This is a genomic window from Bradyrhizobium sp. UFLA05-112 (assembly GCF_053572325.1).
The window spans coordinates 1-47,799 of sequence record NZ_JBANBK010000066.1 but is presented as its reverse complement, the minus strand read 5'-3'; the positions used below and the strand labels follow the sequence as shown (position 1 = coordinate 47,799).

Sequence of the window (47,799 nt, the reverse complement as noted above, 5' to 3'; positions counted from 1 at the left end):
CAGGTTGAATGGATTCAGCAACCTCAGTCTGGCCTCAGACCCGGTCGCTATCCACTCCCCATGGAATCTTCGCTGCAATCGCAATGACGAAGAATGAGGGCTGTCCACGAGTCTAATTTTCACCGAACCCGCGAAAGATGCGCCCTACAACCCCGTCGACGCCTCGATCTTGAATTGCGCGAGCGCGGTCTGCGGCTCGATCTGCAACAGTTGCATCAATTGCATCAGCGGCACCTTGGCACGCGGCGTGAGCTTGATGGTGAGCGTCTGACCGGGTGTTTCGACGAAGCTTGCGATGGCATCCACCGCCGTGCCCGCATCCGGATTGGCCGCGGCGACTTCCGCGCGATGCACCCTGACGCTGTCGGCGAGCGCTTGGCGCGCGGCGTCGCGGCTGAGATTTTTCCCCCGTGCATACTGCGTCACCGCGGAATCGACGCCGCCGCTGTCGCGCAGTGCGAACTCAATGGTGCCAGTCTCGACCTGGGCTACCTGGCCCATGAGCTGCGCCAAGTCGGCAGAGAACAGCCCGCGCGGTACGTTGCCGAGTGCGACGCGCAATTGTGCTCTTGCGATACCTCCGATGTCGAGGGTCGCCGGCGCCAGCGCGAAGCTGTTGGACTGCTCGGTCCAGGCTGCGCCGAGATCGAGGTCGATCGGGAGCTTGTCGATCCCGCCGGCGATCAATGGAAGCTGCTTCGGATCGGATGGATCGGTCGGCGTGACCAGTTTGGCGATGATGTGGGCCTTGGTCGGGATTGAGCCCACCATTTGCCCCCAGTTCACGCTCAGCGTGTCGATTGTGACCAGCTTCTTGGTGGTCTTATAGGGCGCGGCAACCCCCTTGACCTCGGCGCCTTCCAGCACCCGGAACAGACCGAGCATCTGATCCGGCGAGGGCGCCTTCCCGGGGCTCGCGACGCTCGCTGCCCAGCGCATCAGGCTCGCCACGCTGAAGGATTTCAGCGCGAAGCGCTCCACCTTGAACTGCCCCTGTGGCGCGGGTGCGTCGAGGCCCTCGAGCGAGAGCTCGCCTTGGGCGTATTTGATCGCATTCAGACGGGCGGTCCCTTGCGGCGTGCCCATCGACAGATTGCTGATCTCGATCTTGCCGACGCGCAGGCCCTCATACATCGCGGCCACCTTCTCCATCATCTCGCGCCCCTGCGCAGGCGTCGGTGGAGACGATGGGTCGTTTGGCAGCAAGGCCAGAAACTCGGCCGGCCGGAATTTTGACGGCTGAAATCCGAGGTCCTCGATGGCGATCCCATCGACTTGCGCGCGCACTCCTTGTGTCGATGTCAGCACATAGGGGCCGACCGAAATCCTCCGGTAGGCCTGATGATAGCTGTCGTCATTGGCCTTCTCTGGATCGAGGGCAGCGAGCACGGCACTCACGTCGACATCGTCGATGACCATGTCGGAAAACTCGCCGACGAGCTTGTCGGGCTTGGCCGCCTGTGGCGTGCCGAAGCTGAAAACGGCGCGATCGATCTTCGCCGTATCGACCTTCCCGCGGTTGACGTTGCGGATCGCGAGTCCCGAATAGGTGATCTCGCCGCTGCCGGCCGCGTTTGAGCCGGTATTCATGGTGACGCTCACGGTCGGCACCGAGACCGAGGCCGCCGTGATGCTCGCATACTGCTCGAGCGCGAAGCGGTAGGCGTCGACCAGCGAGGGTGAGGCCGGCGCGCCCTGGGCGCGGGTCGGGCCGGAGTAGCCGGTCACCGTGATCTGCGGGATCTTGTACGTTGCCTTTACCTTCGCCGGGCCGGCGGCTCCGTCGATGGCAAGCTCGGCGCCTGCGATGTCGATCGTCTCGGCCGAAAAATGCGCCTCGTCGGTCTGGCGGATGCCGGCCGCCTTGATGCTGGCGACCTTGAGCCCGGCGAGCGGTGGCTGTCCCGGCTCGATGGCGATGTCCTCGACCGTCAGGGTCCGCGTCATCAGGTCGAACGCCACCTTGCCATGGCTCGCCTTGCCGCCGCGGCTGCGGATCTGGTCGAAGCTCGCCTCGACCTCGGCGGTGGCGCGGTGCTGAACGTAGAGATTGAAGCCGAGCCATCCGCCTCCCACCAGAACGGCAAGCGCGATCAGGCCGGTCAGGATTCGTCTCATGCGGTCAGCTCCAGTTGCTGGCTCAGGGCAGAACAACCTGCCATATTCGCAATAGCTTGCACGGTCCAGGGAAAGCTATGGTTTTCAAATGTTTGACGGCGCGGTCTGTTGATGGGGCTGCAATCGGATGTTGCCACCAAGCCGCCGGCCGTGCTTGATCCCGTTTCCATGATCCGGAATACCGCCTTTTAGGGCGGGCCGGTCAGGGAAGAGACCTTTGGGCTGCAAAACGCGAGGCGAGGCACGGCATGTCGTCTTATTCTGAAGATCTCCACCAGGCGGCGCTGGCCTATCACCGTCTGCCGCGGCCCGGAAAGCTCGAGATCCAGGCGAGCAAGCCTCTCGCCAACCAGCGCGACCTTGCGCTCGCCTATTCGCCGGGCGTCGCCGCCGCCTGCACCGAGATCGCCAACAATCCGGCCGAAGCCGCCACGCTGACGTCCCGCGCCAACCTGGTCGCTGTGGTCTCCAACGGCACCGCGGTCCTGGGCCTCGGCAATATCGGCCCGCTGGCCTCCAAGCCCGTGATGGAAGGCAAGGCGGTCCTGTTCAAGAAATTCGCCGGCATCGACGTCTTCGACATCGAGATCGCCGCCGACACCATCGAACGCGTGGTCGAGACGGTGGCGGCGCTGGAGCCGACCTTCGGTGGCATCAATCTCGAGGACATCAAGGGACCCGAATGTTTCGAGATCGAAGCGCGGTTGAAGGAGCGCATGAAGATTCCGGTCTTCCATGACGACCAGCATGGCACCGCGATCATCGTTGCCGCCGCGATCAGCAACGGCCTGCGGCTGAACGGCAAGAAGCTCTCGGACGTCAAGATCGTCGCGTCGGGGGCAGGGGCGGCGGCGCTCGCGACGTTGAACCTCCTGGTCTCGATGGGCGCACAGCGCAAGAACATCTGGGTCTGCGACATCGACGGCCTCGTCTATGACGGGCGCAACACTCTGATGGACCGCTGGAAGGCGGTCTATGCCCAGAAGACCGATAAGCGCACGCTGGCCGACGTGATCGGCGGGGCCGATATCTTCATCGGGCTCTCGGCACCGGGCGTGCTGACGCCCGATATGGCCAAGGCGATGGCCGACCATCCGCTGATCATGGCGCTTGCGAACCCGACGCCGGAGATCATGCCGGAGGAGGCGCGCAAGGCGCGTCCCGACGCCATGATCTGCACCGGGCGGTCCGACTACCCGAACCAGGTCAACAACGTCCTCTGCTTCCCCTTTATCTTCCGCGGCGCGCTCGACGTCGGCGCCACCGCGATCAATGAGGAGATGAAGCATGCAGCGGTCGATGCCATCGCGCAGCTCGCGCGCGAGGCACCATCGGACGCGGTCTCACAAGGCAGCTTCGACACCGGCGAGGCGGGCGGCTTCGGCCCGGGCTCGCTGATCCCGAGCCCATTTGATCCTCGGCTTATCCTGCGCATCGCGCCGGCGGTCGCCAAGGCCGCGATGGAATCCGGGGTTGCGACGCGTTCCATCACCAATTTCGACGAATATGCCGCCCAGCTCACGCGCTTCGCCTTCCGCTCCGGCATCGTCATGAAGCCGATGTTCGCCAAGGCCAAGACCCAGCCGGTGCGCGTGATCTACGCCGAGGGCGAGGACGAGCGCGTGCTGCGCGCCACGCAGGTGGTGCTGGAGGAGAAGCTCGCGCGTCCTATCCTGGTCGGCCGTCCGTCTGTGGTCGAGGCCCGCATCAAGCGCTTCGGTCTCTCGATCAAGGCGGGCAAGGATTTCGACCTGGTCAACCCCGAGGACGATCCCCGCTACCGCTCGTATGTGCAGTCCTATGTCGAGGTCGCTGGCCGCCGCGGCGTCACGCCGGAGGGAGCGCGCACCGTGGTGCGCACCAACAACACCGTGATCGCGGCGCTTGCCGTGGGACGCGGCGAGGCAGATGCGATGCTCTGCGGCGTCGAGGGCCGCTACATGAGCCATCTGCGCCACGTCCGCGAGATCATCGGCTTCTCGAGCGGGATCAGCGACTATGCGGCGCTGGCGCTGCTGATCACCACCAAGGGCGCGTTCTTCATCGCGGATACCCAGGTGCGGCCCAATCCGAGCGCGGAGGAGCTGGCCGAGATCGCTGCGCTCGCGGCCATCCACGTGCAGCGCTTCACGCTGAAGCCGAAGGTCGCCTTCGTGTCACACTCGGATTTCGGCAGCTATGACACGGACTCATCGCGCAAGATGCGCCGGGCGATCCAGCTCCTGAAGGAGAAGCATCCGGAGATCGAGGCCGATGGCGAGATGCAGGCCGATACCGCGCTGTCGGGGGCGGCACGCAAGCTGGTCCTGCCGCACTCGAACCTGGAAGGCGAGGCCAACATCCTGATCATGCCGACGCTGGATGCGGCCAACATCGCCTACCAGACCATCAAGGTGCTCGCGGACGCGCTTCCCGTCGGGCCGATCCTGATCGGCCCGGCGCGGCCGGCACACATCCTCACGCCGGGTGTCACCGCGCGCGGCATCCTCAACATGACCGCGGTTGCCGTGGTGGAGGCCCAGGAGCGGGCGGCACGGCAGCAGCCGAGTTTGTTTACGTAAGGGGGCACCTCGCCCCGCTTGGCGGAGGAAACCGAATTCGAGCGCAGCTCGAATTCGGGCGAGGGGGAAGTTTCCGCGGGACCGTTTGTTACTCGCCTCTGGGAGGGGCTTCGGGGACTCCAACCAAAAATATCGAAAACAACCCCATGCAAAGTAGCGCGGTGGTCCCCGGCAAGGATGACAACTTCCGGATTTCTCCTTTGAAAACCGCCCGTAGAATCTTCATAATCGCGTCGTCGTCGCGTCAGCGTCCCGCCCTTAAAGCAATGCCAAGAGGCCGACCATGCCAGCGTTCGTGACTTTCGGGCGAATCCTGTTCGCCGTGCTGTTCATCTATACGGGCGCCACGAAGCTGTTCGCGATACAGGCGACGGCCGATTTCATCGCCAGCAAGGTCACCGTGCCCGAGATGATCGCGCCCTATGCGCAGCAGGTCGAGCAGGCCACCAGCATGACGACGCCGCAATTGCTCGCGATCGCCGTCGGCGGGCTCGAGATCATCGCGGGGCTGATGATCGCGCTGAACTTCGGCGCGCGCTTCTTTGCGATGCTGCTGATCATCTACGTCGCGATCTCGACGTTCCTGTTCTACGACTTCTGGAACCAGACCCCGCCCGAGAACGGCAAGATGCTGGTTGACGCGCTGAAAAACCTCTCGATCATCGGCGCGCTGTTCATGATCATGGGCTATGGCCGCGCCACGCGCCCGGTCGAGGCGGCCTACGGCGACGTGTAAGGTATCCAGCAAGTTCGCGCCCCAGCCAGCCTGCGCCTCCGAGAGCGCGGTGGTCGCGGTCCGTCCGTTGTCATCAGGGCTGCGCGCGCCGGGCAGGTGGCGCGTGATGGCATAGAGCATGATGGGATTAAGCTTGATTGTTGCCTCAACGAAGGTGCACTCCATCCCCCGCCTGCGGGGGAGGGCTGGGGAGAGGGTGTCTCCTCAGGTGAACAATCCCCAAGTGGAGAGAGCCCTCACCCGGCGCTTCGCGCCGACCTCTCCCGCAGGCGGGAGAGGTTGAGCAAGCCCGTGGCCAATCGATTCAACCAAAACCCATCGCGCTTTAGGCGGCTACGAATTCTTCGCTTCGGCAAATGCCTTCAACTTCAAAAAGAAGTCCCTCAGGATCGGATTCCGGTCCACGTAGGTCACGTACCTGATCGCATGTCGGCTGCGATCGATGCTCCACGTCATCTGCTCCGTTACGACAGGCGCCGGGATGATAACGCTCGGCGCCCAATCCGGGTTCAGGAGCCAGCCGACCGGCGCCATGTCCCAGATTTCCTTCGACCAGCCGAGGTGATCGGGCGCGTAGTCCTTGAAGCGCATCGCCAGGAACGCGCCGATGCTGCCGCAAGGTTCGACATAGCGCTCGATTTCCGGCACCGTGCTGTGAAGATGCGAGGTGACGCCCTTGCACGGCACCAGCACCAGGGGCACGCCGCTGTCGAACAGCACCTGGGCACCCCCGACATCCTGCTTGAGATTGAATTCGATCGTGTGTGGCCATTCCAGCGCATGGCCGCCGAGCCACACCACCACGACGCGATCCCTGATATCGGGCGCTTTGAGAAGTGCTGAGGCGACGTTGCTGATGGCACCAATGGCAACGATGTAGAGCGGCTTGTCAGGCGATCCGGCCCGCGCTCGCGCGATCATGTCTTCGACCGCGGGCGCCTCGCGGGCCTCCTTCCGAGGGCCGACATAGTCGGTGACGCCGCGATGAACCAGGCCGTCGGGTGAGATGTTCAAACGCTCCAACAGACGCAGGATTTCCTGGTAGCTCAGCTCCATGCCGTGGCCCGGGCTGGTCGCGCGCTTGTTGAAGAACGGGGCGGCGTAGATCGCCTCGACGTCGAAGCGCTCCTTCGAGAGCAGCATCTGGACGAGCGCGAACTGATCGTCGATTTCGTTGTAGGTATCGGTATCGAGCACGACGCGCACCTTGCCGACTGGCGGCGCCAAAAGCTTCAGACGGGCGGCTTCCGTGATGGGCATCGTCACCTCCTTGTTGGCGCATAGGATGGGTTGTTAGCTAGTTTTACTGCGTTACAAGACCCTCATGGTGAGGAGCGCGGAGCGCGTCTCCGGACGATGCTGCGCATCGCCGGGCGAACCATGAAGGCCGGGATCTCACCCGCGGCCATCCTTCGAGACGCGCGTTCCGCGCTCCTCAGGATGAGGGAAGGGGGGCTTGTGACGCAGTAGAGCTAACCCACCCTAAGCTTGCGGCACAATGCGTCCGCTATCTCGTCCATCTGTTCAAACGTGTGATCGGGCGCCAGCGCCCGCAACGCCGCCGGCGCCGCATAACCCCAGCATACCGCTCCGCACGCAGTCCCCACCGCGCGCGCCGCCTCGATATCGCGGACCTCGTCGCCGATCGCGATCACCTGGTTTGGCTGCACGCCGGCGCGACGGATGACCCGGCGGAATTTGGCGGGCTTGCCGAACAGCGAGGCGGCGCAGTCGAAATGCGCGAACAGGCTCGCTGTCGCACCTAGCTTCTCGCGCGCATTGACTTCGCTGTCCGATGTCACCATCGCGAGCTGTACGCCGCTTGCGGCAAGCGTGTGCAGCATGGCCTCGACGCCGGCGAACAGGGAAATCTCCGCAGTTGCCTCCGCCTTCAGCCGCCGCGCATGCCGCGCGATCGCCGGCAGCTTCCACAAGGGCACCTCGAGCCGCCGCAGGATCTCGCGCGTCGAAGCATGCCGCAGGCTCTCGACCTCCTCATCGGCCACGCGGCGAAAGCCGAAGCGATCGGCGACGTCGTTGATGGTGCGCAGAAACCACGGAAAGCTGTCGGCCAGCGTGCCGTCGAGATCGAAGATGGCGAGGGAGTAGGGCATGAAATCCAGACGTAGGGCGGCTTAGCGGAGCGTAACCCGCCGCTTTCGCCGAAGACAAGTTGGCGGATTACGCTCCGCTAATCCGCCCTACGAAGAGAGAGCTGACGCTGTTCGATCCGTCCAGCTAGGATTTCCACACCGTGTCCTCGGCCCAGCCGAGCTCGGCGAACTCGGCAGCCCGCAGCGGCGCTTCTCCCTCCGCAAAGAATTCGTCGAGCTGAGGCGGCGCAACGTTCGTTTCGGACAGCATGGCGTGCGCCTGCCCGCGATGATGGATCTGATGTTGAAACAGATGCATCAGCAGCCGGTCGCGGCGTTCAGTTTGGACGCGCGTGTCGCGGTTGATCCGGGCAGAGCCATTGAGAAGCTCAGGCGTCAGCGCGTCGCAGACGGCGATCAAGCGCTGGTCGGTTGCGGCTTGCGCGGGTTTCAGCGCGGCAATTGAAGGATACGGAATCTCGTTCTTCCAGGCAGCCGGTCCGAGCCATCCTCCCTCGAGCGCGTCTACATAGAAGAGGTCAATGACATGGATATGGTTCAGCGTTCGTTGAATGCTCGGGAAGAAGCCGGTCCGTTCGGCTTCGAAGTCAGCTTGGGACAACGCGGCGCAGGCGGTGAGCAGCCGATGGTTCGCCCAGGCATTATTGTGGGCGAAAGCGCGGTAGGTTTGGACGAGCCCGGCGGACATGTCGGTTCTCCCATGCAGTCAGCGCCACGAGTGCTCGGCCTGGCGATTGAGTAGTCCGCGTGAGCGAAGCGATATGCGGGGCCGTAAAACGGACTCTATAGTCCCGGATGTCGCTTCACTCGTCCGGTCTACGCCGATCTGACGCGAACGCATGCAGTCCAATCGCCTACTCCGCTGCCTCGCTCGTGCTCCTGCGCTTCGGCTTGCCCGCCTTCTTCAGCACCGGCTCAAGGAATTTCCCTGTGTAGCTCCGCGGCGCCTTCACGATGTCTTCCGGCGGACCCCAGGCGACGATCTCGCCGCCGCCGTCGCCGCCTTCGGGGCCGAGATCGATGACCCAGTCGGCCGTCTTGATGACCTCGAGATTGTGCTCGATGACGACGACCGTATTGCCCTGCGCGACCAGCTCGTGCAGCACCTCCAGCAGCTTCTTGACGTCGTGGAAGTGCAGGCCCGTCGTGGGCTCGTCCAGGATGTAGAGCGTGCGACCGGTGGCGCGTTTTGACAGCTCTTTCGCCAACTTGACGCGCTGGGCTTCGCCGCCGGAGAGCGTGGTGGCCTGCTGGCCGACATGGATGTAGTCGAGGCCGACGCGGTGCAGCGTATTGAAGGTTTCGCGGACGCGCGGTACCGCCTTGAAGAACTCGGCGGCTTCCTCGACGGTCATGTCGAGCACGTCGGCGATGCTCTTGCCCTTGAACAGGACCTCCAGCGTCTCGCGGTTGTAGCGCTTGCCCTTGCAGACGTCGCAGGTGACGTAGACGTCGGGCAGGAAGTGCATCTCGATCTTGATGACGCCGTCGCCCTGGCAGGCCTCGCAGCGGCCGCCCTTGACGTTGAACGAGAATCGGCCGGGCTCGTAGCCGCGTGCCTTCGCTTCGGGAAGGCCGGCGAACCATTCGCGGATCGGCGTGAAGGCGCCGGTGTAGGTCGCGGGGTTGGAGCGCGGGGTGCGGCCGATCGGCGACTGGTCGATGTCGATGATCTTGTCGATGTGCTCGAGGCCCTCGATGCGGTCGTGTGGAGCTGCGCCTTCGCTGGCGCCGTTCAGCTTGCGGGCGATGGCGCGGTAGAGCGTGTCGATGAGGAGCGTCGACTTGCCGCCGCCGGAGACGCCGGTGACGCAGGTGAACAGGCCGAGCGGAATCTCCGCCGTGACGTTCTTGAGGTTATTGCCGCGCGCATTCACCACCTTGATGGTGCGGCGATGGTTCGGCGGGCGCCGCTCCGGCACCTCGACCTCGAGCTCGCCGGTGAGATACTTGCCGGTGAGCGATTTCGGGTTGCGCATGATCTCGGCGGGCGTGCCTTCGGCGACGATGTGGCCGCCATGCATGCCCGCACCGGGGCCGATGTCGAGGACGTAGTCGGCGAGGCGAATGGCGTCCTCATCATGCTCGACCACGACCACGGTATTGCCGAGGTCGCGCAAGCGCTTGAGCGTATCGAGCAGGCGCGCATTATCGCGCTGGTGCAGGCCGATCGACGGCTCGTCCAGCACGTAGAGCACGCCTGTCAGCCCCGAGCCGATCTGCGAGGCCAGGCGGATGCGCTGGCTCTCGCCACCGGACAGCGTGCCGGAGGAGCGGGAGAGGGTGAGATAGTTGAGGCCGACGTCGAGCAGGAAGGTGAGGCGCTCGCGGATTTCCTTGAGGATGCGTCCCGCGATTTCGTTCTGCTGCTTGTTCAGCGCTTCGGGCACGCCCTCGAACCATTCGCCGGCGCGCTTCACCGAGAGCTCGGAGATCTCACCGATATGCCTGCCGCCGACCTTGACGCAGAGCGCCTCCGGCTTGAGCCGAAAGCCCTTGCAGGCCTCGCAGGGGACGTCGTGGAAATACTTCGCCAGCTCCTCGCGCGCCCACTCGCTCTCGGTCTCGCGATAGCGGCGGTTGATGTTGGTGATGACGCCCTCGAACGGCTTCTTGGTGTCGTAGGAGCGGACGCCGTCTTCATAGGAGAATTTGATCTCGTCTTCGCCCGAGCCATGGAGGATCGCGTTCTGCGTCTTCTTCGGCAGATCCTTCCACTTGGTTGTCAGCGTGAACTTGTAGTGCTTGCCGAGCGCCGTCAGCGTCTGCGTGTAGTAGGGGGACGACGATTTGGCCCAGGGCGCGATCGCGCCCTTGCCGATCGCGAGCTCCTTGTCGGGGATGACGAGGTCTTCGTCGACATGCTGCTCGACGCCAAGGCCGCCGCAGGCGGGGCAGGCGCCGTAGGGGTTGTTGAAGGAGAACAGCCGCGGCTCGATCTCGGGGATGGTGAAGCCGGAAACCGGGCAGGCGAACTTTTCCGAGAACAGGATGCGCTCTGGCCCGCTCTTGTCGTGGATCTTGGCGGTCTTCTTTTTCTCCTCGGTGGGAGCGGCCGCCGGTGCGTCCGCGAACTCGACGACGGCGAGGCCCTCGGCCAGCTTCAGCGCAGTCTCAAAGCTCTCGGCGAGGCGCTGGCCGATATCGGCGCGCACCACGATGCGGTCGACGACGACGTCGATGTCGTGCGGGAATTTCTTGTCGAGCGTCGGCGCTTCAGCCAGCTCGTAGAAACTGCCGTCGATCTTGACGCGCTGGAAGCCCTTCTTGAGCCATTCCGCAAGCTCCTTCCTGTACTCGCCCTTGCGGCCGCGCACGACCGGGGCGAGCAGATAGAGGCGGGTACCTTCGGTCAGCGCCAGCACGCGGTCGACCATCTGCGAGACGGTCTGGCTCTCGATCGGCAGGCCGGTTGCGGGCGAATAGGGTACACCGACGCGCGCCCAGAGCAGGCGCATATAGTCGTAGATCTCAGTCACCGTGCCGACGGTTGAGCGCGGGTTCTTCGAGGTCGTCTTCTGCTCGATCGAAATGGCGGGCGACAGGCCGTCGATCTGGTCGACGTCCGGCTTCTGCATCATCTCCAGAAACTGGCGGGCATAGGCCGACAGCGACTCGACATAGCGGCGCTGGCCCTCGGCGTAGATGGTGTCGAAGGCGAGCGAGGATTTTCCGGAGCCAGACAGCCCGGTGAACACCACGAGCTTGTCGCGGGGAATCTCGACGTCGATGTTCTTGAGGTTGTGCTCGCGCGCGCCACGGATCGTAATTGCGCGCAGGTGTGATCCCGCGTTCTGTTGTTGGCGCTTCGCCTTGATCACTTCGTCCATCCCAGTGGTCCCCAAGGAGATTCCCACGCTGCGCGGCCGCGCCGGCGTTCAGGCGCGCCTCGCCCGGAACCGGGGATGGACGCCGTTGGGTAGGCTGCGAACGTAGGAAGAACGAGAGCGGATTTCCAGTGCGAGTTGCGAATCGTCAACGGATTGTTGTGGCGCTGGCGGCACTTGGCAGTAGCGAGGGCGCAAGGCCCGTCCGGAACAAAAAAAGGCCGGCGCAAGGCCGGTCTTTCCGTCGAGAATTCGCGTCAGGCGAAGCTCAGTACTTCGCAACCACCGGGCCACCGAAGTGGTAGTTCACGCCGACCTGGAACGTGTGCAGGTTGAGCGTGCCCGAGGGAACGGTGCCGGTGAAATAGTTCTCGCTGCCGAGGCTGCGATAGAGGTACTCGCCCTTCACCGACCACTGCGGGGCGAAGAAGGCTTCGACGCCCGCGCCGACCGTCCAGCCCGAGTGGAACTTGCTGTCGGAGACGGTCACGCCGAGGGCCGAGACGCTGATCTTGTTGTCGATCCAGGCGTAGCCGCCGGTCGCGTAGAGCAGGACCTGATCGAAGGCGACGCCGACGCGGCCGCGCACGGTGCCGAGCGCATCGGTCTTCGAGCTCACCGTGACGCCGAGTGCGGTCGCCGAGGCATTCACGTCAGCCCAGCCGCCATCGGCTTCGAGACCGAACACGATGTTGCTGGTCTGCCAGTTGTAGCCGACCGTGCCACCGGCGAAACCACCCTTCAACTTCGGGTCAGTGGAGGTGTTTTCCCAGGCGTAGCCGCCGAAGCCACCGAGGTAGAAGCCGGTCCAGTTATAGACCGCCGCTGCGGCCACCGGAGCCTTGGTGTAGGGGCGGGCCGCCAGATCGGCAGCCATGGCCGGAGCGAACGCGCTGAGTGCGAACAAACTGGCCGAAGCCAACAAAACCTTCTTCATTTTCAACTTAATCCCAGTCCCAGTTTCTGTTTTTGCCTTCCGTGCGCGGAAGGACAGCGGACGCTCTGGTCCAACTGAGGTCGTGCTTACACCAGTGAAGCCCATAGTTGTGTACCCGAGAAGCCACACCACGCCAAAACGTGTAAGTGTAGCTGACCTATTCTCGCCGAATGCATGCGCGCAGCAAAAAGGCCGGCGTTAGCCGGCCTTTTCGAGAAGAATAGTTTTGGCGGAGATCAGTACTTCGCGATGAGCGGGCCGCCCCAACGATAGTTCAGGCGGACGAGGCCCATATCGACGTCCTGGCCGATTCGGTCGCTGCCGAACGACAAACCGCCGGGCGTTGTGAAGCCAATGGTGCGGTGGCCGAGGAAGAGGTGGTCGTACTCGACGCCCACCGACCAGTTCGGCGCAAAGCCAAATTCCAGGCCGGCGCCGACTGTACCACCCCAACGCGTTTCGCGAGCCGAAGCCAGCAGCGCGCCGCTTGGGACGTCGAAGACGTCATACTTGTCGCCGACAACCGCACCGCCGCCCTTCACATAGAACAGCACGTTGTTCCAGGCATAGCCGATTTGGCCAGTGATCAGGCCGAAGGAGTCGATGCGCGAACGGTTGCGGTCGGTCAGGAAGACGGCGCTGGTGTTGTCGCCCCGGAAGTCGGCCCAGTTGCCCTGGCCTTCGAAGCCGAACACCCACTGGCTGGTCTGCCAGCGATAGCCGATCTGACCACCGACCGTGCCGCCGGTTGCGTTGTGGCAGCCTTCACCCACGAGACTGCCGGGGACGCCAGTCACGAAGCCGGTGCTGTCCACGAAGTCCCAGCATTTGTGGGCCGAGCCGCCGCCGCCGTTGATGCCGATGTAGAAGCCGCTCCAGTCGTAGATTGCGGCGACCGCCGGGGGCGGAGCCTTCACGTATGGACGCGCCGCGAGATCCGCTGCGCTCGCCGGAGCCGACAGGCTCAGCGCAACGGCACCAACGACCCCCACCAAGATCTTCTTCATTTCTGTCCCTCCGGCTGTACCCGCTTCTTTAGTCCCCGAAGCGGTCAATCAGGCGCGACGCCCAATGAATTGATGTCGCACCAAGCGTAGTCTGATTTGGAGGTAGAGTCCGTCTCCAAAAAGCAACAGTCGCGAGTGAACTGGGAGGTTCCTAAGTTAATGAATGTTAAGCGGTATTTCGCGCGCGCTGGAACCCGAAAAAGTTCCATGCGGTTCCGGTGATTTTTCGAGTATGCAACCCCATGTTGCGCGCGCATCCGGTCGCCGCCCATAGGAACAAAGCTGGAACGCTGCCTGCCCAGGTGCTATATGTGGGGATAACCTGCGGGACCGCGGGCTCGGCGACGTCCGCCAGCGTATAGGGTCCTTCAGCAAGCGGCAGCGAGCGGTTTTGGCACGGCTCCGGCTTTTTCGAGCAATTTCGCAGTTTGGAGTGGAGAGCGGCGATGGCGGGAAGCATCAACAAGGTCATTCTGGTCGGCAACCTCGGCAAGGATCCGGAAATCCGCCGCACCCAGGACGGGCGGCCGATCGCCAATCTGAGCGTCGCGACGTCGGAGACCTGGCGGGACAAGGCGACCGGTGAGCGCAAGGAAAAGACCGAGTGGCACCGTGTCGTGATCTTCAACGAGGGGCTCGCGAAGGTCGCCGAGCAGTACCTGAAGAAGGGCGCCAAGGTTTATGTCGAAGGCGCGCTCCAGACCCGCAAATGGACCGACCAGAGCGGTGCCGAAAAATACTCGACCGAGGTGGTGCTGCAGGGCTTCAACTCCAACCTCACGATGCTCGACGGTCGCGGTGGCGGAGGAGGCGGCAGCTTTGGCGAGGAGCCGGGCGGCGACTTCGGCTCCTCTGGCCCGGTGAGCAGCGCGCCGCGCCGCGCTGTCGCGGCGGGCGGTGGCCGCAACAGCGATATGGATGACGACATTCCGTTCTGAGCTGACTTGCCGTCCTAAGAGCCTGGTTCGGCGCCTTCGCACAAAGGGTCAGCGTCTCTTACCAATCTTTTGATCAAGCTGGTATTTACCGGCCGCGCTGATGTTGCGCCTGAGGATTTGATGTCGGGCGATGTGAATGGTATTAACTTCATGTTAATGCTATTTACATTGCTCGCGCCGGCTTCTCAGGCGCCATCGCCAGGACGCCTCAGCCATGACCCTCGCGCCTCTGCTTGACGCTGCTCCAGCCATTCCGCTCCATGCCTTTGCGGCGATGGCCGCTTTTGCGCTTGGCGTCGTCCAGTTCGCGGCGCCCAAGGGGACGCTGCCGCACCGGACCGTCGGCTGGATCTGGGTGGCGCTGATGGCCATCGTGGCCGCGTCATCGTTCTGGATCCACCAGATCCGGCTGGTCGGGCCGTTCAGTCCGATTCATCTGCTCTCGATCTTCACGCTTGTGATGCTGCCGCTCGCGGTGTGGCGGGCGCATACCCATCGCGTCGCCGATCACCGGCGCATAATGATCTTCATGTTCGCCGGCGCACTGGTGATCGCAGGGCTGTTCACGCTGCTGCCGGGACGCATCATGCATCAGGTGATATTGGGCTCATAAGGCAGGGTTCCAGAGGGGCCTTTCCGCTCCCTCCTGCCGAGTCTTCGCAGAAGCCGTAAGTCGTTGGAAAAATAAGCGGAAAAAGCGCCTCCCGGGACTGCGCGAGGGTGGTTATCAGACCCCCGATGCGCTATATGATTCCCGGACAAGAACTCACCGGATTTCCCCTTGGCTGACGACGATAACGACAAGCCCGGCGACAAGCCGGAGCATCCTTCGGATATTCGCCCGATCTCGATCCTCGACGAGATGAAGAAGTCCTACCTCGATTACGCCATGAGCGTGATCGTGGCGCGCGCGCTGCCCGATGCGCGTGATGGCTTGAAGCCGGTGCACCGGCGCATCCTCTTCTCGATGAACGAGGAGGGCTATACGCCCGACAAGAAGCACAAGAAGTCCGCCGGCATCGTCGGCGACGTCATGGGCCAATACCACCCGCACGGCGACCAGGCGATCTATGACGCGCTGGTGCGCATGGCGCAGCCCTTCTCGATGCGCGAACTGCTCGTGGACGGGCAGGGCAATTTCGGCTCGGTCGACGGCGATCCGCCGGCGGCGATGCGCTACACCGAGTCGCGCCTGACCAAGATCGCGCTCAAACTGCTCGAGGACATCGAGAGCGAGACGGTCGACTTCCAGGACAATTATGACGGCTCGACCAAGGAGCCGGTGGTCCTGCCGGCGCGGTTCCCGAACCTGCTGGTCAACGGCGCCGGCGGCATCGCCGTCGGCATGGCCACCAACATCCCGCCGCACAATCTGGGCGAGGTGATCGACGCTTGCCTGGCCTTGATCGACAATCCTTCGCTCACCATCGACGAACTGAACCACATTATCCCAGGTCCGGATTTCCCGACCGGCGGCATCATCCTGGGGCGCCAGGGCATCCGCAGCGCCTACCACCTCGGCCGCGGCTCGATCGTGATGCGCGGCAAGGTCGAGTTCGAGACCATTCGCAAGGAACGCGAGGCGATCGTCATCACCGAGATCCCGTATCAGGTGAACAAGGCGACGATGGTCGAGCGTATCGCCGAGCTCTACAAGGAAAAGAAGATCGAGGGCATTTCCGACCTGCGCGACGAGTCCGACCGCGACGGCTACCGCGTCGTCGTCGAGCTCAAGCGCGACGCCATGCCCGACGTGGTGCTGAACCAGCTCTACAAGTTCACGCCTTTGCAGACGAGCTTCGGGGTCAACAGCGTTGCGCTCGACTCGGGCCGTCCGCAGACGATGAACCTGAAGGATATGCTGACGATCTTCGTCGGCTTCCGCGAGCAGGTCGTCACCCGCCGCACCAAGTACAAGCTGCGCAAGGCGCGCGAACGCGCCCATGAGCAGGTTGGTCTTGCGATCGCCGTCGCCAATATCGACGAGATCATTCGCGTGATCCGGACTTCGCCCACGCCGGCCGCCGCGCGCGATACCCTGATGACGCGCGACTGGCCGGCGCGTGATGTCGAGGACATCATCACGCTGATCGATGATCCCCGCCACCGCATCAACGCGGACGGCACCATCCGTCTGTCGCTGGAGCAGGCCAGGGCAATTCTGGAGCTGCGTCTGGCGCGCCTCACCGCGCTCGGCCGCGACGAGATCGGCGAGGAGCTCTCAAAACTCGCCGGCGAGATCGGCAACTATCTCGACATCCTGCGTTCGCGCGCCCGTATCCTCGACATCGTCAAGACCGAGCTCGCCGAGGTGAAGGCGGAATTCGCCACGCCGCGCCGGACCGTGATCATGGAGCAGGAAGGCGAGGTCGAGGACGAAGACCTGATCCAGCGCGAGGACATGGTCGTCACCGTCTCGCATGCCGGCTACGTCAAGCGCGTGCCACTGTCGGCCTATCGGGCGCAGCGCCGCGGCGGCAAGGGCCGCGCCGGCATGCAGACCCGCGATGAGGACTTCGTCTCGCGCCTGTTCGTGGCCTCCACGCACACGCCGGTGCTGTTCTTTTCGTCACGCGGGCAGGTCTACAAGGAGAAGGTCTGGCGCCTGCCGATGGCCGCCCCCAACGCGCGCGGCAAGGCGCTGATCAACATCCTGCCGCTCGAGCAGGGCGAGCGCATCACCACCATCATGCCGCTGCCGGAGGATGAATCCACCTGGGGCCAGCTCGACGTGATGTTCGCTACCACCGGCGGCAATGTCCGGCGCAACAAGCTGTCCGACTTCGTCGATGTGCGCCGTTCCGGCATCATCGCGATGAAGCTCGACGACAATGAATCGATCGTCGACGTGCAGATCTGCACCGAGCGCGACGACGTGCTGCTGACCGCCGCCGGCGGCCAGTGCATCCGCTTCCCCGTCACGGACGTGCGCGTGTTCACCGGGCGCACATCGATGGGCGTGCGCGGCATCGCGCTGGCGGAGGCCGACAAGGTGATCTCGCTGGCGATCCTGCGCCATGTCGACACGACCTCGGACGAACGCTCGGCGTACTTGAAGATGCGCCGCGCGGTCGCCGGCGAAGGTGTGGCTGATGAGGCCGCAGCGGACGCCGAGGCCGAGGAGACGTCCGGCAGCTTCCAGCTCCCGCAGGAGCGCTATGTCGAGATGTCGGCGGCCGAGCAGGTGGTGCTGACCGTCTCCGTCAACGGCTATGGCAAGCGGACGTCGTCCTACGAGTACCGCACCACGGGACGCGGCGGCAAAGGCATCGTCGCGATGAGCGTCAACAACCGCAACGGCAATCTGGTGGCGTCCTTCCCGGTGGAAGAGGCCGACCAGATCATGCTGGTGACCGACAAGGGCCAGCTGATCCGCTGCCCGGTCGAAGGCATCCGCATCGCCGGCCGCTCGACGCAGGGCGTGATCGTGTTCGACACCGCCGACGACGAGCACGTCGTCTCGGTCGAGCACATCACGGAAGAGACCGAGAATGGCAACGGCGAGAATGGCGAGTAGTGTTTGGCGAATAGCGAATGGACAGATTTCCATTCGCTATTGGCTATTCGCCATCCGCTAGATCTCCAGCTCCGTACCGAACTCCACCACCTGTCCGGTCGGCACGCCGAAAAACGCGGCGGAACGTTCGGCGTTGCGTTGCAGGAAGGCAAACAGCGACTCTCGCCATACCCACATGCCCGGAATGTCCTCGCTCGGGATGATGGTCTCGCGGCCGACATAGTAGGTGATGTCGGAGAGGTCGATGCCCGGCAGCTTGCCCTGCCGGCAGGCGAGCTTCAGTCCCTCATAGATGGTCGGGTTCTGCATGAAGCCGTAATGCATGACCACGCGCGTGATCGCCGGGATGATCTCGATAACCTCGGTGCGCTCCTCGTCGGGCACGTGCGGGATTTCCTCGATCAGGACGGTCACGAGCAGCACGCGTTCGTGCAGCACGCGGTTGTGCTTGACGAATTGCGTCAGCGCCAGCGGCACGCCTTTCGGCGCCGAGGCGAGATAGACGGCGGTGCCGGGAAGCCTGGCGCGGCACTTGTTGACGGCGGTCTCGATCAGATCCTCCTCGGGCTGGCGGAGCTTCGCGCGGGCGCGCTCGACGAGCTTGACGCCGCTGCGCCAGGTCAGCATCAGGAAGGCGACGAGGCCGGCGAGCAGCAGCGGAAACCAGCCGCCCTCGAACAGCTTGATCGAATTGGCCGCGAAGAAGATCACGTCGATCGCAAAGAAGAAGCCGTTGACCGCAACGACCAGCCACGGCGAATAACCCCACTGGATCGCGACAAGCGCGGCGAGCAGCGTGGTGATCGCCATCAGGAGCGACACCGCGATGCCGTAGGCGCCGGCAAGCGCGTCCGACGTGCCGAAGGAGAGCACCGCGCCGAGCGTTGCGGCGGCCAGCAGCCAGTTCACCAGCGGTACATAGATCTGGCCGATCGCATCGCTCTGGGTGTGACGGATCTGCATCCGCGGCAGGAAGCCGAGCTGGATCGACTGCTGGGTCAGCGAGAACACGCCTGAGATGATGGCCTGCGAGGCGATCACGGTCGCAACAGCCGAGAAGGCGACCAGCAGGTAGTGCAGCGAATCCGGGCAGAGCTGGAAGAACGGATTCTCGATCATCGTGGGGTCGGTGATCAGGAGCGCGGCCTGTCCGAAATAATTGAGCACCAGGGCCGGCAGGCAGATGGCGAACCAGGCCAGCCGGATCGGCAAGCGCCCGAAATGCCCCATGTCGGCATACATCGCTTCGCCCCCGGTCACCGCCAGGAAGGCCGCGCCGAGGATCGCGAAGGAAATGTGGAAGTCCTGGTGGATCAGGAATTCAAAGGCATAGAGCGGACTCAGCGCGGCGAGCACCGCTGGCGCCTTGACGATGCCGTGGATGCCGAGTGCGGCGAGCACGCCGAACCAGGCCAGCATGACGGGGCCAAAGATCCGGCCGATGAAGCCGGTGCCCTGCTTCTGCATCATGAAGAGGCCGATCAGGATGGCGATCGTGATCGGCACCACGACCGGCGCGAGCGATGGCGCATCCACTTTCAGACCTTCGATGGCGCTCAGCACCGAGATCGCCGGCGTGATCGCACCGTCGCCATAGAGCAGGGCGGCGCCAACGAGGCCGACCACCAGGAGATGTGCACGCCATGTGCCCGGCTGGGCGTGACGCGCATGCAGCAGTGCCAGCAGCGCCACGATGCCGCCTTCGCCGCGGTTATCGGCGCGCAGGATCAGCAGTGCGTATTTCAGCGAGATGATCAGGAGCAGCGCCCACAGGATCAGGGACGCAACGCCGAGCACGGCGTCCTGGGTGACCGTCCCGCCATGGGCTGCCGCCTTGGCGGCCTCCTTCAAGGCATAAAGGGGGCTTGTTCCGATATCGCCGTAGACGACCCCCAGGGCGCCCATGGTCATGGCAAGGGGCAGCGGATTGGGATGGTGGCCGGTAGCGACAGCAGGCGTACTGGTCAATGGCAACCCCCTGATGGCGACGCGCCCGCCGGGCTATCCGGAGGGCGCGGTCGTCAGCTCAGTCTGCGACGAGACGCCGCAAATTTCCATGGGGTTTGTGTGACGCCGGATTAGGCAGCTTGCCTACGGCGTCCGGTCGGCGGTCACCAGGCGCACCTCGCGGACGTTTGCCTTGGTGCCGGCGCGGCGCAGGCAGGAGGCTTCGAAATTCGGCCAGGCCTGCTGCGAGCAATCCTTGCCGATGACGCGGATATCCAGCCGGTCACCCTTGGCGAGGGGCTGCGGCACGCTGGCTTCGACGGTCGGAGCGAAACCGGGCAGCACGGTAAGAGCCGCGGCAACGCATGCAGCAACAGCGATCGCTGAAAGAGTCTTGATCATAGACGGTCCCCTGTGATGCGGCCGCTGCGCCTGTTTGCGGCCCGTCATTTCGTTGCGCGGATTAGTAACCATGGCCAGTTTCCGGACGTCTTCGCGGATACGGGAAATGGTTTCGTTCGCGATCCGTTTTGTTTCGTCGCTGCCCTCAGGACGAAACAGTTCAGGGGGTTCCGACATTTCTTGCGGGAAAAGCGGGCAGGGAACCTGCCGGCTTGCCGGGCAATGCAGGGCGCGGTAGGAGGAGGCCATGCCGCGTATCGCCTTTTATCCGGGTTCCTTCGACCCCATCACCAACGGCCATCTGGACGTGGTCCGGCATGCCGTTCCCCTGTGCGACCGTCTGGTCGTTGCGCTTGGCGTGCACCCCGGCAAGAAGCCGCTGTTCTCGACCGAGGAACGGCTCAAGATGCTCTACGACGTCTGCGGGCCGATCGCTGCCCAGGCCGGCTGCGCCTTCGAAGCCACGACCTTCGACGACCTGACCGTGACCGCGGCGCGAAAGCACGGTGCGACCATCATGATCAGGGGGCTTCGCGACGGCACTGACCTCGACTACGAGATGCAACTTGCCGGCATGAACGAGGCCATGGCGCCGGAGGTGCACACCGTCTTTCTGCCGGCCTCACCCATGGTCCGCCCGATCACCGCCACACTGGTGCGCCAGATCGCCGGCATGGGCGGGGATGTCTCGGCATTCGTGCCGCCGCTCGTCGCAAGCCTGCTCAAGGCAAAATTCGCCGGCTAGCGGCGCGCGTTTCATCTCATCTGATCCGGAGTTTTCATGATCCGTCGTCTCGCAATTCTTGCCACGATCTTTGCCGCGCTGATCGGCATTGCCCCTGCCGTCGCTCAGACCCTGCCGGCGGGCCTCGACAAGGCCAACGCGCTCGTCATCGACACGACCAAGGGCCGCATCGTCATCAAGCTGCGCACGGATCTTGCGCCCCAGCATGCCGAGCGGCTGAAGCAACTCGCGCGCGAAGGCTTCTACAACAACGTGCCGTTTCACCGCGTGATGGACGGCTTCATGGCGCAGACCGGCGACGGCCAGAACGGCAACGGCACCGGCGGCTCGAAATATCCGAACCTGAAGCAGGAATTCTCCAAGGTGCATTTCGCCCGCGGCGTCGTCGGGATGGCCCGCCGCGGCGACAGCGTCGATAGCGCCAATTCGCAGTTCTTCATCATGTTCGCGGACGGCGGCAGTCTCGACGGCCAGTACACCGTAGTCGGCGAAGTCGTGCAGGGCATGGACGTCGTCGACAAGCTGAAGAAGGCACCGCCTGGTTCCGGCAGCGGCACCGTCACCGACCCCGACAAGATGGTGAAGGTGCAGGTCGCCTCCGACATCAAATAGGAGAGGCGATGACGCGCCGCGGTGAAAAGCTCCTCGTAGCTGCCGCGGTGCTCCTGCTTGGCATCACGAGTGCAGCGGCGCAGGACGAGCAGGTCAACACCATCCGCGATATCTTCGTGCGGTTGGGCCGTTGCTGGAAACCGCCGCCGCCCTCGAAGGCCCGCCCCATCGACATCACGGTCGTCGTGAGCTTTAACCGCGCCGGAGAGATTTTGGGCCACCCGAGGATCACCTACGAGTCCAAGGATGCCTCAGATAATGACCGGCTCGAATACCGGATCGCGGTGATGGAGGCATTGCAACGCTGCACGCCGATGCCATTTACCGAAACGATGGCCGGCGCCGCTGCGGGGCGTCCATTCGCGGTCCAGTTCCACGGCCGGAAGACTTCACCCCCAACCCCAGAGAGAAAAGCATGAGCGTCACCGAAAACACCCTGATCCTCGAGACCACGCAGGGCCCCGTCACCATCGAGATGCGGCCCGACCTCGCGCCTGGCCATGTTGCACGCATCAAGGAGCTGGTACGCGAGGGATTCTACGACGGCATCGTGTTCCATCGCGTGATCGACGGCTTCATGGCGCAGACCGGCTGCCCACACGGCACCGGCACCGGCGGCTCCGGCAAGAAGCTGAAGGCCGAGTTCAACAAGGAGCCGCATGTGCGCGGCACCGCCTCGATGGCCCGCGCCGCCAATCCCGATTCCGGGGACAGCCAGTTCTTCATCTGCTTCGACGACGCCCGCTTCCTCGACAACCAGTATACCGTGTGGGGCAAGGTCACCGCGGGCATGGAGAATGTCGACAAGATCAAGCGCGGCGAGCCCGTGATGAATCCCGACAAGATCGTCAAGGCGCGCATGGCGGCGGACAAGGAGTAAGTGTTTCCCCTCATGGTGAGGAGGCGCGAAGCGCCGTCTCGAACCATGAGGCCACCGCTGTAGCAGCAGTCGGGCCTTCATCCTTCGAGACGCGCGTTCCGCGCTCCTCAGGATGAGCGGCTGGCTGTACCGCGGCCGAGTCCAAATGCGCACCGATCTCTTCGACTTTGACCTGCCCACCGAGCGCATCGCACTGCGCCCGGCGCATCCGCGCGACTCCGCCAAGATGCTGGTCGTGGAGGGCGGCGCGCTGCGCGATCACCTCATCTCCGACCTGCCGCAGTGGCTGAAGCCGGGCGACCAGCTCGTCGTCAACGACACCAAGGTGATCGCGGCGCAATTGAAGGGCCGCCGCATCGGCCGCGAGACTGAGCCGAAGATCGAGGCGACGCTGATCAAGCGTCTCGACGGCTCGCGCTGGCAGGCGCTGGTGAAGCCGGCGAAAAAGCTCGTCGCCGGCGACCGCATCCGGTTCGGCAATGAAGGCAAGGTCTGCCTGCTCGGTCATCTCGACGCCGAGGTCGAGGCCAAGGGTGCGGAAGGCGAGGTGACGTTGTCGTTCTCGTTTCATGGGCCTACGCTCGACCAGGCGATATCAGATCTCGGCAGCCCGCCGCTGCCGCCCTACATCGCCTCGAAGCGCACGCTGGATGACCAGGATCTGGCCGACTACCAGACCATGTTCGCGGCCAATGAGGGCGCCGTCGCAGCGCCGACAGCCGGCCTGCATTTCACGCCGGCGCTGGAGCAGGCGTTACGCGCGCGCGGCGTCGGCCTCAACCGCGTCACGCTGCATGTCGGCGCCGGAACGTTCCTGCCGGTGAAGGTCGACGACACCGAAGGCCATAAGATGCACGCCGAATGGGGTACGATCTCGGCCGAGACGGCGGATGTGCTGAACACAACGCGAAAGAACGGCGGCCGCATCGTCGCGGTCGGCACCACGTCGCTGCGGTTACTGGAGAGTGCGGCTGACGAGGATGGCACGATCCAGCCATTCGCAGCCGACACGGCGATATTCATTACCCCCGGCTATCGCTTCCGTGCCGTCGATATCTTGCTGACCAATTTTCACCTGCCGCGCTCGACGCTGTTCATGCTGGTGTCGGCGTTTTCAGGGATCGAGACGATGAAGGCCGCCTACGCGCATGCGATCGCGGAGGGGTATCGCTTCTATTCGTATGGCGATGCGTGCCTGCTGTTTCGGGGCACAAGCAATTAGCCGCACGTTGTAGGGTGGGCAAAGCGAAGCGTGCCCACCGTCTTTCTTGACTGCGCGAGAGAAGAGGTGGGCACGGCGCTTGCGCGCCTCTGCCCACCCTACGCATCTACAACTCTTCCGCTACGCAATCACGCGCTGCGGCAGCAGCTCCGCGATCTGCACTGCGTTGAGTGCTGCACCCTTGAGCAGCTGATCCGCGGCCACGAACATCGAGATCGAATGCCCGCTCGGGTCGCTCAGATCCTTGCGGATGCGGCCGACGAGAACGTCGTCCTGGCCGGAAGCGTCAATCGGCATCGGGAAGTAGTTCTTGGCGCGGTCGTCGACGACCTTCACGCCGGGCGCCTGGGCCATGATCGCGCGGACCTGGTCCTCGGTGATCGGCTTCTCGCATTCGAAGGTGATGGCCTCGCAATGGGCGCGCAGCACCGGCACGCGGACGCAGGTGACGCCGATGGCGATCTTCTCGTCTTCGAAGATCTTGCGGGTCTCCTTGATGACCTTGGTCTCCTCGTCGTTGTAACCGGTCTCGGGATCAACGGCGGTGTTGTGGTTGAAGAGATTGAAGGCGTAGGGGTGCGGCATCACCTTGGGCGTGTAAACCTGCCCGTTGAGGTTTGCGCGGGTCGACTCGACGAGCTCCTCCATCGCGGCAGCACCAGCGCCGCTGGCGGCCTGATAGGTCGAAATGATCACACGCTTGATGCGGTTCTTCTGGTGGATCGGCCATAGCGGCACCAGCGCAGTGATTGCCGCGCAGTTCGGGTTGGCGATGATGCCCTTGTGGTCGCGGATGCGGCTCGCGTTGATCTCGGGGATCACCAGCGGCACGTTCGGGTCCATGCGGAAGGCGGAGGAGTTGTCGACCACGACCGCGCCGGACTTCACCGCGATCGGCGCGTACTTCTTCGAGATGCTGCCGCCGGCGGAGAACAGCGCGATGTCGACGCCGTCGAAGGAACGCTCGCCGAGTTCTTCGATCACGACCGGCTGGCCGCGGAACGACACCGTCTTGCCGGCGGAGCGGGCGCTTGCCAGCGCCTTCAGCTTGCCGACGCGGAAACCACGCTTGTCCATGGTGGCGATGAATTCGGCGCCCACCGCACCGGTGACGCCGACAATCGCGACGACGGGATCGTTACTCACATTCTCCTCCATTGAGCTTTAGACAACAAAAAAGCCCCGGACCATCACGGTGCGGGGCTGCGGTAGAGCTGATGCGTTAAGTCTGTGACTACGCGCGCACGCCTCCCCGGGCCCCGAAGGCCGTGGTGGTTTTCGTCGTGCGTTTCGTCGCGGTCATCATGGCGGCGACTTATGCGGGAGAGTCTTGGCGTCGTCAACGGCTTTTCAGCCCGATCCGGGGCTGTAATGGAGCAGGCGCCTCGTATTACCGCCGGCTCGCGGCGCCGGGCGGCTCGAGAATGACCTCCTTGAGATCGGTGCCGCTCATGACGACGATCGCGAAGTTCAGTCGGCCGCCCTCGCGGACCATGCCGCCGCTGATCGCCTTGCCGGAGGCCGCGTGCTCGGCCACGCGCACAGCGTCGGCCAGGCGGTGCTGGATGGTCTTGAGGGTGGCAAGGTTGCTGCGGTCATCTGCATCGAACTCGTCGAGCGGTGAGGCCGCGCCGCCGCCGACGATCTTGCCGGTTGTGGCGTCGATCGCGTGTTGCCAGACACGGTCGTTGTGCAAGGTTTTTACCCGGTAGACCGGCGAGGCGGCGGCCCCGTCGAAACTGACGTCCGCCGTCGTCGAACCCGCATGCTGCGCCTCGGCGATCGCCATCGCCTGCCTCAGCGAGATCGCGGAGTCGCGGAACAGCGCGAGCTCGCGGTCGACCGTCCGCTGGTCCAGGGCGGCGCCGTCGTCGGCCTCGCTCCGGAGCGCGGCTCTCGCGTCTGCCGTCGCCGCCACCGCATAAACCGGCGCAGGGAGCAGGGCCGCCCACAGAGTGAGCACGAGCAGTGATTTCCAGCGTTTCGGAGCGCGCATCGGTGCCGTCATCGTCTTCACCCGTGCGGAGGTGCAGGAAAGGGCGCGGCCGACCGGGGGCAACTGGCCGGCCGCGGAACGCCGCAACAGCGTAGGATGTTGCAGCGATCAAAGTCTTAAGAACGGTGCGGGCCTGCCAGGGGCTGGGAAGGCATCAGCCCGTACCTTGCTTATAAACAAAACCATACCGTATCGTTTTATTACGAGCAAGGTGCAATTCGTCATCGGGCGGAGATAACCGGTCACGAATCTGTCAGCGGGACGGGCGGCGCCGAACAGCACCTTTGGTCGCGGCCTGGACGCGGCCCGGGGGGCCGAGCGCACCGGCCAAAAACAGCCGGATCGCCGAGCGCATGCGCTTTTCGGCCGTCTTCATCTCAAGCGGTGTCCCGAACGTCGCCATCCGGTGGGTATGGCCGACCACGACGTCGAGAAAGACCTCGGCCGCGATACCGGTATCCTCGAGGTCCATCGCGCCCTGCGCGACCAGATGATCGAAGAACCGCGCCGTCGTGGCGACGGCCTTCATCCAGCCTTCCTCCTTGCCGAGCTTGGCGATGTCGGGGAAGTTGATGGCCTGTGACGTCATCATGCGGCTGAAGGCGACGGCGTCGGGGCCGCAGGTGAACATCAGCATCTCGCGCCCGACCTCGACCAGGCGCTGCTCGACCGAAATGTCCGAGGGGCGCGTGAGTTGCACCTCGGCGGCCTCGGCGAGCGGCGCCAGCCAGCGCGCGATCTCGCGCCTCAGAACCTCGGCAAACAAACCGCGCTTGTCGCCATAGCGCGCGTACACGGTGGGCTTGCTGACCCGGGCCGCCTCCGCCACGGCATCGAGCGAAGTCGCGTCATAGCCGCGATCGAGGAACAGGCGTGTCGCGACCTCGATCAGCCGCTGGTCGCGCTCGATGGCCGCGCTCTTGGTCGGCCGGCCGCCACGCGATTTCGGGACCTCCCGTTTCGCCGCTCTCGTCTTGATCGCAGTCAATCCCATGCCCAATGATTCCTGCGCGGTCGTGATCGTCGTCATCGCTCTATAACGCGCAGCAAGAGGGGCGTCACCGCGAATCTGGCCGAATCGGCCACATCATCAACTGTCTCGGCAACGCGCCGTTCCGCCGCGGCTCCTGCGGCCTTAGGGAAGCGTCGAGCTCCAGGCGCGGCCGGCCGCGGCCTTCTCGTACCCATACTGATAGAGCGCGCGCATATAGGCCGTGTCGAATCCTTGCGAGGGCGGCGGCGGATAATCGCGCTCGATATAGGACAGGTGAAAGCCGAGGTGATTGCGGCGCGCGAAATCGTAGGTCGAGAAGATCACCGAGCGTGTCTGTGACTGGGTGATCGAGGACAGGCTGCGCGAGGCGACCTCGATTGTGCCATTGGGTACGAGCTCGAAAGTGCGTTCGATCTTCTTGTTGACGAGAATGTAGATGTTCACCCGGCTGTTGCCGGGCAGGCGCCCGTGGAACAGTAGGTCTTCGGGAAGCGTCAGGACCGGCGCCGTGACGCCGCCATCGACATGCATCTCCTGAAAGCGCCGGCCCTGGCCTTCGGCTTCGATCAGGATCGGCGGAAACACCAGCGGAATGCTGGCGGAGGCCGCCATCACGTCGCGAAACAGCTTGAGCGCCTCGGGCGTACCGAGTGCGGCGATCCTGCCCATGTCCCAGACGGCGGTGCGCTGGGTGTCGAGATCGGTGGTCACGACGAGCAGCTTGCGGCCCTTGGCATGCTCGCGCGCGACCTGCGCCAAAATTTCCGGCCCGACATAGCGGGCAACCAGCTCGCGCAGCCGCGTGTTGCCGAACAGGCCCGAGCCGAACAGCACGCGCATGATGCTGGGATCGCTCAGCAGGCTCTCCGCGATGCCGCTGGTGTAGAGCTCCCTGAGCGTGTCGTCATATTGCGGCCCGAGGAACGCGAACGGTGCAATGAGCCCGCCGGTGCTGACGCCCGAGACGACCGAGAAGGCGGGGCGCCTGCCGGCCGCGGTCCAGCCGTTCAGCACGCCGACGCCATAGGCGCCGTCGGCGCCGCCGCCGGACAGCGCCAGGTACGTCGTGGCCGCCGCGGCGTCGTCCTTGCCTGAGCGGAATTTGTCGATGGGCTCGTCGGTGTAGCGGCGCAGGCCGTCGATATCGAGAACGCGCGAGCTGCTCGCATCGGCCGCCGAGTAGGGCGTCCGCGGCAGGGTCGTGCACCCGGCCAGCGCCAGGCCGCAGAGCAGGGTGGCCAAGCGCAGCAGGCGCATGCCCGTTCTGCAGATCCCGTCATCGAACAGGATCGATCCGGTCAAAAATGAAGGGGAAGGCATTCGCCGTAAGTCACCCACACGCACGCGGCCGCCGGCATATCGCCTGCGGCATTCCCATCCTGCCCCTTGTTAAAACTATACGGTATCGTTTTATTTAACAAGCGGAAGGCCGGCTGGGCGGCTCAATTGTGTCGGGCCGGGGACATGGACCAGATCCAGGCTTGCACAGGTGGTTGATCCGCACCCGCCGGCACGCAATAAGCAGCGCCATGAATCTTCCCAATCGCGGTCTTCCCAATCATTTCGAGCTGCTCGCAACCGATGGCGCTGCGCGCGCCGGCCGCCTGACCACGCCCCATGGCGTGGTGCGCACGCCCGCCTTCATGCCAGTCGGCACCGCGGGCGCCATGAAGGGCATGCATTGGCGCGAGGTACGCGAGGCCGGCGCCGACATCGTCCTCGGCAACACCTACCATTTGATGCTGCGGCCGGGCGCGGAACGCATCGCGGCGCTTGGCGGTTTGCAGAAGTTCACGGGGTGGAACGGCCCGATGCTGACGGATTCCGGCGGCTTCCAGGTGATGTCGCTGTCGGATTTGCGCAAGGTCAGCGAGAACGCGGTCACCTTCCGTTCGCATATCGACGGCGCCAAGGTCGAGTTGTCGCCTGAGCGGTCGATCGAGGTGCAGCGCTACCTCGGCTCCGACATCGCCATGCAGATGGACGAATGCGTGCGGCTGCCGGCCGAGCGCGACGACATCGAGCGCGCGATGCGGTTGTCGTTGCGCTGGGCGGAGCGGAGCAAGCGCGCATTCGAGAGCGCGCCTGAAGGCTACATGCTGTTCGGCATCGTGCAGGGCGGCGACGTTCCGTCGCTGCGGCATGCGAGCGCGGAAGGACTGGTCGAGATCGGCTTTCACGGCTACGCGATCGGCGGGCTCGCGGTCGGCGAGCCGCAGGAGGTGATGCTGGCGATGATCGACGAGACCGCCCCGGCGCTACCGTCCGACCGGCCGCGCTATCTGATGGGCGTCGGCACGCCAGATGATCTTCTCGAAGCCGTGAAACGCGGCATCGACATGTTCGATTGCGTGATGCCGACGCGCAATGGCCGCCACGGGGTCGCATTCACGCGCTTCGGCCAGGTCAACCTGCGCAACGCGCGCCACGCCGACGATCCGCGGCCGCTCGATGAGGAAAGCGCATGGCCGTCGGCGCGCAACTACGCGCGCGCCTACCTTCACCATCTCGTCAAGTCTGGCGAGACGCTCGGCGCCATGCTGCTGTCAGATATCAATATCGCCTATTACCAGTCCCTGATGCAGGGCATCAGGGACGCGATCCAACACGGCAAGTTCGAAGAATTCTATCAGCGTAGGCGGGAAGACTGGGCGAGGGGCGACATCGCACCACGCTAGGCGTCAATTGCAAGTGAACCGCTTGACCGAATGTTTGGTCACAAAGCCATAGCCGCAGGTATCACAGGTCCAGAGATAGCTGATCAGTTGGTCCGAGACATAGGCCGAAGCTTCGGCGGCGACCATGGAGTCGGCGCAGACCGGACAGGTGGGCAACTCGCTGCAACGTGGATCGCGGTTACGTGCGACGGTCGACAGGACTTCAGCTACTGCTGACATCGTGGGACCTCCCTGCTGTTAAACGTAAGTCTAACATAAGCAGAGTTCGTTGACGAGGTCGCAACACAAATACGTTGGTTTTCTGATATTTAATCTTTGAGCGATTTTGCGATGCAGCGAATTGGCAATGCCTCTCATTGTTGCTTGCGTGTCGTCACACGCTGCCTCTAACTGAACAAGATCGCTGACAAAGCGAACATTGTTGTCATAGGGAGTTCATCATGGACGCTTCGTCCACCACGGGTGCAGTGCACTCAGCCGGCCGCGGCCGGGTTTATGACTCGATCGTGGACGCCTTCGGCGACACGCCGATCGTGCGGCTGCGCAGGTTGCCGGGTCTGCAAGGGGTGAATGCGACCATTCTCGCGAAACTTGAATATTTCAATCCGGCCGCGAGCGTGAAGGACCGCATCGGCGCGGCCATGATCATTGCAATGGAGAAGGCGGGCATCATCAAGCCCGATACGGTGCTGATCGAGCCGACCTCCGGCAATACCGGCATCGCGCTCGCCTTTGTCGCCGCCTCGCGCGGCTATCGTCTGAAGCTCGTGATGCCGGAATCCATGTCGATCGAGCGGCGCAAGATGCTGGCCTTCCTCGGCGCCGAAATCGTGCTGACGCCGGCGGCGCAGGGCATGAAGGGCGCGATCGCAACCGCCGAGGAGCTGCTCAAGACGACGCCGAATTCGGTGATGCCGCAGCAGTTCAAGAACCTCGCCAATCCCGAGGTGCACCGCCGCACCACCGCCGAGGAGATCTGGAACGATACCGGCGGCAATATCGACTTCTTCGTCGCCGGTGTCGGCACCGGCGGCACCATCACGGGTGTCGGCCAGGTGCTCAAGCCCCGCAAGCCGTCGTTGCGGGTCGTGGCGGTCGAGCCGGAGGAGAGCCCGGTGCTGTCAGGCGGTCAGCACACCCCGCACAAGATCCAGGGCATCGGCGCCGGCTTCATTCCCGACATTCTCGATCGCTCGGTGATCGACGAGATCGTGAAGGTCAACTCGACGACCGCGATCGAAACCTCGCGTGCACTGGCGCGGCATGAGGGCATCCCGGGCGGCATTTCCGCGGGCGCAGCGATCGCCGCCGCGCTCCAGATCGGCAAGCGGCCGGAAGCTGCGGGAAAAACCATCCTGGCAGTGGTGCCGTCGTTCTCCGAGCGCTATCTTTCGACTGCTCTGTTTGAGGGAATCTAGGCATGGCGGATCAACCGAGGCGGCCGCGGACCCTGGGCGATGCCAGGACGGAGGCCGAAGCCGCGTTCAAGAAGGTGACCGCCAAGGTCGCCGAGGCCCCGCCGAAGAAGAACGTGGCGCCCGGCATCAAGGAGCAGGTCACCTTGCGGATCGATCAGGACGTGCTGGAGTTCTTTCAGTCCAGCGGCCCGGGTTGGCAAGACCGGATCAACGATGCGCTGCGCAAGGCTGCGGGGAAGTAGGGCTCCAATCCCTCATGGTGAGGAGGCGCGCAAGCGCCGTCTCCGGACGATGCTTCGCATCGCTCGGAGAACCATGAGGGCCCCCGTAGAGGCTGCTCGGCCTTCGAGACGCTTGCTAAGCAAGCTCCTTCTCGAAATGCCTGTCACTGAAATTATCGTGTCTCACTTCAGGGGGCAGTCCAGGAGCTAGGGATACCCCCGCATGCCATCAGCTTCTCATTCGTTGACCTTCGGGATCAGAGACTGCACCCATGACAGCCTCAGCCAGCCCAGAGGCAAACAACCAGATGCCTCTAGTGAAGTCGACGGGTCCACCCCTGCCTCGAAGCAACAGGCCAGCTAGACGCCGTTTTGCAAAGACGTGCCCTAGGGAGGATGCTCTTTCAAAAAACTCGCGGGCCGAAGTTGGCTGCGGAGTTACCCCGGTGCCATCCGCAAACATCATGCCAAGCCGGTATAACGACGGCAGGTAGTTCCAAGACGCTCCAAGGCGGAACATCTCTTCCGCGCGTTGGTACTCTTTCAAATCCAAGCACAGCAATCCGAGTTGATGTGGAGCTACGCGCGATCCCTCGCTCGTCGCGCGATTGAGCCAACTCTTGGCACGTTCAACATCAGGCGGGGCGCCTAACCCTTTTCGATAAACATCGCCCAGATATACCATGCTCATCAATGATCCTCTGCCCGCCAACTCTTCCAGCATGGGCAACGCCCTTTCGGGGTGCGCTTTCAACAATTCGTGGGCCGCAGACAGCGCTGGCAAATCAGGCTCTTGCTGAAACTCATTGAAGTCGGACCCACTCATGGCAGGGAATCCAATTGACGATTAATCGAACGGCAAAGCTTTGTTGTCATTTTTTCGGATCTTTTGATCCCGTAATGACGTGTCGTCTTGGTGGCGTTATTTCGATCCGCGGCGGCGTCGAGCCGGTAACATAGCACATGACCGCCAGACAAATCGCTCTGACCTTCTCGCAGAACGTGGCCAATCCTAAATGATCCGTAAACTGAACGGGATTCCCAAGAACGTAGGCGTATAAGTTGGCGCCTTCCATAAATTGTCTTGGGTCTTCGGAGAGGAAGTGCACCTGCGCAAGGGCAAAACTGTCGATTCCGAAATTACGGTGACAGTGTACAAAACTATTCGCTATCGCCATCAGTCTGAGGCTTCGGTCCACGCTTGGCCGGTTTGAGAGGTCGCCCTGTCAATCGCTCGAGGCGGGCGATGAAGCGGTCGTTACCGAGCGGTCGGCCGATGCTCTCCGCTGCACGCAGTTGGGCGAACAAGTCGGTCTCCGGCGCGCTGTCGAGCAGATCGGCGAAGCGCGGGAAGCGGTCCCTGACCGGCGCCAGCATGGTTACCCCATCGTCCTTGCCGCGCAGATGCGCGCGCGTGCTCGCCCATCGCCAATCCTGCGCACGCTGCACCAGCCGGGCGCGCACGGGGTTGAGCGATACGTAGCGTAGCGCTGCTGCGAGATGGTCTTCGTCCATGGCAACCGCGCCGAACCGCCCTTGCCAGAAATGCCCCGTGCGTTTGCGCCGCGCCTGGATCGCGCCGGCATAGGACCGGTGCACGCGCGCGAGCGCGCGACGCAGCCCGTCGGGATCGGAGGGGACCAGGATGAGATGCACGTGGTTCGGCATCAGGCACCAGGCCCACACCTCGACGCCGGCGTTCCGGCAATTCGCCGCGAGCAGGTCGCGATAGAGCGCATAGTCAGCGTCGCCAAAGAACGTTCGCGCCCGGCCGTTGCCGCGCTGTGTGACGTGATGCGGATGACCGGGAATGACGACACGGGCGAGACGGGCCATGCCCCAGCATGCCGGCCAGAGAGAGTGGTGTCAATTGAATGCACTGTCACCGTAATTCGTCCGTAATTCGTCATAGTCGTAGGTTGCCGTCCATCCCTCCGAGTCCGTGTAGGTTTTGACCCGGTCATAAGCATCGTAAGTGAAGCTGGCCGCGGTGGCGTTGTTGGCATTGACGATCGCGGTGAGATCGCCGCTGGTGTTGTACTGATAGCTCGTGGTCTGGCCGCGGGGATTGGTCACCGACGTTACCTGGCCAGCCGCGTTGTAGCCGCCTCAAGTAAGGGTACGCTCATTGCTCTCGTTGCGCCAAGCGGCGGCCGCCACGGCCAAAGCGGCGCGCAACGCAGGAATAGCCGTAGTAAGACGACGTCGAAGGCCCAACTTGCTAATCTTCCATACAAAATATTGCGAAGGCAGATGGCCCATCTGAGCCGCCCTCCCGAAATATTCAACCGCGCTCGCTAGACCTGATTGTCCCCCCACCCGGTTTAGTGAGTACACCCCCATCAGGTAAAGGGATGGTCCAAATCCGGCACTACAATCTGCTCGAATTTCTTCGATGAAAGAAGCATCGCCTTCGGCGTATTTCATTTTCGCGATGTTGAACCGTGCTAGTTCTGGATTCGTCCTCTCCCATTGCCTGAGCTGCGCGATGGCGGCGACAGCGTCCTTCGGAACGAACTCTCCCCTGAAGTATTCCCAAGCCAATCGATAAAGAGCATCCGCATCACCACCGGCTGCCAGTTGACGGTATTCTTCAACTTTGGTCTTGCCATCCGATCATCCTTACGATTGTCCCTCACATGAGTTGCAAGTGTAAATCAATGCAACGCAGGATTTCGTGCTTGATTCAAACGCGTCTCAAAACTGTCATGCCGTCTCGCGCCGCTGTTTTGCCCGACGTGTCAAACGGCCCGCGGTATGTGCAAGCCAATGATCCGCGACCATCGGCTACTTTGCACGGGGTTGTTTTCGATGTTTTTGTCGAACCGTCCAGTCGGGCTGTGCGGCAGAACCGCTCCGTGAAGAGAGCGCGCATCATGACGGTTGAGAAAGAACAAAGCCCGGCGCGAGCCGGGCTTTTTGTGTCGCTGCTTTGGAGCTACGGACTGGCGTCTCACCGCCGCAACATGCCGCCCATCATGCCGCCCATGACACCGCCGATGAAGGCTGCGCCGGCGGCATCGCCGCCGCCGCTGCGCTGGGCGGGCGCAGGCGCGCTGGCGGTGTTGCTGGGGGCGCGACGGGGAGGCTGCTGGCTGCTCCCGTTACTCGCGGTCGGCGCGGTCGTGGCGACGATCTCGGAGAGCAGCGCCTTGTGCTGGAGCTTGTTGAAGTAGCCAGAGGCCGGATAGCCGCGGGCGGCCTGCCAGCGCTTGATCACGCCGCGGGTCTCGTCGCTGAACGCGCCGGTCTGCTTGGTGTCGAAGCCGAGGCCGGTGAGGCGGCGCTGCACGTCGCGGCGCTGGTTCTTGTCCAGGCCGATCTGGTCTTCGGTGAGCTGGCTCGCTTCTTCGGTGAAGGTTGCGGGATCGATGCCGGCGTTCAGGGTCCGGGTCGCGGTCGACGGGCCGTTCTGGATCGCGGCGATGCGTGCCAGCGCCAGGGCCTTGAACTGGCCGTTCGGATAGGCGGAGAGATAGGCGTTGAGCTCTTCCGGCTTGTTGGATTCCTTCACCGAGCGCCAGTACTCGAGCTCGACATTGGCCGCGTCCGCGTTGCCGCCTGCAGCGGTTGGGGCCGCCCCCGTCGCGGTCGGCGCGGCGTTGGCCACCTGCTGGCCCTGCTGCGACGGATTGAGATAGACGGCGCCGATCAGGTTGGTGTGGCCCCAGGGAAGCTGACCCTTGTGAGTCTCCTCGTTGACCTGGGCGCGCACCGACGTCATCGCCTGCTGGATCTCGATGCCGGGCTTGGTGATGTTGTCGATCAGCGCGCGTGTGAACGGGCTGTTGTTGCCCTCCTGGCCGTCGAGCGCCGTTTGCCCCGGACCGGTCGCGAACGCGATCAAGGTGCCTTCACCAGACTTCATCTCGGCAAGGCCGCTCTGCACGTTCACGCTGCGGGTGGCGGAGTTCGACTTGATTTTGGCGGCAAAGGGATTGTCGCGGCAGGCGTCGAGGAACACCAGCTTCACCTTGGCATCGCCCATGGTCTGGTCGAGGGTCAGGTCGATGTTGATGGCGGCGCCTAACTTGACGTCCATCTCCGACTTGATGTCGGCATCGACCGGCAGGAGGTAGTTGGTGCCGCCGACGGCAATGCCGTGGCCGGCATAATAGAACACCGCGATGTCGGAGCCCTGCGCCTTGCGGCCGAAGTCCAGCAGCTTTTCCGTCATCTGGTCGCGGCTGAGATTGGACCCTTCGATCACCTCGAAGCCGACATTGCGCAGCGTCGCCGCCATCGCCTTGGCGTCGATCGGCGGGTTCGGCAATTGTGCGACGTTCTTGTAGGCGCCGTTGCCGACCACGAAGGCGACACGACGATCGGCCTTCGCGGCGCTGACCGACAACGCCATGCAGATCAGCGAAACGAGGATGGTGAGGTAGCGCATGTGAAATCCCCAACAGAATCGAATTCGAAGCAGCAAATGCGGGTGCAAACTTACACGAAAACGCCGCGCGTCAGCACCCACAGTGCCCAACCCTTGTCGACAACCAAGCAAGCCCCGAGAAGCCGCCCCTTCAGCGTGATCCAGATCACGCTTTGCCACCTGGATTGGTCGCGAGCCGTATCGAATTGGTTCACTGCGCGCGGGCGGGAACCTGTGTCGGCTTCAAATTCAGGAGATTGCCCAGCAGGATCAGCACGGCGCCGAACACCGTCCACGCGTCGAGCCGCTCTGAATACAACAGCCAGCCGGCCATCGCCGTCAGGGGGACCCGCAGGAAATCCATCGGCACGACGATCGTGGCGTCGGCGTAGCGCATCGCGCTGGCGAGGCAGTAATGCGCGAATGTGCCACAGATGGCGACCACCATCACCCAGCCCCAGAGATAGGTCGGCGGCCAGGCCCAGACATAGAGGGCCGGAAAGAAGCCTGCGACCGCCTGCACGACGATCATCCAGAACAGGATCGCCAGCGCGCTCTCGGTGCGCGCCAGCGACTTCACCAGCACCATCGACACGCCAAAACCCATGGCGGCGCCGAGCGCGATCAACTGACCGGGATTGATCTCGCCCGCGGCGGGCCGAACGATGATGATCACACCGACGCGGCCAAGCACGATTGCGGCAATCTTCCACGGCGTCATGCGCTCGGACAGAAAGCTTGCAGCCAGGATCGCGGTCCAGATCGGCATGGTGAACTCGATCGCCACCACCTGACCGATCGGGATCAGCGTCAGCGCGAAGAACCAGCCGAGCTGCGAGACGTAGTGGATCAGGTTGCGCACGATGTGCTGGGGCAGGCGAACAGTCTTGAGCGTCGCAAAGCCGCCAGCGCGATAGACGAACGGATAGAGCAGGACGAAACCGATCAGCGAGCGCACCTCCATCAGTTGGAAGACGTTCATCTGCCGCGCGGCTTCGCGGCCGGCCACCGCCATGACCAGCGTCAGTGACAGCCAGCCGGCCATCCAAAGCGCGGCCATCGGTTTGGACGGGGTGATGCTCATCGGCGCAGGAGAGGGGACGTGAGAGGGCAGGCCGGTATCGGCGACCAGGCGCGAGTTTGCAACGGCCAAATCTGTCGATGCAACGATGCACGGCTGCGCGGGAAGGGCGCCATGCCCTGATGTCATTCCGGCGCGGCGCGGAGACGGAGGTCGCGCGCCGAGGCATAAAAAACGATCCGGCGGGGTGGCCGGATCGCGTGTCGATAACGGATTGAAGCTAGCGCGACAGCGCGATGTTCGCACCGCGGAACTGGCTGTCCGCCCGCATCGTGACCGTCTGCTTGGTGCCGCTCGTGTGCAGGGCGATGCTGGCGTTGAAGCCGGCGGTCTCGGCGACGACCTCGAAGTTTGCGCCGCCGCCGCGGCCCTTGATCACGCCGCTGATGTTGCGGCTGGCCTCGCTCCAGCTGCCGGTGATGGCATTGCCTTCCGCGCGGACACTGGCGGAGAGGTTGAACTTGTAGGCGTCGCTGGCGCAGGTCAGCGACATTTCCATCGCAGGACCTGCGGGCGCGTACTTGGCGCGGCAACGGATGCGTTCGGTCGATCCGTCGTCGAGCATGACGGTGCCGCCACCACTCCAACTGCCGGCAAGGGCAGCGAACGGGCCGGACTGCGCCTTGCTTTCCGAATTTGCGACTGAGGCCGCAAACAAAACGGCGGCCGCAACGAGCAGCCGCCGGTTCATAACCCGAGCCTCGGTTGGCTTATTGGCGCGATGCTTCCCACCGCCCGCTGCACGGTATGCCTGCTGATGCTCCATTCCACTTTCCCGATCCGGCGTTGCCGCTGAGTTGACCGTTGGCATATGCACCATTGATCGAAACTTTCACAAGACCTTCGCGGCCGATGGTGCCGGAAACGTTAGCTCCGGGCGCCGTGATCCGGCCCTCGGAAACCGTCAGCATGGAGCTTGCGGTCGCTTCGCAGGAGCCGCTCTTGGTCACGATGGTGACCTGCCAGTTGCCGTCGTAGGGATTTTGGGCGAACGCGGGCGCCGCGAGCGAACCGGTGGCAATCGCGGCGGTAAAAATCAACGCAATGCGATCAAAACGCATGAATTTCTGTCCTGCCTATGTCTGTGATGCTGACGCTTATTCGGGGAAAATGTGACAGAAATTTGCTGCATCGCCAAAGTGAAAATTGTTCCTGTGGAAACAATGGTTTATTTGAGCGTTCGTGACCCGTTTTGGGCACGGAATCGGCCAGATTCGGGACGTTAAGGATGAATCCCACGGCAGCGCCTACGACAGGCTCGGCGCGGCGGTCGCGAACTGCTCGTCTTGCGGCTTTGCCGGCAGCGCCTTGTGGACCTTGATGTAGTCGATGACTTCCGCAAGCAGCTTCAGGCCGAGAGGGGCCAGCGCCCGCTCCCAAAGATCGCGCGCCGTCTCGCCCTTCTTGACGAAACACCAGTCCTGGGCGGCGACGGCGCCGGCGTCCATGCGATCGGCGAGGTGGTAGATCGTGCCGCCGGCGATCGGGTCCCCCTCCTTGATGGTCCACTCCACGGCCGCCTTGCCGCGGTGACGCGGCAGCAGTGACGGGTGGTAGCCGATGCCGCCAAGCCTCGAGGCCGCAAGCGCCTCCCTGGAGACGCGGGCATGGCTGTGTGCGGTGATGATCAGGTCGGTGTTTGGCGCGATCTCGGCGGCGGTCACCAGCTTTGGGTTGGCCTGGACCACCACCTCGATGCCGGCCGAGCGGGCGGTCGTCGCGAGGCGGTCCTCGCCATCGGCGACCACGACCCGCGCGATGTCCACGCTGTGCTCCCGGAGCATGTTCAGGGTGATCACGCCGAAATGGCGGGAGCCGATCAAGGTGATGCGCATGGGGTCTCGGTTCCGTCTCGGGAGCTTTCGTCACCCCCGGATAACACGCCATAAGGCCCTGTCACCCCCCGCGCGCCCTTTGCGCCGGTTATCAACAATGCGCGGGACGCAAGTCTGTCGAACCGGCCGTCCATTCGAAGCGTCCAACGGGCGCGCAACGCGAAGGGGATCGCCGTGTCGAAATGGCCGAGATTGATGCTGATGAGCGGAGTTGCGTCGGCCGTGCTCATCCATGAAATCACCAGCTCGACCGAAGCGCCGAGCCATGCGCTGGCCGTGCTGCAATATGTGCTGCTGGCTGGCGGCCTGATAGGGCTGGTCGGTTCGTCCCTGATGCACGCTCAGGAAAAGTGACAACCGGCGCGCTTCGGTCGTGCTCGCATCCGAGGTCGTCTAACCCCAATATCTCCGCCATTGCGCCGCCCGCTGCGCGCGTGCTTCGATGCGCAAGGCCGTCGGCCTTCTCGGAGCTGCCGAATGCGAAATGCATGCATCATCGTCACCATCGTTGGCGCTGCCGCGCTCGCGCCACCTGTACGTGCGGGCGAGCTTTGGCCGGCAATTCCACCGGAGATCGGCGTGGCGCCGCGCGTCGGACCGGCGTGGGACGAATATCGCTGCAATCTCGGGCCGGTCTACAATTTCTATCACGGCGCCTATTACGGCGAGGAGCCGCCGGCACTCCGGCATGGCTACGCGTACCGGCCCTATTATCGGTATTCCGCCTATCGCAAGCTGCCGCGGACCTATTTCTGCGTCGAGGTGGAATGATCCGGGGATTCCAGGTTCCTGTGTACGGTTTCGGGCAGAACGAGCCGGCAGCCTGCTCTTAGGATGGCCTTGCCCGGGGCTGGCAGACATTTCATCCCGAATCCGTTTTCGAACCCGGCTGGCCGCTGGTGATATTGCCAGCGGCCTTTTCATGTCCGCGCATCGCGCAAACGCGCGCCGGATGAGCAAGGTAGTAACGGGTTCTCTACCGGCCTGGCGTATCGACGAATCTGTTGCGGATTTGTATTGCGAAGCGGGACACAAACGTTGGCCCGCTGGTGTGCATATCCGGTGCGGCCTATTTCTTCCTGGAATCACCGGATGCCGAGCGCGATTGAGCAGATCGTCGACACCTATGTCAGGCTGAAGAATCGCCGTGGCCTCGACGCACTGATGATGCACCGCCAGCGGCTGGCAATCGATCTCAAGAGCCGCTCCGGCTATGATTTCAGCCTGCCCATCGGTCAGGTCGACGAGGAGATTGCAATCATTGAGGCCGGCCTGAGCCGGCTGAAAACGTCTAACCCCGCCGTGGCCTAAGGCGCAGAGGCCTAGTCGGCCTTGCCGCCATCGATGACCGTGAACAGCGGCCGCGCCTTGGTCGGCTCGACCAGGAGCTCCTCGACCATCGCGCTCGCAGCCTCGACGTATTTCCTTGTCGGCTTGTCCAGTGGCCGCAGCGCCTCATCGTCGAGCGCGACCTTCGCAGCTTCGACCAGCTTGCGCATGCGCGCCGCGTGATCGTCGCCAGCGGTCAGTGTTGCCCGCGCCAGCGAGCGCAGCACGAACAGCTCGCCCTCGAGCCTGAGCAGACGGTCGTTGAGCTTGGCAAGGACGGCGTTGAGATCCGGCATGGCGGCCTACGGCGGAGGGGCAAAGGCACCCGATCTAACCGCTCAGGGGTGAACGGACTGCAAACGGCGCTGCTCGGAATTGGCGCACCCCTCACAAGCCGGGCGGCATCCGGATCAAGAGGCTGACTGCGACGACCAGCAGGCAGAAGCTGCTCGACAGGACGAACAGGAAGAAGTCGTCCATCGAGAATTCGCTGTGGCGCTCGCGTCGGTCGGGATCATTCGACATCCACTGGTCCCTTGCAAAGCTTCTGAGATCCGCCCACCGTCTCAACGGTCCGCCTGGGGATTTCGTTCCGTGGGAACAGGTCCGCAACGCGGCAGGGTGACCTTCAGGGCCCGTCGCTGCGGTCGTGGTCGCCGTAATCCTGGCCGCCGTCCTCGAGTAGATTGAGCGCGGTATCGACCTGCTCAATGAGGCGTTCGATTTGATCGCGCTCATGCGGGCCGGGGTCGCCCTTGAGCCGTTCCAGCAGCTCCTGCTTGCGCGCGAGTAGGTTTGCCATGGTGCTCATTGCAACCTGACAAGCCGCTCGACCGCGCATGGTTCCCCATCACCCCTCGCAGGCATCCATCGCAGGGAAGACCAGAGAGTATGCCGGGCGGACCGGTGTTGCCGAATTTCGCTGATCAATATCTTGACCTGGGACCGGTGTTGAAGCGTCAATTCACGCCGAGCGTGAAGGTTTGCACATTCGGGCGGAGCTCGACCGGGAACATCGGGAGGTTCGTGCAACCGGTGTCCGCGCCTATCAGCGCACGCCTGCCCACCGCCGGCCGAACACCGGTGGTTTCGCCTTGATGGCCGCCCAGCCGAAGTAATGATGATTGCCGGACCAGGTGTGGACCACCGCGTTGCAGACGCCGCACTTGAAACTGCCGGCGTGCCTGGCCTCGTGCTCTTCCCTCGTCGCGGTGTAGTTCATGCTGCAGCTCGGGCAGGAGAATTCTTCGATCGTCCAGACGGTATTGGCCATGGCACAGCAACATGTTTGAGGTGACGGTCTCCAGTGTAGGTTTCGCGCGCTTGCGCTCGCGTAAATCGATCGGCGCAAATCCGGTTAACGGCGGTTAGGCAAATCCGGCCGCCGAGTTGCGCCTAAGCGAAGCAACGCCCACAGGCGGGTCGTCTTGACGCCCGACCCGCGGCTGGCAATAAGGCGAGGGCCTGCCCCGCGCGCAAATCGCGGCGGCCGCCGGCACTGGGATATCGCTTAGATAGTCGCAAGGAAAGCTGCGCCCGTGAAGACCCTCCGCCAGTTCCTGACGGGAGAGGACATTGTCCAGCTTCTGATCCGGCTCGGCCTGCTCGCGCTCCTGATCATCTGGACGTTCGTCATTATCCGGCCTTTCGTGCCGATCCTGACCTGGAGCGCCGTGCTGGCGGTCGCGTTCTATCCAGCCTTCAGCTGGCTCGCCAAGCTGCTTGGCGGCCGTCCCAGGACGGCCGCAGCGATCCTCACCTTGATGACGCTTGGCATCGTCATCGGGCCGGCGACCTGGTTGGGGTTGAGTGCGGTCGAGGGGGCGAGGGAGCTCGCGCGCCAGCTCGGCACCGGCGACCTCGCACTCCAGTCGGCGCCGGAGCAGATCAAATCCTGGCCAATCATCGGCCCGCAGCTCTACGAGCTCTGGGAGCAGGCCTACAACAACATCCGCGCCGTGCTGCGCGAGGTGGCGCCGTATCTGCAGCCGCTGGCCGGACCGCTGCTGTCGCTCGCCGGCGATGCCAGCGTCGGGACGCTGCAGTTTCTCGTCTCGGTCTTCGTTGCCGGCTTCCTGTTTCCCCATGGTCCGCGGCTCGTCGCAGCCGGGCGCGGCTTCTTGTTTCGCATCGTACCCGAGCAGAGCGAGCATTTCCTGGAGCTCGCAGGCGCGACCATCCGCGCCGTGTCGCAAGGGGTGATCGGCGTTGCGATCGTTCAGGCGTTGCTCGCAGGCGTCGGCTTCAAGCTCGCGAGCGTGCCAAGCGCCGGCCTTCTCGCCTTCATCGTGCTGCTGCTGTCGATCGTGCAGATCGGCGCCTTCCTCGTTCTCCTGCCCGTGATCATCTGGATCTGGACCGCAAAGGACGTCACGACGGCGCTGCTGCTGACCGTGTTCCTCGTCCTCGTCGGCTTCATCGACACCATGTTGAAGCCGCTGGTGATGGGACGCGGGCTCAATACGCCGACCATCGTGATCTTCGTCGGCGTGATCGGCGGCACGCTCGCCCATGGCATCGTCGGCCTCTTCGTAGGGCCGATCGTGCTGTCGGTAGCGTGGGAATTGGCGATGGCGTGGATCCGGACCGATCGGACGGATCCTGCGGCTGAGGGCTGACGAAGCCAAAAAGGACCCGCCTCCGAGTCTGTGGGAAGAACGGAGGGAAACGTATCAAAAAACATCGCCCTACGGACTTTAAACCATGGTCCGGAGGCGGGGCCACAAATGGCTAAAGTATCCAGCGAGCGGCAGTCCGAAGGCCACAGCCCGCTACATCAGACCTAGGAGGAATGATGTGCGCGCAACGTAACATGGTGGCTCGAGTTCAGCCATCGGGAAAACGTGGTATGGCGCAGGAGGGGAGCGGGGAGTGCGTCGCAGCAACGTACCTCTGCTGGCGATCGGTTAGTCTTATCTCAACGACCACTCCGTCCCGCGATAGACGGAAGCCTCGTCGATGGATGCAGCCTATATCAGCCAGACGTACCCGAGGTCTTGTGCAGGCTGCTTTGCTGGAAGTGCTCAACGCCAGCCCCCCCGATTTCAACCCAGGCATGTTTCGACTGCTCGAAAACCGATCTGGCCGGAGCCGGATAATCTGCGTCCGCGATCGTGCCGATGGCAACGCCGATGAACGCGGGAAGATTGCTGGATTTCCAATAGACCGTTGAGCCGCAGTCCGGGCAGAAATAGCTCTGGACCTTCCCGCCGCTTGCGGCAGCGCGCGTGAACTCCTTCGGTTCCCCTGAAACGGTGACGGACTCGGCGGGATAGAACGCACCCACACCGAACGGCGCGCCGGTTCGCCGCTGGCAATCGATGCAGTGACAGGCGACGATGAGTTGGGATGGTCCGGGAAGCGAGAGCGTCACGGCGCCGCAACCGCATCGGGCAGTGGTCATCGGGGTCTCCTATAACCTGTTGAGCTGCGGGGCCGAGCATCAAGTCTTGCCCCATGAGAACGCCGAGAGGGTCTGAAGCGAATGCCGGCCGGGGCGACGCGGCACATCCGACGCGCCGAAAGACCGCTGGCGGCCGAGAGCAAGAAGCGCCGGCGGCGATCGCACCGTAAACGCAATCATCAACCGCTGACGGCGCCCACCCGCCAGCTGAGGCGGTGAAAGACCTTGGCCTGCCGGTTCGAGCCTGACGGGCCTACGCTTCGACGATACGGAGTGGAGGCATCCGTTTTCAATGTCTCCGGTACGCCCGAGGCTGTGGCACACCCTGCTGCGGCACGGCCTGCTGCTGGAATAGAACGCGCCGGTTCTCTTTACATATCACGTTTGACCGGCCGGACGCGGAGGCCAAGCATTGCTCCCTCGTCTCATAAGAGCAGTCACCGGAATAGCCGAGCTCCCCACCATAGACGCACCAGGGATAATCGTATGAAACGGGGGAGGCGGAGCCCGCGACTGCAGCGGTTCCGGTTGCGAGCAAGGTGAATATGACTAGCATCGTGCGCATGATCATATTTCCTGTCGTGATACATGAGGTTAGGGTGCAGAGAGTCCGGCCGGCATCAACCGGTTGGACTGTCAACGCGGTGCAGGGATCTGCGGGATGATCAACGGCACCACGATCACCCGCACGCTATAGCTGCACCGGTAGTCCGCGCAATAGCCCTTCACGCCCCTCTCGCCGATTGTGATCTTGATCGGGCGGTGACCGGGCGGTGTACGGCTCTCGCAGCGGACAAAACGCATGCCGCCGTCAAAGCGCCGACGCACGCACCCTCGCAAGATTATCAATTCCCAGCACTTCGGGACGGCAGCGGGCTACTGTGCCTCGCGGGTGTGGAGAACCGATCCCGACTGAGGAGTGATAGCTTCCTGGAGCGGCCGAGCCGTTATCTCATCACGCGCAAGGCGAGTGCGCGCACTGTGTCCGTTCATCGCTTTCACTGCCTCGTTTTCATCGGCACAAAAAGCGATGCATCGTCGATCGGCAAACACGAGCCACTGACGAGAGCCAACTTCCCTGATGACGTACTCGGTCATTGTCGAGTCTCCAGCAGCGAGTTGATTTCATTTTATGCCAACAGCGTTGCTCATTCATTAATCGGGCTTCGGTTTGGCTGGTTGAGCGCAGGGCGCGAAAAAAACAGCAAGAGATGTACCGCTGGGTACGATCACTCCTGCCAAATCATCTTCGGGAAGACGCCAAGTACTGGATTTCCGGCATGGAAGTGGAGCCTGGCTCCAGCATCGTCATCGTGGGAAATACCTCGGAATGAGGAACGTGCCAAAAGCACGCGAGGGCTTCATCGCCGACTACAATCGAAGCTTTCTACGAAGCTTCGGAAGTTTGGTGATGGCGCCGCGCCAATTACTCGCCAACGTCGCGCAGAGCTTTTGACCGTCCGCTTCCGTTGGATCGTCGAAGGGCAGCCGCCGGCCCTTCTCATTCTTCAGCGCTAGGGATGCTTTCTTGTCCACAGTGTGAATTGCGACACAGCACATCATTGGGAATCGCCGTACGTTCGGGGTGCGCCTTCACGGCGTCTTACTCTCCTCTCCCTCAGCCTTGAGCCCGTCGCCAATGGCGGGCTTTCTTCAGTGCAAGTGTCCGACCGGGGGGAGCTTTGGCGACGCATTAGCGGGGGTGAGATACCAAAACCGGAGCGGGGCCACGTTGCGCTAACGACTAACGAAGAGGCGACCGGTTCTATTTGACACTATTGACGTCTTGTGGCCCAGGTCGGCAGCTAGCGACCGCTGGACACGCTCGGCTTGGTCTTTCGTCAGATTAACCGCTAGGGCCAGACTGGTCCCGACCAATGCCGGGCCTTTACGTTGTCGATCGTAGACCATCCAACCCTGAGAAGCCTGCCGCACCATAAATCTCGGCGCAGACGGTAGCTTATCGCTCATGTTCTCGCCCTTTTGTTCTTAATCTTGAGCACGCGTGCGTGCGCCACGGAGCAACAAAAAATCGGGCTGCCGGGCTCGAAATGCCACGGGTCCCGCAGCGATCTAATCTCCAACTGGGGACTGAAATCCCGGTTGATTTAATATGCAACGGTTATGCCACGGTCGTGTGACGGTCTCGGGAGTCAATAAGGCCCGCCGGTTCACGATGGCAGGCCTTGTTTCTGTTCTTTCAGCGAGGGCTCACAGGTCAGAAGCCGCAGGCTGCAGATTGGTTTGATGCGCCACCGGCGTTCGCTCGGCTCATCTTACGGCGACAAACTCACGTGGGCCTTACAGGGCGCGGAGCTTCGGTCCCACGTTTTCGGCGGGGCTTTTCTCGGCTAACCGTCCCGGCAAGAGATGCCGAAGTTATCGCAGGTGAGTGCGAAGGCTTTTTTCGCCTTGGCGTCCTCGAAGCAAAAGAGCGTGCCGATGTCGGCGCGATCTATGTGCCAGTCCACTTTATTTTCTTTGGCGATGCGAGAAGCTTCCCCGCGCAGCAGATCCAATTGTCTTCCTGCAGCAAAAACGATTAGGCAGTTATCTTTTGGCATTATTGCCGTCCTTCAATGTCAATTAGACGCAATAAACTGCCTCTGCTTGCCGAAATTCAATGTGAATTAAATCACAATGATTTGGGTTCCATTGATTGAGGAAAGGCCCGCCGAGGCAGGATGAAAACGGGCTTCACCCGCAACGATCCCCTGCGGCCCGGCGGATACAATGCGGCCACCGCCGTCTGTCCAAAAGTGGACATAACAAAATCCAGGGCCGGTCTAGGCTCGCACGGCTTGGTCCCGAATACGCCAAGCAACCTCCAACGGCCCCGGCATTTAGGGTTGTGCTGGGGCCGTTTCGTCCTACGGCGGAGGTTAAAAAATCTGGTTCGATCGGGTGCCTCATGATCAGAAAACTGATCGGCGCTTCGATAGTTTTCGGCAGCCTAATCATCGCCGCCGAAGCGCAGAACTGCAGGCAATATCCGCCAGGACCTTTCCGCTTTCAGTGCAAGGCGGGGAGACATCCAGACATTGTCGAGAAAAAGGAAATGTGCCGCGACGAGGCACATGCAATGGGTCTCGTCAAAGCCAAGAAAGACTCCGGCTTTAAAGATTACGTGCACGCCTGCATGCACCGACGATAGGGTCGCGCGCAGCTAGCGGGCTCCGTCTTCGGGAGCGAGGTTCGTGGTGCGGCGGCACTCGGGTCGTTCAAGCCCTAGCGGTCATAGTATCTCGGCGCGTACCCATATTCCGGATAGGCGCCATATCTGTGATGTCGGTAATAACCGTAGCCGTATGACTCGGGTGCCGGCCGATTGTAGGCGCCGGGGGCGTGGTAATTGTTCGGATAGCAGTGGCCGTTCGAAAAATTGAAGTCGTAGCCGGGCGGACATGCACCGTCCGGACGGCCCCGAAACTGGACTTGTTGGACTGAAGCGTCCTGGGCGCTTGCAGCCGAAATTGGTCCCAGAGTAGCCAGCGCCAGTAGTGCAGCACGAATAAGTAACACTGTCGTTCTCCCTCTTGCGTGATCCCTAACGAAGGGCACTCATGCGAGTTCCACCGACGAGTGGGTATACGCCGCCCACGTGCAACGGCCACTGAATGAGGCATTCACCAACCGTTCACGTGAGGGGAGGCCCAACGATCAGCGCAAGATCGCCCGCGAACGGGTTCCTGGACGGGCTCGATCCCGGCGGCGAGCTCGACGAGCTTGCGCGAACTGGGGTTTCCGGATTTGCGAAGGGACGTTCGCCGTGGTGCTTGGATCTGCCTGCAAGAGGCATCGCTTCGGTGAGCGCAGCGGATATATGACGCTATTGCGCCGGAGGTCGCGCGCCGCTGCCGAGCTGGCGAAGCGAATCCGCGTGCCTGCTATGTAAGCGATGAAGCACCGCACGAAGATCAGCGCTGCCTCGGGACGTGCTCTGCGACAAGTTGACCACATTTAATAGCGCCATTTAAATTGACTAATTAATCGATCTGGCTATTATTTGTGCTTCAATTGGATAATTCAAAATGACGAAATTTGCTCAGATTGCGGCGCTGTTTGCACTGGCCGGTGCTCTGGCGCTCGGTATCCCGAATGTGGCCAACGCCCAAAATAGCCAAGGTCAAAACAATAATGACCAAGGTGGTGCTCGCGGTGCGCCAGGTCCGATTGCGGGCGCAGGATTGCCCATCCTAGCGGTGGGCTATGGGGTCTACTGGCTGGTTAGGCGCCGCCGCAAGGCACCATAGGTCGCTGCAATCGCTCGACCACCTGGTTTGTTCGGAAGACCGCCGCGAGGCGGTCTTCTTTATTTGGATCAACCATCAAGAATTAAGCGCCGGTCACCGTGCCTGAACGGCAGTCAGAGGCGCCCATGGTGCGCATCTCGCCGAAGGTGGCTGAGGCGGTGAACCTGAGGCCCGCCGGTTCACGTTGGCGGGCCTCGTCAGGCGGGTGTCAGCCCACCATGCGATCTACTGTCGTCGTCGATTCCCCCGCGGGGTTGGCGGCCGCGAGGCCCGGTTCGGATTTGCCTCCAATGCCGGGCCTCGCATCGGTCATCAACAGGCCTTGACGAGCATCGGGCCGCCGGAGTCCGCCGCTATGGGGCGGCATCAGCACATCATCGACGAATTCGGGCGCATGGAGAGCATCTGCCGGCATCTGGCCGACGGCAGCACCATGCTGGAGGAACGGACAGCGCTGCTCATCATGGCGAACAACTACGGCGCCGCGATCCTGGAAGCGAGGGCCGGCAATGCATTTGCAGGCACGGTGCAGACACGAGGTTTTTTTGGAAGGTTGGCGCTTCGTCTTAAGTCTTTGATTGAGCAGCCTGAGACATAGGTGACGGTACGTACCGGACACATGGGTTACACTTTCCGCTTTTGTTCTGCGGGAGGTG

General features: G+C 63.2%; 52 protein-coding genes and 1 pseudogene. 20 read left to right on the top strand and 33 right to left on the bottom strand.

The window, feature by feature from the left end:
• Window positions 1–144: 144 nt before the first annotated feature.
• Window positions 145–2,118 carry a hypothetical protein gene (locus SO180_RS30615; protein ID WP_449382552.1) on the bottom strand — a complete coding sequence of 658 codons (1,974 nt, stop codon included), beginning with the start codon at window positions 2,116–2,118 and terminating at the stop codon, window positions 145–147.
• A gap of 248 nt (window positions 2,119–2,366) precedes the next feature.
• On the opposite strand from SO180_RS30615, the gene SO180_RS30610 reads away from it, so the two are divergent.
• On the top strand, window positions 2,367–4,679 hold the full coding sequence (locus SO180_RS30610) for an NADP-dependent malic enzyme (protein WP_449382551.1): 2,313 nt from the start codon (window positions 2,367–2,369) through the stop codon (window positions 4,677–4,679).
• 283 nt (window positions 4,680–4,962) lie between these two features.
• The gene (locus SO180_RS30605; protein ID WP_449382550.1) at window positions 4,963–5,415 is read left to right on the top strand and encodes a DoxX family protein; all 453 of its coding nucleotides are present in this window, start codon (window positions 4,963–4,965) and stop codon (window positions 5,413–5,415) included.
• Between the two features lie 333 nt (window positions 5,416–5,748).
• On the opposite strand, the gene SO180_RS30600 is transcribed toward SO180_RS30605, so the two are convergent.
• The 6 genes from SO180_RS30600 to SO180_RS30575 all read right to left on the bottom strand — a co-directional run bounded on the left by SO180_RS30600 (window position 5,749) and on the right by SO180_RS30575 (window position 13,300).
• Window positions 5,749–6,675, bottom strand: coding sequence for a nucleoside hydrolase (locus tag SO180_RS30600; protein WP_449382549.1), 927 nt, complete (start codon window positions 6,673–6,675; stop codon window positions 5,749–5,751).
• 212 nt (window positions 6,676–6,887) lie between these two features.
• Window positions 6,888–7,529 (bottom strand): HAD-IA family hydrolase, encoded by a 642-nt coding sequence (locus SO180_RS30595; RefSeq protein ID WP_449382548.1) that lies wholly within the window; start codon window positions 7,527–7,529, stop codon window positions 6,888–6,890.
• Between the two features lie 124 nt (window positions 7,530–7,653).
• A complete protein-coding gene (locus tag SO180_RS30590; RefSeq protein WP_449382547.1) occupies window positions 7,654–8,217 on the bottom strand; it encodes a DinB family protein in 564 nt (187 codons plus the stop codon).
• A 166-nt stretch (window positions 8,218–8,383) separates the two neighbouring features.
• Complete coding sequence (uvrA, locus tag SO180_RS30585) at window positions 8,384–11,359, bottom strand: excinuclease ABC subunit UvrA (protein WP_449382546.1); 2,976 nt, start codon at window positions 11,357–11,359, stop codon at window positions 8,384–8,386.
• Window positions 11,360–11,624: 265 nt separating this feature from the next.
• The gene (locus SO180_RS30580) at window positions 11,625–12,293 is read right to left on the bottom strand and encodes an outer membrane protein (protein ID WP_449382545.1); all 669 of its coding nucleotides are present in this window, start codon (window positions 12,291–12,293) and stop codon (window positions 11,625–11,627) included.
• Window positions 12,294–12,529: 236 nt separating this feature from the next.
• Window positions 12,530–13,300, bottom strand: coding sequence for an outer membrane protein (locus tag SO180_RS30575; RefSeq protein WP_449382544.1), 771 nt, complete (start codon window positions 13,298–13,300; stop codon window positions 12,530–12,532).
• 446 nt (window positions 13,301–13,746) lie between these two features.
• Here SO180_RS30575 and SO180_RS30570 point away from each other — a divergent pair, with 446 nt between their 5' ends.
• From SO180_RS30570 to gyrA, 3 genes are all read left to right on the top strand, one after another.
• Window positions 13,747–14,238 (top strand): single-stranded DNA-binding protein, encoded by a 492-nt coding sequence (locus tag SO180_RS30570; RefSeq protein ID WP_449382543.1) that lies wholly within the window; start codon window positions 13,747–13,749, stop codon window positions 14,236–14,238.
• A gap of 214 nt (window positions 14,239–14,452) precedes the next feature.
• On the top strand, window positions 14,453–14,851 hold the full coding sequence (locus SO180_RS30565) for a DUF2306 domain-containing protein (RefSeq protein ID WP_449382542.1): 399 nt from the start codon (window positions 14,453–14,455) through the stop codon (window positions 14,849–14,851).
• A gap of 168 nt (window positions 14,852–15,019) precedes the next feature.
• Entirely contained in the window at window positions 15,020–17,755 is a 2,736-nt protein-coding gene (gene gyrA, locus SO180_RS30560) for a DNA gyrase subunit A (RefSeq protein ID WP_449382541.1), read from the top strand.
• 57 nt (window positions 17,756–17,812) lie between these two features.
• Here the strand turns inward: gyrA and SO180_RS30555 are convergent, their stop codons facing one another.
• Together SO180_RS30555 and SO180_RS30550 are read right to left on the bottom strand one after the other, a co-directional pair.
• Window positions 17,813–19,666: a potassium transporter Kup gene (locus SO180_RS30555; RefSeq protein WP_449382558.1), complete on the bottom strand. Its 1,854-nt coding sequence runs from the start codon at window positions 19,664–19,666 to the stop codon at window positions 17,813–17,815.
• A gap of 180 nt (window positions 19,667–19,846) precedes the next feature.
• Entirely contained in the window at window positions 19,847–20,104 is a 258-nt protein-coding gene (locus tag SO180_RS30550) for a hypothetical protein (RefSeq protein WP_449382557.1), read from the bottom strand.
• Between the two features lie 247 nt (window positions 20,105–20,351).
• Between SO180_RS30550 and coaD the strand changes: the two genes are divergently transcribed.
• The 5 genes from coaD to queA all read left to right on the top strand — a co-directional run bounded on the left by coaD (window position 20,352) and on the right by queA (window position 23,563).
• A complete protein-coding gene (gene coaD, locus SO180_RS30545) occupies window positions 20,352–20,849 on the top strand; it encodes a pantetheine-phosphate adenylyltransferase (protein ID WP_449382540.1) in 498 nt (165 codons plus the stop codon).
• A gap of 36 nt (window positions 20,850–20,885) precedes the next feature.
• The gene (locus tag SO180_RS30540; protein WP_449382539.1) at window positions 20,886–21,461 is read left to right on the top strand and encodes a peptidylprolyl isomerase; all 576 of its coding nucleotides are present in this window, start codon (window positions 20,886–20,888) and stop codon (window positions 21,459–21,461) included.
• A gap of 8 nt (window positions 21,462–21,469) precedes the next feature.
• Window positions 21,470–21,880 carry a hypothetical protein gene (locus tag SO180_RS30535; RefSeq protein ID WP_449382538.1) on the top strand — a complete coding sequence of 137 codons (411 nt, stop codon included), beginning with the start codon at window positions 21,470–21,472 and terminating at the stop codon, window positions 21,878–21,880.
• Window positions 21,877–22,341 carry a peptidylprolyl isomerase gene (locus SO180_RS30530; RefSeq protein ID WP_449382537.1) on the top strand — a complete coding sequence of 155 codons (465 nt, stop codon included), beginning with the start codon at window positions 21,877–21,879 and terminating at the stop codon, window positions 22,339–22,341. Before SO180_RS30535 ends, SO180_RS30530 begins: the two co-directional genes overlap by 4 nt.
• 145 nt (window positions 22,342–22,486) lie before the next feature.
• A complete protein-coding gene (gene queA, locus SO180_RS30525) occupies window positions 22,487–23,563 on the top strand; it encodes a tRNA preQ1(34) S-adenosylmethionine ribosyltransferase-isomerase QueA (RefSeq protein ID WP_449382536.1) in 1,077 nt (358 codons plus the stop codon).
• Between the two features lie 120 nt (window positions 23,564–23,683).
• On the opposite strand, the gene SO180_RS30520 is transcribed toward queA, so the two are convergent.
• The 4 genes from SO180_RS30520 to SO180_RS30505 form a co-directional block, all read right to left on the bottom strand.
• A complete protein-coding gene (locus SO180_RS30520; RefSeq protein WP_449382535.1) occupies window positions 23,684–24,721 on the bottom strand; it encodes an aspartate-semialdehyde dehydrogenase in 1,038 nt (345 codons plus the stop codon).
• Window positions 24,722–24,953: 232 nt separating this feature from the next.
• Entirely contained in the window at window positions 24,954–25,571 is a 618-nt protein-coding gene (locus SO180_RS30515) for a PepSY domain-containing protein (protein ID WP_449382534.1), read from the bottom strand.
• Between the two features lie 241 nt (window positions 25,572–25,812).
• Entirely contained in the window at window positions 25,813–26,553 is a 741-nt protein-coding gene (locus SO180_RS30510) for a TetR/AcrR family transcriptional regulator (RefSeq protein ID WP_449382556.1), read from the bottom strand.
• 141 nt (window positions 26,554–26,694) lie between these two features.
• Entirely contained in the window at window positions 26,695–27,810 is a 1,116-nt protein-coding gene (locus SO180_RS30505; protein WP_449382533.1) for a patatin-like phospholipase family protein, read from the bottom strand.
• Window positions 27,811–28,082: 272 nt separating this feature from the next.
• Between SO180_RS30505 and tgt the strand changes: the two genes are divergently transcribed.
• Entirely contained in the window at window positions 28,083–29,231 is a 1,149-nt protein-coding gene (gene tgt, locus SO180_RS30500) for a tRNA guanosine(34) transglycosylase Tgt (RefSeq protein ID WP_449382532.1), read from the top strand.
• 3 nt (window positions 29,232–29,234) lie between these two features.
• Here tgt and SO180_RS30495 read toward each other — a convergent pair whose 3' ends face one another.
• The gene (locus SO180_RS30495) at window positions 29,235–29,450 is read right to left on the bottom strand and encodes a hypothetical protein (protein ID WP_449382531.1); all 216 of its coding nucleotides are present in this window, start codon (window positions 29,448–29,450) and stop codon (window positions 29,235–29,237) included.
• A 221-nt stretch (window positions 29,451–29,671) separates the two neighbouring features.
• Between SO180_RS30495 and cysK the strand changes: the two genes are divergently transcribed.
• Both cysK and SO180_RS30485 read left to right on the top strand, forming a co-directional pair.
• Window positions 29,672–30,649: a cysteine synthase A gene (gene cysK / locus SO180_RS30490; protein WP_449382530.1), complete on the top strand. Its 978-nt coding sequence runs from the start codon at window positions 29,672–29,674 to the stop codon at window positions 30,647–30,649.
• Between the two features lie 2 nt (window positions 30,650–30,651).
• Window positions 30,652–30,891: a BrnA antitoxin family protein gene (locus SO180_RS30485; RefSeq protein WP_449382529.1), complete on the top strand. Its 240-nt coding sequence runs from the start codon at window positions 30,652–30,654 to the stop codon at window positions 30,889–30,891.
• Window positions 30,892–31,099: 208 nt separating this feature from the next.
• Here SO180_RS30485 and SO180_RS30480 read toward each other — a convergent pair whose 3' ends face one another.
• The 10 genes and pseudogenes from SO180_RS30480 to SO180_RS30435 all read right to left on the bottom strand — a co-directional run bounded on the left by SO180_RS30480 (window position 31,100) and on the right by SO180_RS30435 (window position 38,158).
• The gene (locus tag SO180_RS30480; RefSeq protein WP_449382528.1) at window positions 31,100–31,696 is read right to left on the bottom strand and encodes a tetratricopeptide repeat protein; all 597 of its coding nucleotides are present in this window, start codon (window positions 31,694–31,696) and stop codon (window positions 31,100–31,102) included.
• A 46-nt stretch (window positions 31,697–31,742) separates the two neighbouring features.
• On the bottom strand, window positions 31,743–32,048 hold the full coding sequence (locus tag SO180_RS30475; protein ID WP_449382527.1) for an RHS repeat-associated core domain-containing protein: 306 nt from the start codon (window positions 32,046–32,048) through the stop codon (window positions 31,743–31,745).
• Window positions 32,032–32,706 (bottom strand): transposase, encoded by a 675-nt coding sequence (locus tag SO180_RS30470; RefSeq protein ID WP_449382526.1) that lies wholly within the window; start codon window positions 32,704–32,706, stop codon window positions 32,032–32,034. The genes SO180_RS30475 and SO180_RS30470 overlap by 17 nt, the downstream gene beginning before the upstream one ends.
• A gap of 30 nt (window positions 32,707–32,736) precedes the next feature.
• Window positions 32,737–32,961, bottom strand: a pseudogene (locus tag SO180_RS30465) (hypothetical protein); the annotation flags it as partial.
• An 18-nt stretch (window positions 32,962–32,979) separates the two neighbouring features.
• A complete protein-coding gene (locus tag SO180_RS30460) occupies window positions 32,980–33,450 on the bottom strand; it encodes an SEL1-like repeat protein (protein ID WP_449382555.1) in 471 nt (156 codons plus the stop codon).
• Between the two features lie 373 nt (window positions 33,451–33,823).
• Complete coding sequence (locus tag SO180_RS30455; RefSeq protein WP_449382524.1) at window positions 33,824–35,263, bottom strand: caspase family protein; 1,440 nt, start codon at window positions 35,261–35,263, stop codon at window positions 33,824–33,826.
• 190 nt (window positions 35,264–35,453) lie between these two features.
• The gene (locus SO180_RS30450) at window positions 35,454–36,326 is read right to left on the bottom strand and encodes a DMT family transporter (protein ID WP_449382554.1); all 873 of its coding nucleotides are present in this window, start codon (window positions 36,324–36,326) and stop codon (window positions 35,454–35,456) included.
• Window positions 36,327–36,543: 217 nt separating this feature from the next.
• Window positions 36,544–37,089: a hypothetical protein gene (locus SO180_RS30445; protein ID WP_449382523.1), complete on the bottom strand. Its 546-nt coding sequence runs from the start codon at window positions 37,087–37,089 to the stop codon at window positions 36,544–36,546.
• Complete coding sequence (locus tag SO180_RS30440; RefSeq protein WP_449382522.1) at window positions 37,034–37,384, bottom strand: hypothetical protein; 351 nt, start codon at window positions 37,382–37,384, stop codon at window positions 37,034–37,036. Before SO180_RS30440 ends, SO180_RS30445 begins: the two co-directional genes overlap by 56 nt.
• Window positions 37,385–37,570: 186 nt before the next feature.
• Window positions 37,571–38,158, bottom strand: a complete 588-nt coding sequence (locus SO180_RS30435) for a formyltransferase family protein (protein ID WP_449382521.1) — start codon at window positions 38,156–38,158, stop codon at window positions 37,571–37,573.
• A gap of 201 nt (window positions 38,159–38,359) precedes the next feature.
• On the opposite strand from SO180_RS30435, the gene SO180_RS30430 reads away from it, so the two are divergent.
• The 3 genes from SO180_RS30430 (at window position 38,360) to SO180_RS30420 (ending at window position 39,469) form a co-directional block, all read left to right on the top strand.
• On the top strand, window positions 38,360–38,512 hold the full coding sequence (locus SO180_RS30430; protein WP_449382520.1) for a hypothetical protein: 153 nt from the start codon (window positions 38,360–38,362) through the stop codon (window positions 38,510–38,512).
• Between the two features lie 123 nt (window positions 38,513–38,635).
• Entirely contained in the window at window positions 38,636–38,929 is a 294-nt protein-coding gene (locus SO180_RS30425; RefSeq protein WP_449382519.1) for a hypothetical protein, read from the top strand.
• A gap of 321 nt (window positions 38,930–39,250) precedes the next feature.
• The gene (locus SO180_RS30420) at window positions 39,251–39,469 is read left to right on the top strand and encodes a hypothetical protein (protein WP_449382518.1); all 219 of its coding nucleotides are present in this window, start codon (window positions 39,251–39,253) and stop codon (window positions 39,467–39,469) included.
• An 11-nt stretch (window positions 39,470–39,480) separates the two neighbouring features.
• Here the strand turns inward: SO180_RS30420 and SO180_RS30415 are convergent, their stop codons facing one another.
• From SO180_RS30415 to SO180_RS30400, 4 genes are all read right to left on the bottom strand, one after another.
• A complete protein-coding gene (locus tag SO180_RS30415; protein ID WP_449382517.1) occupies window positions 39,481–39,783 on the bottom strand; it encodes a hypothetical protein in 303 nt (100 codons plus the stop codon).
• Between the two features lie 91 nt (window positions 39,784–39,874).
• Complete coding sequence (locus SO180_RS30410) at window positions 39,875–40,012, bottom strand: hypothetical protein (protein WP_449382516.1); 138 nt, start codon at window positions 40,010–40,012, stop codon at window positions 39,875–39,877.
• Window positions 40,013–40,115: 103 nt separating this feature from the next.
• Window positions 40,116–40,289, bottom strand: a complete 174-nt coding sequence (locus SO180_RS30405; protein WP_449382515.1) for a hypothetical protein — start codon at window positions 40,287–40,289, stop codon at window positions 40,116–40,118.
• A 246-nt stretch (window positions 40,290–40,535) separates the two neighbouring features.
• A complete protein-coding gene (locus SO180_RS30400; RefSeq protein ID WP_449382514.1) occupies window positions 40,536–40,760 on the bottom strand; it encodes a hypothetical protein in 225 nt (74 codons plus the stop codon).
• Between the two features lie 265 nt (window positions 40,761–41,025).
• Here SO180_RS30400 and SO180_RS30395 point away from each other — a divergent pair, with 265 nt between their 5' ends.
• Complete coding sequence (locus tag SO180_RS30395; RefSeq protein ID WP_449382513.1) at window positions 41,026–42,105, top strand: AI-2E family transporter; 1,080 nt, start codon at window positions 41,026–41,028, stop codon at window positions 42,103–42,105.
• Window positions 42,106–42,461: 356 nt separating this feature from the next.
• Here the strand turns inward: SO180_RS30395 and SO180_RS30390 are convergent, their stop codons facing one another.
• From SO180_RS30390 to SO180_RS30370, 5 genes are all read right to left on the bottom strand, one after another.
• Window positions 42,462–42,890 carry a GFA family protein gene (locus tag SO180_RS30390; RefSeq protein WP_449382512.1) on the bottom strand — a complete coding sequence of 143 codons (429 nt, stop codon included), beginning with the start codon at window positions 42,888–42,890 and terminating at the stop codon, window positions 42,462–42,464.
• Between the two features lie 289 nt (window positions 42,891–43,179).
• Window positions 43,180–43,446 (bottom strand): DUF3551 domain-containing protein, encoded by a 267-nt coding sequence (locus tag SO180_RS30385; RefSeq protein WP_449382553.1) that lies wholly within the window; start codon window positions 43,444–43,446, stop codon window positions 43,180–43,182.
• 80 nt (window positions 43,447–43,526) lie between these two features.
• Window positions 43,527–43,718, bottom strand: a complete 192-nt coding sequence (locus SO180_RS30380; RefSeq protein WP_449382511.1) for a hypothetical protein — start codon at window positions 43,716–43,718, stop codon at window positions 43,527–43,529.
• Between the two features lie 48 nt (window positions 43,719–43,766).
• Window positions 43,767–43,988 carry a hypothetical protein gene (locus tag SO180_RS30375; RefSeq protein WP_449382510.1) on the bottom strand — a complete coding sequence of 74 codons (222 nt, stop codon included), beginning with the start codon at window positions 43,986–43,988 and terminating at the stop codon, window positions 43,767–43,769.
• Between the two features lie 1,253 nt (window positions 43,989–45,241).
• The gene (locus SO180_RS30370; RefSeq protein WP_449382509.1) at window positions 45,242–45,454 is read right to left on the bottom strand and encodes a hypothetical protein; all 213 of its coding nucleotides are present in this window, start codon (window positions 45,452–45,454) and stop codon (window positions 45,242–45,244) included.
• Window positions 45,455–45,801: 347 nt separating this feature from the next.
• On the opposite strand from SO180_RS30370, the gene SO180_RS30365 reads away from it, so the two are divergent.
• From SO180_RS30365 to SO180_RS30355, 3 genes are all read left to right on the top strand, one after another.
• Complete coding sequence (locus tag SO180_RS30365) at window positions 45,802–46,044, top strand: hypothetical protein (RefSeq protein WP_449382508.1); 243 nt, start codon at window positions 45,802–45,804, stop codon at window positions 46,042–46,044.
• A gap of 877 nt (window positions 46,045–46,921) precedes the next feature.
• The gene (locus tag SO180_RS30360) at window positions 46,922–47,143 is read left to right on the top strand and encodes a hypothetical protein (protein WP_449382507.1); all 222 of its coding nucleotides are present in this window, start codon (window positions 46,922–46,924) and stop codon (window positions 47,141–47,143) included.
• Window positions 47,144–47,498: 355 nt separating this feature from the next.
• Window positions 47,499–47,741, top strand: coding sequence for a hypothetical protein (locus SO180_RS30355; RefSeq protein WP_449382506.1), 243 nt, complete (start codon window positions 47,499–47,501; stop codon window positions 47,739–47,741).
• The last annotated feature ends 58 nt before the right edge of the window (window positions 47,742–47,799 follow it).

Coding starts and splice junctions, on each gene's coding strand:
- SO180_RS30615 (WP_449382552.1), bottom strand. CDS start 2,118: ATGAGACGAATCCTGACCGGCCTGATCGCGCTTGCCGTTCTGGTGGGA.
- SO180_RS30610 (WP_449382551.1), top strand. CDS start 2,367: ATGTCGTCTTATTCTGAAGATCTCCACCAGGCGGCGCTGGCCTATCAC.
- SO180_RS30605 (WP_449382550.1), top strand. CDS start 4,963: ATGCCAGCGTTCGTGACTTTCGGGCGAATCCTGTTCGCCGTGCTGTTC.
- SO180_RS30600 (WP_449382549.1), bottom strand. CDS start 6,675: ATGCCCATCACGGAAGCCGCCCGTCTGAAGCTTTTGGCGCCGCCAGTC.
- SO180_RS30595 (WP_449382548.1), bottom strand. CDS start 7,529: ATGCCCTACTCCCTCGCCATCTTCGATCTCGACGGCACGCTGGCCGAC.
- SO180_RS30590 (WP_449382547.1), bottom strand. CDS start 8,217: ATGTCCGCCGGGCTCGTCCAAACCTACCGCGCTTTCGCCCACAATAAT.
- uvrA (WP_449382546.1), bottom strand. CDS start 11,359: ATGGACGAAGTGATCAAGGCGAAGCGCCAACAACAGAACGCGGGATCA.
- SO180_RS30580 (WP_449382545.1), bottom strand. CDS start 12,293: ATGAAGAAGGTTTTGTTGGCTTCGGCCAGTTTGTTCGCACTCAGCGCG.
- SO180_RS30575 (WP_449382544.1), bottom strand. CDS start 13,300: ATGAAGAAGATCTTGGTGGGGGTCGTTGGTGCCGTTGCGCTGAGCCTG.
- SO180_RS30570 (WP_449382543.1), top strand. CDS start 13,747: ATGGCGGGAAGCATCAACAAGGTCATTCTGGTCGGCAACCTCGGCAAG.
- SO180_RS30565 (WP_449382542.1), top strand. CDS start 14,453: ATGACCCTCGCGCCTCTGCTTGACGCTGCTCCAGCCATTCCGCTCCAT.
- SO180_RS30555 (WP_449382558.1), bottom strand. CDS start 19,666: ATGACCATGGGCGCCCTGGGGGTCGTCTACGGCGATATCGGAACAAGC.
- SO180_RS30550 (WP_449382557.1), bottom strand. CDS start 20,104: ATGATCAAGACTCTTTCAGCGATCGCTGTTGCTGCATGCGTTGCCGCG.
- coaD (WP_449382540.1), top strand. CDS start 20,352: ATGCCGCGTATCGCCTTTTATCCGGGTTCCTTCGACCCCATCACCAAC.
- SO180_RS30540 (WP_449382539.1), top strand. CDS start 20,886: ATGATCCGTCGTCTCGCAATTCTTGCCACGATCTTTGCCGCGCTGATC.
- SO180_RS30535 (WP_449382538.1), top strand. CDS start 21,470: ATGACGCGCCGCGGTGAAAAGCTCCTCGTAGCTGCCGCGGTGCTCCTG.
- SO180_RS30530 (WP_449382537.1), top strand. CDS start 21,877: ATGAGCGTCACCGAAAACACCCTGATCCTCGAGACCACGCAGGGCCCC.
- queA (WP_449382536.1), top strand. CDS start 22,487: ATGCGCACCGATCTCTTCGACTTTGACCTGCCCACCGAGCGCATCGCA.
- SO180_RS30520 (WP_449382535.1), bottom strand. CDS start 24,721: ATGGAGGAGAATGTGAGTAACGATCCCGTCGTCGCGATTGTCGGCGTC.
- SO180_RS30515 (WP_449382534.1), bottom strand. CDS start 25,571: ATGACGGCACCGATGCGCGCTCCGAAACGCTGGAAATCACTGCTCGTG.
- SO180_RS30510 (WP_449382556.1), bottom strand. CDS start 26,553: ATGGGATTGACTGCGATCAAGACGAGAGCGGCGAAACGGGAGGTCCCG.
- SO180_RS30505 (WP_449382533.1), bottom strand. CDS start 27,810: ATGCGCCTGCTGCGCTTGGCCACCCTGCTCTGCGGCCTGGCGCTGGCC.
- tgt (WP_449382532.1), top strand. CDS start 28,083: ATGAATCTTCCCAATCGCGGTCTTCCCAATCATTTCGAGCTGCTCGCA.
- SO180_RS30495 (WP_449382531.1), bottom strand. CDS start 29,450: ATGTCAGCAGTAGCTGAAGTCCTGTCGACCGTCGCACGTAACCGCGAT.
- cysK (WP_449382530.1), top strand. CDS start 29,672: ATGGACGCTTCGTCCACCACGGGTGCAGTGCACTCAGCCGGCCGCGGC.
- SO180_RS30485 (WP_449382529.1), top strand. CDS start 30,652: ATGGCGGATCAACCGAGGCGGCCGCGGACCCTGGGCGATGCCAGGACG.
- SO180_RS30480 (WP_449382528.1), bottom strand. CDS start 31,696: ATGAGTGGGTCCGACTTCAATGAGTTTCAGCAAGAGCCTGATTTGCCA.
- SO180_RS30475 (WP_449382527.1), bottom strand. CDS start 32,048: ATGGCGATAGCGAATAGTTTTGTACACTGTCACCGTAATTTCGGAATC.
- SO180_RS30470 (WP_449382526.1), bottom strand. CDS start 32,706: ATGGCCCGTCTCGCCCGTGTCGTCATTCCCGGTCATCCGCATCACGTC.
- SO180_RS30455 (WP_449382524.1), bottom strand. CDS start 35,263: ATGCGCTACCTCACCATCCTCGTTTCGCTGATCTGCATGGCGTTGTCG.
- SO180_RS30450 (WP_449382554.1), bottom strand. CDS start 36,326: ATGAGCATCACCCCGTCCAAACCGATGGCCGCGCTTTGGATGGCCGGC.
- SO180_RS30445 (WP_449382523.1), bottom strand. CDS start 37,089: ATGGAGCATCAGCAGGCATACCGTGCAGCGGGCGGTGGGAAGCATCGC.
- SO180_RS30440 (WP_449382522.1), bottom strand. CDS start 37,384: ATGCGTTTTGATCGCATTGCGTTGATTTTTACCGCCGCGATTGCCACC.
- SO180_RS30435 (WP_449382521.1), bottom strand. CDS start 38,158: ATGCGCATCACCTTGATCGGCTCCCGCCATTTCGGCGTGATCACCCTG.
- SO180_RS30430 (WP_449382520.1), top strand. CDS start 38,360: ATGAGCGGAGTTGCGTCGGCCGTGCTCATCCATGAAATCACCAGCTCG.
- SO180_RS30425 (WP_449382519.1), top strand. CDS start 38,636: ATGCGAAATGCATGCATCATCGTCACCATCGTTGGCGCTGCCGCGCTC.
- SO180_RS30420 (WP_449382518.1), top strand. CDS start 39,251: ATGCCGAGCGCGATTGAGCAGATCGTCGACACCTATGTCAGGCTGAAG.
- SO180_RS30415 (WP_449382517.1), bottom strand. CDS start 39,783: ATGCCGGATCTCAACGCCGTCCTTGCCAAGCTCAACGACCGTCTGCTC.
- SO180_RS30410 (WP_449382516.1), bottom strand. CDS start 40,012: ATGTCGAATGATCCCGACCGACGCGAGCGCCACAGCGAATTCTCGATG.
- SO180_RS30405 (WP_449382515.1), bottom strand. CDS start 40,289: ATGGCAAACCTACTCGCGCGCAAGCAGGAGCTGCTGGAACGGCTCAAG.
- SO180_RS30400 (WP_449382514.1), bottom strand. CDS start 40,760: ATGGCCAATACCGTCTGGACGATCGAAGAATTCTCCTGCCCGAGCTGC.
- SO180_RS30390 (WP_449382512.1), bottom strand. CDS start 42,890: ATGACCACTGCCCGATGCGGTTGCGGCGCCGTGACGCTCTCGCTTCCC.
- SO180_RS30385 (WP_449382553.1), bottom strand. CDS start 43,446: ATGCTAGTCATATTCACCTTGCTCGCAACCGGAACCGCTGCAGTCGCG.
- SO180_RS30375 (WP_449382510.1), bottom strand. CDS start 43,988: ATGACCGAGTACGTCATCAGGGAAGTTGGCTCTCGTCAGTGGCTCGTG.
- SO180_RS30370 (WP_449382509.1), bottom strand. CDS start 45,454: ATGCCAAAAGATAACTGCCTAATCGTTTTTGCTGCAGGAAGACAATTG.
- SO180_RS30365 (WP_449382508.1), top strand. CDS start 45,802: ATGATCAGAAAACTGATCGGCGCTTCGATAGTTTTCGGCAGCCTAATC.
- SO180_RS30360 (WP_449382507.1), top strand. CDS start 46,922: ATGACGAAATTTGCTCAGATTGCGGCGCTGTTTGCACTGGCCGGTGCT.
- SO180_RS30355 (WP_449382506.1), top strand. CDS start 47,499: ATGGGGCGGCATCAGCACATCATCGACGAATTCGGGCGCATGGAGAGC.